The organism is Cohnella sp. WQ 127256 (assembly GCF_024519285.1).
GTDB lineage: Bacteria > Bacillota > Bacilli > Paenibacillales > Paenibacillaceae > Cohnella.
In genome coordinates this window covers 57,672-115,342 of sequence record NZ_JAMZCY010000011.1, presented here as the reverse complement: position 1 = coordinate 115,342, position 57,671 = coordinate 57,672, and the positions used below count along the sequence as shown (strand labels likewise).

Genomic DNA, 57,671 nt, shown 5'->3' with positions numbered 1-57,671 from the left:
GCAACGGGGTGAACATGTCTTTCGAGGTTTCAACCATGCGACACAGCTAGTTAGACAACCCGGTTCGGTCTTCAAACCCTTGATGGTCTATGCACCTGCCTTGGAGAAAGGGTATGATGCGAAATCAATGTTGTATGATGGCCCGTTAGACCTAAATGGGTATAAGCCTGAAAATTCAGATCATCGAACTTTGGGACAAGTATCTCTTCGAGATGCAGTTATCCATTCCAGGAATATTCCAGCGGTGTGGTTATTGAATGAGATTGGACTGCAAACTGGAAAAGCGTTTGTTGAGAAGCTGGGTATTCCGCTTAGTGAAGATGATAACAATCTAAGTTTGGCGCTAGGTGGACTGTCTCAAGGACTATCACCTCTTCAAATAGCCCAAGGCTTCAGTGTTTTTCCTAATCTAGGGGTGGAGGTTCCGGCGCATACGATTACCAAAATCACGACGACGGATGGACGAGTATTAGCCGAAGCCGAGCTTCAATCGGTTACAGCTATGTTGCCGGAGAATGCTTATGCGATGACAGAGCTACTCAGTGGCGTTGTGCGAGAAGGAACAGGAAAGAATGCGGCAATGGATCGTCCGGTAGCGGGGAAAACGGGTACAACACAGCTGCCGCAAAACAAACAATTCGCAGGGATTACCGGTGGTTCTAAAGACGCTTGGTTTGTCGGTTATACGCCAGAATTGGTAGGGGCGGTTTGGCTTGGCTATGACAATACGGATAGCAAACATTATTTAACGACATCTGGTGGACAATATCCGGCTTTAATTTTCAAAGAGATGATGTCATTGTCCTTAAAGGGTGTTCCAGTATCCGAGTTTAAGCGTCCTGAGAATTTGAAATTAAATAATGGGAATATCGGTAAAGAAGATAAGAAGGGAAATAAGGATAAGGATAAGAAAGACAAAAAGGATAAGAAAGATAAAGATAAAGATAAGGATAAAAAGAAAGATAAAAAGAAAGATGAGAAGGAGAAACAAGATAAGCAAGATAAACCGAATAAGGATTGGAGAGGAAGAAAAGAGGAGTAGTTTACGACAAAAACCCAGGAACCCTTACCTAGTAAGGGTTCCTGGGTGGGCATAAATCGGACTTCTGATTCGTATCGGATTGATCTTTACGGTTTAAACATCTGCTTCAAAGATAATCGCCCTCAGAACACCCTTATGCTCCGACTCCAGATAGTTTCTCGAAATCATTGCAAGGATTTTCCCCTCAAACTTGTGATATGATTTCGATCATGCATCCCGATCGATGGGATTCCAAAGTGGAATTTACGATTGCCGTGCGGAGATGACGGTTCTTATCGTATAAGTATTGGACCTTTCTAACAGATGAGTTGCCAACCCTCGCTCGATCCTTCTTCCCCTTATCCGAGGCGAGGGAGGATAATTATGTTGCTGGCTTGTCTATGGGAGGCTATGGGGCGTTCAAATGGGCACTAAGGCACCCGGATCGGTTTGCCGCTGCAGGTAGCTTGTCCGGTGCACTTGATATGGTGGGCGTACAGGGATACTCTGATACACGTAGATATAGCATGGAGAGAAGAAGTGAATTTCATAAGAAGTTAAAAAGTATGCTTAACGAAACCTCGGAAACCTTGCGCAGCAAGGCTTCTTTTTTTGATTAACAGAAAAAAATATAGTTACTACTTAGGTCTAAGTCTCACTATCCATAACCCGATCCGGCAGGCCTAGTCGAGAGCTCGTGTGTTAGGAATAGGATTTGCAGCAAATCGGACATTAGGATCCGTTATTTACTGCAAAACCTATGATTTCGTGGAGGTTCGATCCGGTATTAGCTAGAGATATTTTTGTATTCTTTAGGCGTGGTTCCAACGACTGTTTTAAATACACGACTGAAATAATGATGATCCTGATAACCGACGATTTCCGCAATATCTTTCAGGAGCATGGAGGGGTAGTTAAGCATGAGCGATTTTGCTTTCTCTACACGTAACGCCGTAATATACTCCACGAATGATTTGCCACTATTGTTACGAAATAAGTTACATAAATAAGAGCTGGAAATATGGAATCGTTCAATTAAATCACCCAAAGTTAGTGCTTCCTTCAGATGAGAGGAGATGTAGCTTTCAATCTGTTGGAATAGTAGAGCGCCTGAATCTGTTTCATGGACCTGGGGTTGGAATATGTGAATGATTAAATCCCAAAAGGAATCTGCTGTTTCCGAGAACGAAGACGAGACAAAGCATATTTCCTCTATTCGAATTTCCAAGGTTTTGCTTGTCACGATATCGATAGAGGGTAATTGTTGCTCCAGTAATCGAACGATGCTCTTTAAGTTTTTTTCCAAATATAATAGGGGAGTATGTTTGATACCCCAGGTTTGAAAGAAATGATCGATCAATTTCTTAATTTGTTTCCAGTCACTTTTATTCAGGTAGAGGGAAAGTTGCTCCACCTCATCTACCTTTAGAAGGAAAAAATCATGCTGAGACTCAATACGATTAGACAGCGATATGAACTTGGGGTGACCAATGACGAGATTCTTATAAAGCTCGTCAGTCAGTTTTCTATAAACCATATTTATGTCTATCAGATGGTTCACACTATCGCAATAAGCAATTGAAGGGCAACGTCCTTTGTTCATAAAATGATTCTGGGAAAGCTGAAGGAGGTTATTTATTTTGAGAACCGGATTTGTTTGAAAACCGAAAACGACCGCAAGCTCTTTCCTGCTATTCGTCCGCAGCACCCATAACTCTTCCTGCTCGTCGAGATAGCTTTTGGCTTTGCTGTAATAGGTTTTCTCTACTTTGAGTGATTGGGGAAGTAGCAAGTCATTGTCGATTGAGAAGTCATGATCTGGAATAAGCAGCAACCCATAATGCGGAAAAGGAAATAATCGCTCTTGAATAAGCTCAGGCAGCGAGGAGATACGATTGCTTTCGATAAGTAATTGTAAGATTTCTTTGGCCCTTGAGTAGGTTTTATTTGTTAGTCTATCTTGAATCCGTAACAGAACGCTTCTTACGGCATCGGCTTCTATGGGCTTTAACAAATACTCTTCGACGTTAGCACGTAATGCATCTCTGGCATAATCAAAGGTCGAGAAGCCGCTAATAATGATGACTGCGGTGCTAGGCCAACGCTGTTGGACCTTATGAGCTAATTCAATACCGTCCATCGCCGACATCTTAATATCCGTAATAATGACATCAGGAATTAAGAGGGGAATTTGATCAAGTGCCATCTGTCCACTATAACATTCCGCAATAATTTCAAACGAATAGGTCTCTTCTTCGGAGGCTATCCGCATAATCAGTTCTTTTAATTGCTCCAGAAAAACGGGTTCGTCATCTACAAGCATAATCTTCATTACGTGTATGCCTCCTAGAGAAATTTAATGTTGCCGGACATAGTGATGTAAGCTCCCCTATTTACATTGTTACCCACCGTATAATGAAGCTGGTTTTTCAAGATTAACTGCATCCTTGCAAGGGTGCTGCATAATCCCATCCCCCCGAATCCCAATCGTTCACCTTGAGTGATGGAGTCGAGTTGCTGTAAATAGGATTCAACCTTATCGCGTATCGTTGGCAAGACGGTCTCTGAAAATCCAATTCCGTCATCCTGCACAGTCAGCTCCCACCGCTCCCCTATTATCTTTCCGGAAATACGGATATTAAGGGGGTGAGCATCTCTAAAGCCATGTTGAAGGCAGTTTTCCACTAATGGCTGTAAGGTTAGCTTAGGTACGATTAAATCGTTCATTTGTTGATCGAAATCAAAGCTGTACTCCAAACGGAATAAGTAACGAGATTTCATAAGCTCTAAATATTTCCTCGTGAGCTCTATTTCTTGATTCAATGAAGTTACGGGTGAACTGGTTGTAGAAGAATATCTTAAGAAATCCGCTAGATTGGCCGTAATTCTATTAATCTTTTCCGTATCCCCTTTATCAGATAAAGCTTGGATTACACCAAGCATATTAAAGAGAAAGTGGGGATTGATCTGTGACTGCAGCGTATCAAAATGGGATTGAAGCTGTAGGGTGCGAAATTGGATAATTTGCTGTAATGAGTTTTGCAGCCGATCATTCATAATCCGGAAGGCTCGGTTAATCTGATCAACCTCATTCATTTTATATTTGTTCTCAATACCTAGGGGCTTATCTATCAAGTCGATCCGATCTATGCTACTTTTAAGCTTAATTAAGGGATTCATCAAAATTTTGGCTAAAAATGATAAGAAGAATACCGAAAATATAAGAAACACAGCAAGAGATGCGATAAAGATGTTCCGAAGAAAACGAATGGGGGCGAGCACCAGGTCCTTGGTGACAGCTAGCTCAGCAACGATATATTTCTTGTTGGTCGTTTTCGTAAAGGTATAGAAGTTATCACTATTTTCACTGGATACTTCTAGCTCTTTGTTTGATGTCTTGGTGTAAAAAGTATTGCCCCTATCGTCCAACAAACGGAGTTGGCTTCCTTCCCAGGATAGTGAGTCTATTGACGCAAGGAGATCGGCGGCTTTAATCTGTACCTCGATATATCCGGATTGCTGGTCGTTAGGGTCGATTGCACGTATGAAGGAAAATACAGCAGGTTGCTTTTCATTCGTCCATTCGTCGCTATCGGAATATCGATAAAACGTGTTACCGCGAAGTGGAGCGATTAAGGGAATCCATGAATGAGAGGCTTCCGATTCATAGATGTTATTATTGATGGGCTTACTTGAGAAGAGAAGACCACTATTAGCATAGAGGGTAATCCGGTACAGATCTTGATAAATGGAGCTGTTAATTAGGATAAATTTATCAAGCGATTGGGTTGCTTTTAGTCTTTCAACAGAATCGGTAGACCTATTAAGAACATTAAGATAGTAGATCATCGTATTGCCGACAGCATCATAATTCAGGTAGAGCTGCGTGCTTATATTATCAAACTCATTCTGATAGGCATCTAATTGATCAGACACTCCTTGAACCGACTGTTCAAGGTTAGAGAGGGTACTACTTTCAATATTTTCTTTAATGTAGAAATAAGAGGGAATGGAAACACCGAGCGTACAGACAAGAATAATTAGCATATAGGTCAGGAATAGTTTTGCGCGTAAGCTGCTGAAGGAGAACATAGACATCCACCTATCATCTTAGAAGTCGATCATTTTTTTAATACTGTATCATGAACCAATATCAATTGAAATGGAGTCAAGGTTAACTATGGAGCTCAGACTGACGATATCGAGAAGTTGATAAGATTATCCACCTGCGATGAATAAGAATGTCTATTTAGTTCCAATGTTACAGACCTTACACTGAGAACGTCTCAACCAATAACGATGCGAAACGAGGGGAAAAGATTGAGAAAAAAACATTTTGGAACAGTATTTGTTGCAGCAATATTGGCTTTGTTGATGGTGGTTGTCACAGCATGTGGTAGTGGGAATAAGGAGTCTTCTAGCAGCCCTGCAGATAGTACGCAAAGTGCTAGTCCTTCTGCACCTGAAGCAAGTCCTAGCGCAAGCCCAAGTGCATCTTTGGAGAAGATTAAAATTAAAGGAATTGGTCACGCAAGCTGGTTTAAGAGCGGTATGGATGAAGTCCTAATCGCAGCAGCTGAGAAAACAGGAATTGAATTGGAGTTAGAGAAAATTCCAGAGGGTATGGACGGCGTCAACCTAGTAAAAGCTCGCTTTGCTACTGGCGATAAGCCGGATCTACTATTCTATTACGCGGGGCTAGGAGATCAACAAGGCTTCGGTAAAATGTCCGATACATTCGTTAGCCAAGAGGATCAGCCGTGGATAACCAACTTTGACAAGAACTCATGGAAGGGTATTATGACCGCTCTTGAAGACGGTAAATATTATGGAGCTCCCTATGGCGGTTCGAATACAAGTGTAGTTCTCTATAACAAAAAGGTGTTTGCAAGCTTAGGACTTGAAGTGCCTACGACTATGGATGAATTCTGGAGCGTGAGCGAGGCGCTCAAGAAAGGCGGGAAAATTCCGGTATACCTTTCTGGTAAGGATGCTTGGACATTGCAATTGCCTGTGCAGCATGCACAAGCCACACCTTCAACGGCTGAGGTTCTCGCTAAGGTCGATGTAAATCAGGCGAAATTTACAGATTGGACAGCACGTAAGACAGGGCTGCAGTTCCTTAAGGATGTTACTTCAAAGGGTCTGACGAACAAAGATGTGCTGTCTGATACTTACGATAATGCACAAAAGGCTTTGGCAACAGGCGAGGCAGGCATGTATGTTATGGCGACTTGGGTTATGACTGACATCGCTAGTAAATTCCCGGATCAGACAGCAGATATTGGCGCATTCCTTATGCCTTACCAGGGCGCTGACGCTGACAAAAGCTATATTTTTGCACCGAATGCCGTCTTTGTGGTCAAAGGTAAAAATGAAGAAGCTGCACAGAAATTTGTTAACTTCTTCGAATCTCTAGAAGCGCAAAATATCTTCTTTGGCAAAGATGGAGGTATTCCGGCGATCAAAGGAGTAACTGTAACCTCATTAACACCGGCGGAGCTTGAAGCCAAAGCGCTATTGGATGCAGGTAAAGCGAGCGGCGATGGGTATGTTATGAAATACGATATTAATGCGGCGTTCCCAGCCTATTTGCAGGATATCATTATTGGTGGGAAAACTCCTGAGCAAGTGCTAGAAGCGCAACAAAAGGATTATGAAAAAGCAGCAAAAGCCAAGGATGATCCGAACTTCAAGTAAAGACATTAGAAAGAAAGGGAGGGAGTTCATTACTCACTCCCTTCCTTTTATATAGAGGTGCCACAAATGATTAAAAAAATGTATTATAGCTACTGGCTGCTGTTGCCTGGGTTACTGATTTTTGGTGTTTTCTTCATTTATCCGAGTCTGACGGGGTTTCATTATGCTTTTACGAATATGAACGAGAGCTTCAAATATACACGTTTTGTCGGATTTGATAATTTCAAATCCTTGCTTCAGGAGGAAGATCAGTTTATTGCTTTCAAGAATACCTTTATCTTCGCATTTATTACGACATTCTTTAAGATTGTTCTTGGCTTGCTGCTAGCGATGCTGGCCAACGTCAAGTTAAAGACAACACTCTTTTTCCGGTCGATGCTTTTTTTCCCGGTTATACTCAGCACATTGGCGGTATCGCTCGTATTTAATGCCATGTTACATCCTAGTAGAGGGCTCTTAAATGTGTTTCTGGAAGCCATTCATTTGGATATGCTGACTCGTTCATGGCTGACAGATCCACATATTGTTATCTTTGCCGTATGTTTTGTGGAGATTTGGAAGTGGACCGGTTTAACGATGATCCTGTTCTTAGCAGCATTACAGACGATTCCTCAGGAGTTGAAGGAGTCGGCGATGGTTGAGGGGGTTAACTCCTGGCAAATGTTCAGACATATTACGCTTCCCTTGATCATGCCAATCGTCAATACAAACGTTATTCTCAGTGTAATCGGCGGCTTGAAGGTATTTGATATCGTATATGCCTTGACTGGGGGGGGACCGGGGAATTCATCTCAGGTTATTAACACCATTGTATTTAAGAACTTTGCTGCAGGCAGAAATGGGGAAGCTACAGCAGCAAATGTCATGTTGTTCCTCATCGTCCTGGTGATTGTGCTGCTAGTTAATAAGGTGCTGAACCGGAAGGAAGAAGGGTGAGCATATGAGAAGATGGCAAAAAAGACTACTAGAACTGATCTCCCTGGTACTAAGTGGAATTATAGCAGTACCCTTATTCATGGTTATAGTGAATTCTCTTAAGAATCAGAGTGATGCAGCAGATTTAAAATTAACACTGCCTAATGATTGGTCAGGGTTTAATAATTATACTGAGGTTTTTAGAATTGCACGTATTCCTCAAGCGTTCTTGATTACGCTTCTCATAACAGTGGTATCTGTTGTCCTTATTATTGTGGTTTGTTCAGTCGCTGCTTTTGTCATCGAACGTAGGGACAGCCGCTTTATGCGACTCTTGCAGCACATTCTGATTGCAGGAATGATTCTTCCTGGCTCTATTATTACGACCTATTATTTAATGCAATCGCTGCATCTCATTCGAACTTATACGGGCGTTATTCTACTTTATGTAGCTAGCAATTTTCCGTTTATGACTTATCTGTATATTTCATTCCTTCGTGGTGTGCCTAAAGAACTGGACGAAGCGGCGATTATCGATGGAATTGGAAGGTTTAAATTGTTCTTTAAGATTCTGTTTCCTCTATTAAAGCCAGTGAATGCATCCGTTATTATCCTTGCTTCAATGAACATTTGGAATGATTTCCAAACTCCGTTTTATTTTCTTAATACGGCAAGTCGATTTACGTTAAGCATGACGATTTATTTCTTCTTCGGCCAACATTCTAGCGATTGGAATTTGGTGTTTGCTGATATTGTAATCGTATCTTTGCCGGTAATTTTGCTCTATTTATTTATGCAAAAATATATTGTCTCGGGTCTTACGGCTGGTGCAGTCAAGGGTTAATAGGGATAGCTATTCATTATAAGAGTAATGGGAGGCGTTTTCTCAGATGATGCAGGCTATGAAAATTGTGAAAAATAAACTTCTAACGGTATCACTCGTTATTGCCGTATTGGTGGCTACTTTGCCATCTTATGCTGTTAATGCTGAAGCTAACAAGGGGATCGATTCGCCAACAGTACAATCAACATCAGAATACTTATGGCTAGAAGGAGAGAATGCACAAACCTACGACGGAGGATATCAAGTTGTAGGTGAAGCCGCTTCCAGCGGAGCTAGTTTTCTGAAATTATATACTCATGATGCGAATACCATCGCTACAGCGGATTATCAATTGGATATTCCAGCAACGGCTAAATATGATATTTGGGTATTGGGTACGCCTGGAGATAACATATGGCTGTCGGGTTACAATTGGAAGTTAGATACAGGTGCTTACAGTGCTGCTGGCTCATTTTACGGAGAAAGCGTATTTACTACACCGGATGGCATGCCATTCTATTGGATTAAGCTCAGCTCAACTGATTTGGAGCAGGGTCAGCACGACTTAGGGTTTCTAACGGATACCCCGAGACAGGGCACGCCGGACGGGTTATATTCGCAAGGAATTGATGCAGTGGTGGCAGTGCCACAGGCATGGAAATGGACACCCAATGGATTGGAACAGCCTAAGGATTCGGTTATTCCTGAAGTTGATTCTCTGTGGGTAGAAGGAGAGAATGCGCAAGCCTTCAACGGAGGATATCAAGTCGCGGGTGAAGGCGCCTCCAGCGGAGCTAGTTATTTGAAATTATATACTTCTGAAGCAAATACGGTCGCTTCAGCGGATTACCAATTGGATATTCCAGCAACGGCTAAATATGATGTTTGGGTATTGGGTACGCCTGGGGATAACGTGTGGTTATCGGGTTACAAGTGGAAGCTAGATACAGGTGCTTACAGCGCTGTTGGCGAAGCCTTCGGAGAAAGCGTGTTTGGTACACCAGAAGGCATGCCCTTCTATTGGATTAAGCTAAGCTCAATCGATTTGGAGCAGGGTCAGCACGACTTGGGATTTCTAACGGATACCCCGAGACAGGCCACGCCGGACGGTTTATATTCGCAAGGAATTGATGCAGTGGTAGCTGTGCCAAAGGCATGGGAATGGACACCCAATGGATTGGAACATCCTGCACCAAAACCAATAATTCCTCCTAAATATGTCTGGATGGAAGGTGAAGCTGCTTCTATAACTGGAGAGTATCGTTCGAAATATAACTCTAAGGCAAGCGACAAGCAAATTCTCGAAATGTATACAATGACACCGGGAGCTAAGGGGACAGCGGACTATGAGTTTGATATTCCTGAGGCCGGAAACTATTCCATCTGGGTATTGGCTTCTCCTGGAGACAACCCATGGTTATCCCCGTTTAAGTGGAAGCTGGACTCATCGAGCTATAAGTTCGTCGACTCCTCTTCAGCCAATACGGTGTATGTCACACCGGAAGGATTGCCTATGGCATGGCAAAAGCTAGCTGTATCTGAATTAAGTCAGGGCCAGCATTCGCTCGGGTTCTTAACGGATACGCCAAGGCAAGCCTCTCAAGATGGCTTGTATTCACAAGCTATCGATGCTTGGGTTATCGTTCCGGATTCGTGGGGATGGTCTCCGAAAGGCCTCAATAAACCGTTCAATGGGCAAGAAGTGAAATTTAGTTATATTGGCGGTGAACTAGATAAGACAAATGTGCACAGAGAGGATATATTGACCGTCACCACTACGAATAAGGTGGAAGCAGATTTTAACAGCGAGCTTTACTTCTTTGCCGATTTGGTACTTAACGAAGAAGTCGTATCACGTGACGTTGTCAGCTCAATTAAGAAGAGCTGGACGAATGGAGAAGAAAACGTTCAGACGATGCATTTGAAAATTCCATTTAATGCACCCGATGGCTCTTACGAGGTAAGAACTGGAATCGTCGATATTCCTTACACGAATGCGCCGGAAGGAAACGATTCCGTACTCGTCAAGTCATTCACCATGGGTACATCTCAAGGCGATGCGCCGGAGCTTAAGGCAGAAATAATAGAATGGATTGTACCCCAACAAATGAGTCACGAGGTGACCTTGCAGGGAGCGGCATCATTCCAGTTGCTGCAAGCTGTAGATTTTGATACGACAGCCTATCTAAGCTTCTGGAAAGATGATGTGTTGTGGGGGGTATCGGAGCTTGCTTCGGTGAGTACATCTAGCTTGCCCGTTGGTGAAAATAAGGAAGTCATGTTCGATTTTCAGCTTCCCAAAGATATGCCCGCCGCGAGCTATATTGTAAAATTTGGACTTCATAAGTTGCAAACGGTACCATCGACACCGATCTCGACTGTTGTTTCCGCCACAGTCTCGAGCGATGGCTACAAACCGCTCACGAATGGTAGCTTTATTGACAAGAAGCTAGGGGAAACCCACTTTTGGTATGCAGATCAAAACCATACGATGATATGGGATGGGGTACCGTTTATTCCAATCGGGGGTTTGTTTACCTCAGACTATTTGATTTATTTCTCCACAACGGATGCTGCTGCCAACAAAGCGCATTGGGAAGATGATAAGCAGGTTTTACAATATATGAAGGCTCATGGATTAAAGGATTTGTATATCAATGCCGTCGTGCATGGAGCTGGAATACCTGCATGGGCATGGCAGTGGCTACTCGATTATTTAGATGAAGAAGGATTTACTTATGGTATTCAATTTAATGCGATCAACCATGGGGATGAGGAGGAGACGGTTCAGACTGCGTATATGCCTAGGGCGAGTGATGGGGCTACGCCACTTAAGGCAGCCAGTGGTGGACAAATCTTGAAAATGTACACTAAAATTCCGGGCTCTAAAGGCACAGCAGATTATTCGTTTAATGTACCTGCTTCGGGGAAATATGAGATTTGGGTGCTAGGCACGCCGAATGATAAATCCTATGTATCCTCTTACCAGTGGAAGCTTGACAGCGGGTCCTATCAATCATCCGGAGATGCATCAGGCGACCCGGTATATAGTACCATTGAGAGTTTACCGTTCGGATGGCATAAGCTCAATTCTGTGGAGCTAGCAAGCGGGGCACATTCACTGGGTTTCTTGACTAACACACCGAGACAGAGTGTCATTGACGGCTTATACTCCCAAGGGCTCGACGCGATTGCGGTTGTACCTGAAGCTTGGGCATGGACACCGAGCGGAATCGCTAAACCCAATCATCCAATTAGTGACTATGCCTGGATTGAAGCCGAATCAGGGAACGTTACAGGAGCCTACTTATCAGGTTGGTTAAAAGTAGAGAATATTACCCAAAGTGGCGAAGTGTCTCTCACCGTTCCATCCGCCAACGTTCAGAATGCCGTATCGCCAGCTTCGAGCTTTAGCATAACGGCTATATCTAATTTGTTTACAGTCATTAACCCTAAGACAGGTGAAGTGGTCGCCTCGGGCAAAGGGACGGTGGCGAAGCAAAGTGGCAGTATGCTTGAATTTAAGGCGGATGTCACACTGCCGATTCAAAGCGAGGGCGGTTATACCGTCTACTTCACACCACAGGTGAAATATAACAGTCAAGTACTGGTCAATATTTGGGATAAGGGAGATCTCTTTATTGATAAAATCAAGAGCAATGTTAGTAAGTTAAAGCTCGGACCCAACTTCCGGCTTTTCGTAGACCCGGTCAATAATGAATCGGGTGTGTATGCTGAGAACGAGAGTATGTTGATAGATTCGCCTGTGTATCGTGCTCAATTTACAACGTGGCTGAACAATCGTTACTCCACAATTGAGGATTTGAATGAGGCATGGAAGATGCTGACACCGCTTCCTTCCTACGAAACAGCAGCCCGTCTCGTTCCTATTGTGAGGGGGGAGAGGGAAGAAGCTTGGAAAAACCAGCTTTTACTAGTCGATTCAGAATCTCCTGATGTTACGTATAAGTCGGATGCCTATCAGGGCCGACTGTGGGACGATTATGCGGATTTCCGTGACGAATCCTTTAACGATTATCAAATGAAGGTTGCCGACGCTATTAATGAAATTGTTTCCATACCCGTTATTTATAAATACGTTTCAAGCTTTAGAAAGTATTTTATCAACCATAAACAATCTGGTGGATTTCAAGGCATAGGCGGAGAAGTGTACGGGAATTCCGAGTATTTGGTAAGGGAGCGGGCAGGATATCCTTACTCGGCAGCTGAACAGTCCGCGCAAACGATGTGGCTGATTACAACCGAAACACAGTTAGATGAGAACATGGAACAGAAGTATAATTCGGGTGTGAAAGGCTACCCTGATCAGCAAACGATGTACAACCATTTCGATAACTTGATCAAGAGTGGCTCTAAAGGCATTTATGATTTCTTGCTCAATTGTAGCTATCATACTGCCTGTACGGAAGCTTATGCCTACTACACAGCCAAGCCTATTCAATTTGAATGGCTAGAACAATATCGGACGAATCTATTAGCTCCAGATTCGTTAGATGAACTAGTTGCTTATCGTCCAGAGGTTTATTATGCCTATCCCGCAGGAGAAATGTGGTGGGGGCCCAACAGACGTAATGTTGTATTACCGGGAAATGATTATCAAGGTGGAGCGACGCTCACGACTGCAAATGACAAATGGGTGCTGCCTACATTCGATCCGAAGGTAAAAACCGATGTGATGCTCGTCAGTCTCGAGGATGATCCAGCAACGACAGTTTATGGAAAGGCATTACTAGAATTGGGAAGCCTAAAGGATGGTCAGCGGGATACCGTATATATGGGTTATCGCCGTAATTTGGGTGCGTTACCGGAGATTGATAGCTATTTTACGAACGAGTTTACAACGTTGGAGGACGGGACGGTCGTTCAGGTTCTTAATCCGCAGGCAAGTCCTACTTCTAAGATTGTTTATCAAACGGCCGCAGGCAAAGTATGGGGTCTCAGAGACGGGAACTTGTGGATTATTGGGGATACAAATTGGATACAAAGCTTTGAAGGCAAAGAGCCGAAAGGAACGGCCAAGTACATTGATCAGTTGGATTTTGCAGCTGTAAATGGTACAACGCCGACACCAACGCCGACGCCGACACAAGCACCAGCACCAACACAAACAAGCAACAATAGTAATAAAACAAGTCGTTTTGTGGTCGATGGGGGTAGGGTGATTGTAGAGCTTGGTAGCAATGAAACTATCTTTTCAGTACCCATGGAGCAAGTGGGTAATCTTCCTGTGCAGGTGAAATCGGGAGCAGCCGTATTTACGATTAATCCAGCTGTACTTAGTAGGCTATCGAAGCAGGCTGGGTTAACATCAGGCGCTATTCTCGAGGTTCAAATGTTACCTGTAACCGATCTGAACATCTCGAACTCTCCGGTACTGGGAGGGAAAGCGCGAGTAGTCGTTGCAGGCCAAGTTTATGAGCTTAGCATTACCTTAACGAAGCTAGACGGAACTGTTTATACAGCCAAACAAGTATCGGGTGACGTGGAAATCACACTGCCTTTTACAACTGGATTAGATCAAGATCTTCTAGGCATTTATTACTACAACGAGTCTACTAAGCGATGGGAGTATGTAGGCGGAACGGTAGATAGGGTTACGAATACGATAAAGGTCAAGCTGAAGCATCTTAGTAAATACGCAGTGCTGGAGTATAAGAAGACTTTCGAGGATGTTCCAGCAGCTCATTGGGCAGCTAGAACACTTCAGGTGTTAGCAGCGAAGCATCTTGTAACTGGAGTGACTGACTCCTTATTCAAACCTGCAGCCTTGACGACTCGAGCAGAATTCACTGCGCTTCTGGTGCGGGCATTAGATCTTGAGCTCTCAGACATTGCTACAGGATTTAAGGATGTCAAAGTGGATTCGTGGTACGCGAAAAGCGTTCAAGCTGCTGTAGCGGCGGGTATTGTTACAGGAATAAGCGAAGATAGTTTCGGGCCGAATCAACCCATCACACGTGCAGAAATAGCGGTTCTGATGGGAAGAGCGCTTAAGTTAACAGGGAATACCTATAGCAGTGATCTGTTCTCCGATGCGCAAGAAATACCGAGCTGGGCAGTGGCTTATGTAACGGAGCTTAAGCTTGCAGGCCTTGTACAAGGTAGAACAAACAATCGTTTCGCACCACAGGAAAAGGCAACGAGGGCGGAAGCTGCAACCTTTATATTTGCCGTCATCAAGGATAAGAACTAAGACAGTTAGGGTGGTGGCCTCATAGCCTTTTGTGAGGCCGCTCCTCCACTTCAATTAAAGTAGCTCATTTAGATAACAGGGTACTCATCATAAATACGAGGTGTTAGTATGTCAGAAACAGGCTTCATTCCTTTTGGTTTTCAGTATTATCGTTCCCCAACTCCTTACCGGGATCAATGGGAAGAGGATCTACGCAACCTATCCCAAATGGGATTTAACTGTGTAAAGTTCTGGGTGCAGTGGCGGGCGAGTCATCCAGCCGAAAATTCCTTTGTGTTTGACGATATCCGAGAGCTAATGGATATAGCCGACCGTTATGGATTAAAGGTTGTGCTCAACACCCTATTTGATGTCGCTCCAGCGTGGTTTTATAAGAAATATCCAGATTCCAAAATGATCACATCAGATGGAACTGTTATTGAACCGAGAGCATTAAGTTACCGACAAATAGGTGGAGCCCCAGGTCCTTGTTATCATCATGCGCCGGGACAATTGGAGAAAGACAAGTTTTTAGCGGAAGCGGTAAAGGCGTTTAGAGATCATCCTGCTTTGTGGGTATGGGACTTATGGAACGAACCTGAGCTGACAGCAGGAATTAAACGTGAGCTATCATTTGATAATCAGGTTTGTTATTGCGAGCATTCTTTGCAAGCATTCGGAGGATGGCTGGAGCATAAATATGGCACACTTGAAGCACTTAATTACAAATGGCAGCGTACCTACCAGGATTGGGAGGAAATTGAACCCCCCCGTGGACAAGCTGTATTTAACGATATGGTCGATTGGCGCTTGTTTATGTCAGATGCATTAACAGATGACTTGAAATGTCGTGTAGCGGTAGTCAAGCAATTCGATTCAGTTCACCCTGTCATGGTGCACACCGTTCCCTCTCCGATTTTTAATCTCATTACAGCGGGGTCGGATGATTTCAAATTGGCGGAGCCTTGCGACTTATTCGGTAATAGCTTGGGATCGTCGGCCTGGTCAGCGGACCTCTTGATCTCAGCGGCGAAGGGAAAGCCGATTATTAATTCGGAAATTCATGCGTTACCTGGAAATACTGCACTCAAACCGCAAAAGCTTCCATGGCAAGAGCTGAAAAAGCATATATTAATCCCACTTGCTAGAGGAATTAGTGGTTTTCTATTCTGGCAATACCGTCCGGAAGTGCTTGGACATGAGGCGCCAGCATGGGGAAGTACTTACCTGGATGGAAGTGAGACACCATGGTTAAGGGAAATGGCGAGCTTAAACGAGAAGATTCAAGCGAATCGCATGCCATTACTCTGTTCGTGCAGACCGTCTGATGGAATCGCCATATTGTTCAGCTCGGAAAACCAAATTGCTAATTTCTCCGTCTATGCGCATTTGGATACCTATACAGATTCCGTACAGGGAGCACACAAGCTTCTGCATGATTTGAATTATAAGGTCGAATTTATTCATGACCATGATATTTCAAAAGAGGTATTGGCCGGGTATAAATGCCTGTGGATGCCTTATCCTCTCTATTTAAACAAACAAATGACGGATGTGATTCGTGAGTGGGTAAGTGAAGGTGGAATTCTTCTATCCGAATGCTCCTTTGGAGCCTTGCAAGCGGAGGATGGCACGCATAGCTATCAAGTGCCTGGTTATGGATTTGATGAGGTATTTGGAATACGTGAAACATGGATTCATTCTATAGAAAATTTAGATCATAGTTATCATAATGTTACGGTTCAATCCAAGCAGAAAATTCCATTGAACAGTGTGATGGGAAATGATTCTGCTCAAGGTTCATACTACAAAACGGAAATTGAGTTACTAAGGGATGTAAGGGTTGCCGCAACATTCAGTGAAGATAGCTCGGCTGCTGTAACTGTTGCAGATTATGGGAAAGGGAAAGCGGTCTGGGTAGGCACATTATTGGGCGCATCCTATTGGCAAGAAGAGGATAGGGATACGCTTAACTTTATGCGAAAAATACTTGAGGAAGAGCTTGGTTTGGAGCCTTATGTGAAGGTTCATGGCGGTCAGGCTCGTGCAGATGTTCTGGAGTGGAAGCATGATGGTCAAGATGGCGCCTTTCTATTTGTTCATAACACGACGAATAGGGATACGGAGTTTACGGTGAGTTTGCCTTTCACTTATGACCGAGTAACGCCATGGTTTCCAGAAGGAGCTAATACCATAGTGGAGAGGGATGTTAACGATTCTATACGATTCTCCCTAAAAGCAGGGGATATCCAAGTGTTTACAATAGAACGGATGGAGACTTGAACAATGATGACTATGAATTGGCAAGCCAAGTGGATTTGGGGAGATGGGGAAGAAAGCCCTCGTAATGAATGGAGATGCTTCCGTAAAACGTTCGACGTATCGGCTGCAGCCGAGTCTAGCTCAGGAGCGAAATTACGAATTACGGCTGATTCACGTTATGTCCTGTACGTAAATGGGACGAGGCTTGGGCGGGGACCTGTTCGCTCATGGCCGTTCGAGCAGTCTTATGATACTTACGAAGTTAGTCATCTTCTAAAGGTTGGCGAAGAAAATACGATTGCTGTGCTCGTCATGCACTTTGGGTTGTCGACGTTCTACTATGTCCGAGGGCGGGGAGGTTTGTTAGTTGAGCTTAATGATGCGGATGGTGATGTCGTCGTCGCGACCGACACGACTTGGCTGACCTCGCGTCATCTTGGACAGCATCCACGAGCACCAAGGATGTCGGTTCAGCAAGCATTCTCAGAATATGTTGATACCACAGCATGGGATTCATCATGGATGGAGCTAGCAGATAACAATACGGGATGGTCGAATGCGATCACTCTTGGCTCAGTTGGTATGGCGCCTTGGACGACACTTAAGCCCAGGGATATCCCGATGCTGACGGACGAGACGGTGTACCCCGTGCGGGTTGAGTCATTGGCGAAGGTGAGATCGTTCCATGCGACAACAGCGATTGATGTTCGGAATGCGCTGAACGATGGCAGTGAGGACCATGCGAATAGGATTGAATTTACGGGGTTCGTGGTGACTGCGATTCGCGCAAATTGTGCGGGCGCAGTAACACTTGGTTTTCTGCAGGGGGGAGAATGCTTTCGTGAGCTGTCCATTAATGGTGAAGTGATCTCTCAGGACCGGATATATGGAACGATTCCCGAACGCTATATGGATGTTAACCTGAACGAAGGGGATAACCTGCTCATCATCGATGTATCTGGTAGCCTCCATGCCGGCAAAATGCAGTTCGGTATATACGGAGAAGAAAGTGGGGAATTGTCATTCGTTGCCCCTTTAGAACTGCTAGCTGATCATTCTGCATCCACCTTCTTCCGGATCGGTCCATTCGATGCTATCATTCCGATTGATCATCAGCCCGATCGAGCGCTCGATTGGAAGCATCCGACCTATCTTGAATTGCTCGGTGAGCTGAAACGACCAGAGGATTTGGAGCGATTCGTGAATTGGATAAGCCCAATTGATCCGAAGTACGTGTCCGAGGTCGATGTGTTCGCACTAAGTGTTTGGCGTAAAGAGAACGTGAAATTTGCGGTGCCCGCACAGCTTCAGAACGCCATCATTCCGAATACTGAGGCGGGAATCGTGCCCTTATTCGAAGGCTACGATACCGAGGTGCTGTTCGATCTGGGCAAGGAATATTCCGGGTATCTATCATTCGAAGTTGAGGCGGAGGCTGGAACGGTACTTGATTGGTACGGATTCGAATACCTGTCTGGACAATATCGACAGGATACGTTCGATCTAGATCATACGCTCCGTTACGTATGCCATGAAGGTAGACAAGTGTATGAGACACCTATTCGCCGTGGCTTCCGTTACTTGGCGTTGACGGTGCGTGGGGCAAAGGTACCGGTACGTATTTATGGCGTGACCTTCATTCAAAGCAACTATCCGATGGCCGAAATTGGGCGGTTTGAATGCTCTGACGCACTTCTGAACGATATCTGGGAAATAAGCCGTCATACAACAAAGCTGTGTATGGAAGACACATTCGTTGATTGTCCGGCTTATGAACAAACGTTCTGGGTCGGCGACAGCCGCAACGAAGCGCTTGTAAGCAATTACTTGTATGGGGTGCAGGATATTCTGAAGCGTTGCTTACGACTTGTTCCAGGATCCAAGCACCAATCACCGCTCTATGTGAACCAAGTGCCGAGCGGATGGAGTAGTGTGATCCCGAATTGGACGTTCTTCTGGGCGATCGCTTGTGCGGAATATTACGAGCAAACCGGGGATGAAGCGTTCGCGGTGGAGATGTATGAAGCTATTCGTTACACGGCTGAGCATTATTTGCTCAAGATTGACGAACGTGGCTTGTTTAATGTAGAAGGCTGGAACATGCTAGATTGGTCGCCAATCGACCAGCCGAACGAGGGTGTTGTCACGCATCAGAACATGTTCTTGGTTCAGACGTTACACGTAGCTGCACTGATGGGGAGGATTGCGAAGGATGAGGGAGGCACTGCGAAATTCGAAGCAGCGGCTAACGATCTTGCGAGTGCAATCAATGAGCAGCTGTGGGATGAAGAGAAGAAGGCGTATATCGATTGCATCCATGCGGATGGTCGTCGCTCCGAAAGCCTTAGCATACATTCGCAGGTTGTAGCCTCACTTACGGGAGTCGTTCAGGGAGAGCGCAAGCAGATCATCGATGCCTATCTCGTTCAACCGCCTGAGCAGTTTGTGCAAATCGGTAGTCCATTTATGTCCTTCTTCTATTATGAGGCGTTGGCCAAGCTGGGTGAGGTTCGTCTCATCTTGGACGATATCCGCCACCACTATGGCACGATGATCCGTCATGGCGCGACTACGTGCTGGGAGCAATATCCGAACTTCCTCGAGAATCGGGCTAATCCGGATATGCTAACGCGCAGTCACTGCCATGCGTGGTCGTCTGCCCCAGCCTATTTCTTAGGTCGTGAGGTGCTTGGCGTGAGGAGTTTGACGACGGGTTGGACCGAAGTTGAAATTTCACCTGTTCCATGCGGACTTACATGGGCGAAGGGCAGTGTTCCGCACCCAGCAGGAGGACGGATTGATGTTTCATGGACCGTTGATGAGAGTAACCGGACGATTCAGCTTAACGTGTCCTATCCGGAAGGGATGATGGCTCGCATCCGGTTGCCGGAAGGCTATACTGGATCGATCACGGAAATGAAGCTAGGAATCTTATAAGCTTAGCTGTGATTTTAATGAAGAGGGACTCCAAGTCTGCACTTACCTTGGAGTCTCTCTTGTCGTTTTGGTACTTGTGTTTGCCTTCTCCGAATATTCCTGCGCTTGGCGGATCACACGATTGTTTTAGTTAATAATCATTATTTTTATTTTAAATCCCCTTGAATGTATCAGTGACACATAATAGTATTAAATGTATCAGTATATATCTATTATGATAAATTGATTCAGAGGAGTGTCGGAATGGCCCATTTAAAGCTGGGAATCAACCTTGGTTTTGCAATCAATAAGTATGTTGAGCCTGAAGTGTGGACGCGTATTGTAGCTGAAGATTTAGGGATCAAATACGTTCAATTCGTCGCCGATTTGTTGAACGTCTTTCTACCTCCTGACATTGTGGACCGCCAAGTAGAGAGGATCAATGTGTGTACACAGAAGCACGATCTTGCAATCACGAGTACGTTTACGAGTGCATTCACGCGTGTTAATCACTTCATGCACCCGGATGCGGATATCCGCAAAGCATGGTTGAACTGGTTTAAGAGATTCGCAGATATCTCTGTTCAGATGGGAGCGAGAACGACAGGAAGTCACTTTGGCATACTCACCTTTGCTGATTATGACGATGTTCAGCGCAGGGAATATATCATCGAAGAAGGGATTAAGAATTGGCAGGAGCTTAGCTGGTACTGTAAGGAGCTTGGCATGGAATATTTGAATTTCGAGCCGATGTCTATTCCGCGGGAAATGGCGAATACGGTCGAGGATACCAAGGAGCTATTGGCGAGATTAAACGATGGCGCCGGAATTCCCTTCAAGGTATGTCTGGACGTAGGGCACGCTCCCCATCCGAATGATCGGGATCCGTATCGGTGGGTTAGGGAGCTCGGCAGCGTCTCGCCAATCATCCATATCCAGCAAACTGAGAAGGACCACAGTCGGCATTGGCCATTCACGGAAGAATACAATAAGCTCGGCATCATTCATGGTGAGCCATTGATCGAAGCCATTGAACAATCGGGTGCAACGGATGCGGAAATTATCTTCGAGCTTTCCCATCGGGAAGCGTGGTCGACTGAATTCAGGATTATCCAAGATCACATAGAGTCGGTAAACTACTGGCGCCAATTTATCAAGAACTAAGTAGCACGGATATAAGATTGGAGGAGGAAGGATGAAGGGCTGCGTACTGCATGGACTCGGAGATTTGCGCGTGGAGGAAGTCGAGACTCCCACACCTAAAGAGGGCGAAGTACTTCTGCAGATCAAAGCATGTGGGGTCTGCGGATCCGACATTCCGCGGGTATTTACTAAGGGAACCTACCGATTTCCCACAATACCCGGGCATGAATTCTCCGGGATAGTCGTACAAGCGGGAAAAGGTGTTGATCCCAGCTGGATCGGAAGAAGAGCAGCAGTCTTTCCTTTGCTGCCTTGTCGCAAATGCGCTTCTTGCGAGATTGGTGAATTCGCCCAGTGTGAGGACTACGATTACATGGGTTCGCGGCGAGATGGTGCTTTCGCTGAATTCATCTGCATCCCAATATGGAATTTGGTCGCTGCGCCCGATACGTTGTCCTATGAGGAATTAGCCATGGTTGAGCCTGCGGCAGTAGCCGTACATGCTTTGCGGCAAGCTGGAATTGGCATCGGCGATCAGGTTCTGATCAGCGGAGCCGGTCCGATTGGCATGATGCTGGCATTGTGGGCCAGAGCCTGGGGGGCATCCCGTGTATTGCTTGCAGATATTGATCCAGCTAAGCTTGATTTTGCCGTAGGTCTGGGGTTCCCCGATGTATGCAATCCCTTACAGGGCGACATACAGAAGTGGGTATACGGGCTAACAGGACGAGGCGTAGATGTATCGGTAGAGGGAGCCGGAAGCGCGGTTTCATGGGAAAATTGTCTGAAGTCAACGCGGAACCTAGGTAAGGTAGTGTTGATGGGCAATCCAACCGGGGGCATGAGCCTGACACAGGAAGGCTATTGGGAAATTCTCCGTAAGCAGCTTACGCTAAGCGGCACTTGGAATTCCTCCTACTCGGACATTCCAAGGAACGAGTGGAAGCTAGCCGTCGATTATATGGCAGCGGGCAAGCTGGATTTGAAGCCCCTCATTAGCCACAAGCTTGCGCTTGAGGGGGTCTATGAGGGAATGGTTATGATGCGTGACCGTAAAGGTTTCTTTAACAAAGTCATGTATGTCAATTCTAACGAATCCATAAAGGTGGAGAAGGATAAATGATGAAAGCAGCTGTTTTAGAGCAATTAGAGCAAATGGTCGTAAAGGAAGTGGAAAGACCATCCGTAGATGAGGACAGTATTCTGATGAAGGTCGAGGCTGTGGGTATCTGCGGTTCGGATATCCGGATATTCCGCCATGGGAATAACAGGGTGACACTTCCGCAAGTGCTTGGACATGAGTCTGCGGGACGGATTGTTGAATTAGGCCAAAATGTAACAAAGTTCAAAATAGGAGATCGAATTTCTCTGGGTGCGGACGTACCCTGCGGGGAATGTATCTTCTGCGAGGCTGGAATCGGTAACAATTGCCAGATTAACTATGCTATGGGCTACCAATTCGCGGGCAGCTTCGCAGAATATGTACTTCTGAACAAGACGATGGTGAATTACGGTCCGATCCACAAGATACCGGATCATATCTCCTATGAGGAGGCCGCTCTGGCCGAACCGCTCGCTTGCGTTCTAAATGCCTTGGAGCTATCGAACATTAAGCTGGGGGATTCAGTCGTTGTTATCGGTGCAGGTCCGATCGGCTGCATGATTATAGAGGTTGCGAAGCTGATGGGTGCCACGAAGGTGATCCTCGTGCAACGTTCCAGACCCCGGCTGGAGACGGCAAAGCAGTTCGGTGCACATGCTTATATCTGTTCATCTGAGGAGAACGCCATCGAACGGGTATTGGAGGAAACGGGCGGACTGGGAGCAGACGTGGTCATCACTTCGAACCCGTCACCGGAAGCACAGGTAGATGCGATCTATATGGCGAAAAATCGCGCACGGGTGAACTTCTTCGGCGGTCTACCTAAGGGGAAATCGATGGTTACGCTAGATACCAATATTATTCATTACAAAGAGCTGTTCGTTCACGGGGCGCACGGTTCATTACCTGCTCATCATCAGAAAGCAATTGATTTAATCGGCTCCGGCGTTATTGATATGAAGCGTTATATCTCTCATCGGTATCCCCTTGATGAGATTAACCAAGCGATAAGCGCGGCAGAAGATCATGTCGGGATGCGGGTTATCGTGCAACCGTAAGCCTTAATAGATAAGGAGGTGCAGTTATGGGAGGCAGAATATCACCGTCTATCATGTGCGCAGATTTCAGAAATTTGGAGACAACGATAAGAGCATTGGAGCGGGCGCGTGTTGATTATTTACACGTGGACATCATGGATGGTAGCTTCGTGCCTAATTTTACCCTCGGTCCAGACTTTATGAATAGTGTCAGAGAGATGACGGACATCCCGTTCGATATTCACCTGATGATCAACCGGCCAGAGGATTTTCTTCCGATCTTCACGATTCGTCCTGGTGATATCGTATCGGTCCATCAGGAAGCCACGATTCATCTGCAACGAACGCTTCAGCGGATTAGAGACACGGGGGCCAAGGTTTCGGTCGCTTTAAATCCTTCCACACCGATTTATACGCTAGACGATATTCTTGACGATATCGATATCGTATTGATTATGACGGTTAATCCGGGGTTCGCTGGTCAGAAGCTTGTCCCTGCCACTCTAGGAAAGATCCATAAATTGAAGCAATATCTTCAACAAAACGACCATTCGCATATCGAGATTGAAGTAGATGGCAACGTTAGCTGTGAGAATGCGCAGAAAATGCGCTTGGCGGGTGCGGATATATTCGTGGCAGGCACCTCGAGTATTTTTAAGAAGGATCAGGATTTATACGAATTGACGGAGCAGTTCCGCGAGTATATTACGTGAGGTGAAGGCGATATGTTGGACAGGGCTTATCAGGAGTTTGAGAAACGGCAGCAGGACAGAGGCATCTCGCTGAATGGAATCAAAGAAAAGCTGAAAATGCTGCAAATCGAGACGCCCTCATGGGGATATAGCGATCAAGGGACGCGATTCAGAACATTTAAGCAGCCTGGAGCAGCCCGTACAGTGGATGAGAGAATACAGGATGCAGCTAAGGTACATGAAGTAACGGGACTATGCCCAAGTGTAGCCATTCACATTCCGTGGGACAAGGTCGACGACTATAGCCAATTAAGTAACAGGGCAGCTTCTTTGGGTATTACTATTGGAGCCGTTAACCCGAATTTATTTCAGGATGAAGATTACATGCTGGGCAGTATATGTAACCATGATTCGAGAGTAAGAAGCAAAGCCGTTGCCCATCTGATTGAGTGCGTGGACGTCGCAAGGGCCGTAAAGTCCCGAGATATCAGCTTGTGGTTTGCAGACGGTACGAATTATCCAGGACAGGCTGATCTTAGAAGGAGAAAAGGGTACATGGAGGAAGCGCTTGCGGAGATGTACCGGTCAATGGATCCTCACATGCGTATGCTGATCGAATACAAATTTTTTGAGCCGGCCTTCTATCATACGGATCTGGCAGACTGGGGAATGGCGTATCAATTGGCTCATAAGCTAGGACCTCAGGCAGAGGTGCTGGTGGACACCGGACATCATGCCCAAGGTACGAACGTGGAGCATATCGTCGCTTATTTACTAGACGAGAGGCGGCTTGGAGGCTTTCATTTCAATGCTCGTAAATATGCGGACGATGATCTTATCGTTGGATCGATGAACCCTTACGAGCTCTTCCTAATCTTCCATCAGATCTTATCAGCAGAACGAGATCAAGCTCATCCGCTTGTTCAAGAAAATGCCCGAAATATCGCCTATATGATTGACCAAAGTCATAATATCGAGCCGAAGATTCCTGCCATGATCCGTTCCGTACTCAATGTTCAGTACCAATATGTCAAGGCATTGCTTGTTAATTGGGATTTGCTAGCAGAAGCGCAAGATCGCGGTGACGTTCTTGCTGCGGAAGCGGTCGTCAGAGAGGCTTTCGAACAAGATCCGACGCCGCTCCTACATGCTGTTCGTGAGGAAATGGGCATTGCCCCCGATCCGATGAAGGCGTATTTGGAAAGCGGATATGCGGAGAAATTGCTGCAATTGCGTTGATTAGTCGATCCAGAAGCATTATGTTAGTATCAGTGATACATTGCTGATGAAGGATGAGCGGATATGCACAAAAACATAAAGGAACAGCTGATTAAAGGACCTATCGCGTTATATGAGCAAATGCGTCAGAAGGTAATGGCTTTAATTGTTGAAAGACAACTGAAGCCTCATGACCCGGTTCCGTCAGAGGGAGAGCTTGCCGATCTATTTGGCGTAAGCCGAAGAACAAGCAAACAGGCTCTCGAGCTTCTCGCCAAGGAAGGTATTCTCTATCGCTTGCCTCGAAGAGGGACTTTCCTTGCAGAGAATACAGAGACTATGCTTAAAAATGCATCCCTGTCAGGAATGTCGCTGGTGCCCCAGCAAGCGGTCGTCATTGTTGTTCCTATGCTGGATGAGTTTATTGGCTTGGTTGTTACTGCGTTTCTACAGGAAGGAGCTTTCCATGGTTGGGAAGTACTCATCCGAGTGACGGGTAACGATCTTGAGCAAGAGGACGAAATCTTAAGGGAGGTTAGCAGCGGGGGAAGGGTACGGGGGATTGTGCTATTTCCGGGTGAGCGGAGGATGTGTGGGCAAGAAGTATTACGGCTCCATCTGAACGATTTTCCAGTCGTTATTATCGACCGGGTGTTTCGTGAAGTGGACATTACGGCGATCTACCATGATCATTTCCAGGGTGCTTACGAGATGACCAAGTATTTAATCGACAAAGGACACCGTAATGTAGGTTTTATTTCTGAGCCGATTTCGGGCATCATGAGCAGGGAAGACCGCTATTATGGATTTATTCAAGCTCAGCTTGATGCCGAGATCCCCTTTATGATCAATGCCATCATCTCGGATTGGGATAACGAACAGAAGGATTCTAGCAAATTAGCTCGTTTTTTTGAGCAGAACCCAGAGATGACGGCTCTATTCTGTTCGAATGACTTAGTCGCCATTCAAGTGATGAATATAGCCGAAGAATTAGGTCGTAAAATTCCGGAAGACTTATCCGTAGTCGGATTTACAGACCTGATGATTTCAAGAGTGGGCAGAGTTTCGCTAACGACTGTAATGAAGTCCCCAGAGGAATTAGGCAAAAAAGCTTTCGATTTACTCCTTCAGAAGATGGCCTCAGAGGGTAGCAGAATTGAAAGCGTTAAGCTTCCTACACAGATTATTGAACGTGGAAGTGTTCGGCAAGTGATATTGTAGTTAATAAACCCGCCAATTAAACATGGCGGGTTTATAGTCTGTTTAGCTATAAATACAATCGCTTCATAACGGACCGAATGTACAACGGATCATCAAAGAAGCGAGAAGCCGTAATAATCATCGCATTCTGCGGTTATTTGGAGTGGATGAACATTTAGATGTTCGTGCAAATTCTGGATTTCTGGATGCGGATGAGCAGCTTTGGGCTCAATGGGCTGCTGACGATAAAGCCGCTATTTCATTATAGAAGTTGTCTTGCATTCATGATAAGATAACAGCAAATTACAAACTCGGATGTGAAGCAAACGCCACTCGTTCTCCTCAAAGGAGAATGGAGTGGCGTTTTGTGTTTTCTGTAAGAAATCTGCGGCTCAATATCTAAATGATTGGTCGATCTCTATCAAGTCCAATCTAAAATAACGCCAAGCTTCGCCTGTTTCGAATCCAATATTAAATCCCATGCTTCCTTTGCCTGTTCGACAGGAAAGCGATGTGTAATAAGTGATGTGGTTTGAAGCCAACCTTCTGTGATCCCTTGCAAGGTCTCATCCATAGCTTCTTGGCTCCAACCGGATGGACAATGCAAGGTGACTTTTTTGGTGCGCAGCATTTGGATATCAATTCGACCATCCTCGCCGAGAAATCCAGCCGAAACTAAGTGACAGCCGTACTGCGCTAATGAAATTAATTCTGTTACCGTTGCTAATGATCCCACCGTATCCACAATGATCGAGAATGTACCCGTAATAACATCCTGTAGAGCTTCTTTAATAGAAGAACTTTTCGTATTCACTTTATGAATATCTTCAGGGAGTAAGTCCAAGCGGTCATTATGTCTACCCAGTACAATGACATGAGCTCCACGATGCATGAGAGTTTGGGCAGCCCATTGCCCAACCATCCCATCTCCGATAACGACTGCATAATCGCCTTTGTTAACGGGTGGACACATGCCACAGTTATAACCCACCTGAGTCAGTACGAGCCCGGAATAAGCAATAGGATCAGCATTAGTCGGTAGCTTCCATACCTGGCTTTCATGGGTGACAGCAGGACTGACATGTCCTCCAGTCGAATCAAACATCCCATTTACCTTGCTTATCGTAGCAAAGACTCGCTCACCCAATGTAAAGCCTTGCACATTTTTGCCCAGTGAAGTGATTGTGCCCACCTTCTGATACCCTGCTACTAGTGGAAAAGGGAGCGGATCTCCATTCCTGAACGGTGTTTCCCCATCTGTTCTCTCCCCTCGGAGAAAAGAGGACTCCGTTCCATTGCTAATCCAAGAATGCTCAATGTCTATCATCATCTCATCATCTTGTGGAGCAGGTATGCTGACATCTTGATAGGCTACCTTCAGCTTTTCAGTAAAAACGACCCCTTTTCCTATCATAGGGATTCACCATTAACGGATGTTACTTCAAAGTCCTCTTGGGGGTGGAAATAAACCTTAATCGCTTTTTGATCTCTTAGTAGCTGCACCGCTTCATGATATTTAGTAAAGGAACCATGATGGGTTTGGATGCACTCCATGTTTAAGCCCTTATTCGCCACCAAGTCGATTAACAAATCATGATCTCGTTGTACAAGTCCACGATATTTGTAAGATTCCAGCTTAAAGCCTTTGAACCACAAATGGTCGGCGTATTTCAATTCCCCTCGTAATACTCCAAAAATAACGACATGCTCCTCTACAAAATGGAATAGATTTTGCACGGAAGGTGCTGCCCCTACACAGTCGTAACCGAGGTCGAACTTCTCAGTGGTCAACTCGCTAACTAGCTTGGCTTCAGCAAGACCAAGATCATGGATGAACTGAACACGGTCTTGGTTTAAGTCTATTCCAACTACACGTGAAGCTCCCCATAATCTGGCCATTTGTACGGCTAGAATCCCTGCAGGTCCAAGACCTGAAATGAGTATAGATTTCCCTTTCAAATCCCCAAGCTGCATCATTCCGATCATGACGCATTTAAGCAGTTCAAATGAAACAGCTTGTTTATAAGTAATGGATTCGGGTAGCTTCAGTAACTCCTCTTCTCTAAAGCAAACATATTGCGCATAGGCACCTGGAGCATCTCCATTATGTTCAAGCGCTGCAACACGATCACCTACTTTAAATTTACGGATTCCACTTCCAATCGCTTTAACTACACCCGCCATTTCATGTCCGGGAAAACCGTATGGCAATGGATACTCGGGAGCCTTCGAATAATCGAACATATTAACTCCGCCAAGCATATTGATGTCCCAGCGTGGACAAGTAGAAACAATTTGCAGCTCCACGAGTATTTCGAAGTCTTTGACATCAGGGATGGCGGTCTCAATGATTGAATACTGATCTTTTCCTTCAATAAGCAATGCTTTCATATAAAAGCTCCATTCTGTAGCTGAAGTGTGGATATCATTCCAACTTCATTGTAAGAAATATCTCCTTCGAAGTATTTGTTAAATCTTGCTTGAATTCACGTAAACAGCAGTTAAATTCTACTTATTCAGCACCTACATACACTTATGATTTATATAATATTTCACTCAATGACAGATATGAACTCAAAAAGGGTTTACAAGCGATTCGGTTTTAACTAATGTTAGGCATAAAGATGTGGGTGGAAAAGAGAGGTGGGATAAAATGAGGTTAAGAAATTATGGTAACGTCTATCATGATTCTACTGTTTCAAATACACCTGAATACAAAACGGGCGGCATACATCCTACCTATGAATTACTTTATCTTGCATCGGGTTCTTTCCAGCTACATTGGTTAGGTGAACAGTACGAGGTCTCGCCGTCTTCTCTATTTATTTTAACGCCCAATACCCCTCATGACTTAATCATCCACTCCAAAAATGCTGTTTTTTGGTATATTGAATTAACGGGTGTTGAGGAAGAGCCATATCTCTCGAAATTACAAAATATTTTATTATGGAATAGATTACAATCCGGATTCGATCCCCACTTCACATTGTCCCCTCTCATGCAGCTATGTCTCAATGAAATCAGCCAAATGCTGGACATGAACATTCACGATCAGCCCTATGGCGAACAATTACTACTACTGAATGTGCAAAAAATTCTACTCCTGGTTAGGGGGACGCTCGAGCTGTACGGAAAAGATAGGAGTAACAGCACTGTACTACTATCAGGCTATTCTTTGAGCAAAGAAGTGATCAAAACGTTAGCTAGTTACATGGAATCCACCTATAAAAGCAAAATTACATTAAATGATTTAACGCGTATTAGTAATTTTCAGGCTACCTACTTAATTAAAAGATTCAAAGAGGAAACGGGATTTACTCCGATTGATTACTTATTGGAGCTACGCATGGAAGCAGCCAAAACGTACTTATCCACTACGGAAATGCCGATCCAAAAGGTAGCGGAAGAAGCAGGCTACCCCAATATCCATCACTTTAGTGGAGAATTCAAACGAAAAACAGGTCTAAGTCCAACGAACTGGCGCAAGCAGAAATAATCATTCGAATAGATAATATTCTGCAAATACTTTCCTACTTTATTGAGGTAAACTGATCTTAATTTAGGATTAGATAACTAAGGGAGTAGGCCATTTATGAGTAAACATGAATTCCCACGACTTCATCAACGGTTGAAGGATAAGTCCGAGAATCCAGGATCAAGAACGGTGTTATATGTTGCCATAGGGGACAGTGTCACCCAAGGATGCCTAGGCCCTAATGAGATTGAGCATGAACAAGTCTATCATGAGCTTTTGCGTCGTCGAGTGGAGAAACATTATCCTGAAGCTAATTTTAATGTCATTAATTCAGGTGTCAGCGGAGATACAGCGGAGCAATCCAGATCACGTTGGGAGCGTGATGTCCTCCTATACAAGCCAGATTTAGTGACTATTTGCTTTGGCCTCAACGATTGTCATATGGGCGAAGCAGGAATAGATACGTATATAACAGCTATTGGTGACCTCATTAATCGAATACGGAGAGAGACAGAAGCAGAAATACTTATCTTATCCACGATTATGATGCTAAAAACAGATAATCCAAACGTCCCAGACATTTATCAATCTATGGTTCCTGATTTTATCCGCCTTTTTGAAGAGGGTACTTTATTAAAATATAACAATGCGCTTCGTAACTACGCTGCTGATAATGCTATCCCTTTGCTTGATATATATGCGATCTGGGAGCAGATGGATCAAGCAGGCGTTGATATTCATACACGCTTGTCGAATGGAATCAATCACCCGGATATTGCCTTTCATCAACAGTTGGCTGGTGAGCTTGAAGCTAAGCTGTTGGTGTAACCAATCGCTCGATTGTGGACTTTATTAAATAGGAGTTGGATATTTGAAATGGAGCAAATAGGTGTAATCATTCAACAAGGTCCACAGCATTGGGCAATTATTCAGCAGGAAAAGGGCTTTGGAAGTATAGCTTTATCAGGTGTTTGGGCGGGGATGGCCGATCGGGTCATCAATCACGCTCAGGTTTTAGCTCGAATTGTTAATGAGGCGGATGGTAGAATCGTTGTCCCTTGGCGTCCCTGTAAGATGCAAGTGGAGCAGACTTGGGAGATAACCTTGGATGGGATTCCAGCAGGAGGGCTGTATCGACTTGAAACCTGCCTGCAAATCGATAACCATATTGCTTTGGAATGGGCCGCGCGAGGCGATATGATCCACCATGTCGGAGTTGGTGATATCTGGGTTATCGCTGGACAAAGTAATGCTGCTGGATATGGCAAAGGTCCTATTGAAGATTCACCGCAGTTGGGCATTCATTTACTTCGACATAACGGGGTTTGGGACTTGGCATCCCATCCTTTTAACGAGTCTACAGCTTCTATTCATTATGAGAATAGAGAATTTGCCAATCCAGGTCACTCCCCGTTTCTAGCCTTTGGTAAAATGATTCAGGCTCATACGGGCAGCCCGATTGGACTTCTTCAAACCGCATTTGGTGGATCACCTTTAAAGGCTTGGAATCCAGATGAGGATGGTTACTTATACCGCAATATGATGAAAATCATCGCATCCGCAGGGGGCAAAGTCCGCGGTATTCTGTGGTATCAGGGCTGTTCAGATTGCAATCCTGAGGAATCTTCCAGCTACTTGGTACGGTTTGAGAGGATGGTTCAACATATTCGCCTCGATCTGAACGTTATGGATTTGCCTATATTAACGGTTCAGCTTAATCGATGTACAGATGTAGCATCCATAGAGGTTAATCAATCATGGGGAAGAGTGAGAGAAGCCCAGAGACAAGCTGCTCTTATTCTGTCTGAAGTGTACACAGTACCCGCCTTGGATTGTCCATTATCAGATGGAATACATAACAGCCCTGCTGGAAATATGATCATTGGTGAGAGAATGGCCAAGGTTGCTTTAGCTCATATTTATACGAATACACTTGGATCTGCAGCTGCCCCGAATCTATCTTCCGTTGTTTGGCAGGTTGAGGATGGGATTGCTAGCATTTGTCTGCAGTTTGCCAACGTTTCAGGTTATCTTATTGCCATAAGTCCGACAGATAAATTATTTTCAGTTGAAGATGCAAGTGGAGAGATTGAGATCACTCAGTGGGAAATAACAGCTCGTAATGAGATCACACTGCGCTTGTCCAGATCTCCTGAAGGGGAATCTTTCGTACATGGTGCATATGAAATGAACCCTTCCAGCCATTTGCCGTTAGATACGGACACTTATATGCCGATGCTTGCCTTTTATAAACAGCGGGCAAGGTTAGCGAATATCGATTTTTAATCTCATCAGCCATTTATGCGTTGAATAAATGATCAATGGTGACCATATCGTAGTTTTTTCTATATTGTCCTGGAGACAAGCCAGTTAATTCCTTGAATATTTTAGTGAAATATTTCCCATTGCTATATCCAACTAATTCGGCGATCTTTTCAATCGTATAATTAGATTCAAGCAGCAGCGCCACTGCTTTTTTTACTCTTATTTTTGTTAGGTATTGGACGACGGTTATTCCTGCATGTTGATGGAATAGTCTAGCCAAGTGATATTTGGAAACCGATACTTGAAGGGCTAAATCCTCCAACCCCGCAAGAGTTGGATATTCACTTTCAATGAGCTTCACCGCTTGTATAACGCAATCAGGCCAATGTCCAACATTGGCTTGTTTTTGTTTTGCCTCGCGATAGAGCTCAGTTATGAATTGATAAGTCGCTCCCGCTGCTTGATATCCATCGGTGATTCCTTTTTTTGCAACCTCGCGGTAGATTCTGAACAAATAACGGATGACTGGAGAATCCACTTCTAGAGTAGGTAGGATGCCAATTGTCTGATTGACAAAGGACCAGCAATCTCCAGCATGATCACCTTGAAGGGCAATGAAGAGAAATTGCCAATGGTCACTTTCCTTCGGAAAGTAATATTCATGATCACCAGGAACTTCAACGAGAAAGGCTTGACCAGCCTTTAATGGGTAGATTTGGTCTTCGATTCGGATCATGCCTTGTCCTGAGAGTGTATATTGAAAAATAAATATTTTATTGCTCCCACGCTTAAGTCCGTTCCAAATAAATGATGGCGAGATCACCTTCATTAACCCGATTGAATGCAATTGTACTGGGGAATTAGGGGGATATTTCAAGAAATGACACCCATAAGAACCGAAATTCAAATCGAAATCATGATATAGCAATATAATATACCTCCAAGCAAGATAATGAAATTGTAAAGGGAAATAAGCAAATATACAATGGTTTTGTAACGCTTGAGCCATCAAATAATAAGCAATAAAGTGGAGGTAGTAAAGGATGGAATTTAAATGGGTTGATAAATTAAAACAAGAAGGCCTACCATTAACTCAATGGATAGAGGCAACAAATGGGTTTCACATTGATGGTTACGAGTTTCCCTCATTTTCGCCGCTAGGGTTAAATGAAATGTCGTCTATTAGCGAAGACGGAGTGCTAAAAGTAATTACATCTATTCAATCTGTTGAGAATAGCTTTGTTATTCAACATACGATTGAAAATTTGTCCGATCAACTGACTAAGCCGATTTATCAGATTCAACCGTTAAAACTGATATTTAATATCCCGGGAGCTCAATGGAGGCATTTGTATGCTAACGGAGGTACGTTCGAATTTTATTATCCTCCCAAAGCCTATCAAATCCAAGAACACTCTCGGTCGGAAGAAACATTCCGAATAGAAAGTCATCCGGGAGGCAGATCCTCGGATCTGTATCTTCCTCTTCTCATGTCATTGGCTTCTCAAGATCCAAATAGCGATGGGTTGTTTTGTGGCATGGAATGGTCAGGAGGCTGGTACATAGAGCATCAAGGTTTGGTTAAGCCGAAGGAAACGGAATATTCGCTTGCCCACGTAAGCGACCAAAGCCAACTGACAGTTGGCATTAAAGTGAATGGATTACGGCTGCAGCCAGGGGAAATATTAAGTCTACCAGCCGTTCATGTTGGTTTTTTCTCGGGTGGTCACCGCGCAGGTACGCAGGGACTTCGCAAACATTTGCACGAGCATGTTTGTGCACAGTATCATGATAAACCGATGATTCCGATCGTTAGTTATGATCATTGGTTTGGTATTGATAACTCACTTAATGAGACAATCATGAGAGAGCAAGCGAAGCGGGCGGTTGATTTGGGCGTGGAAACCTTTGTAGTCGATGCTTCATGGTTTCCAGGTGATTTTCCAAATGGAGTTGGAAACTGGGAGCAGGTGGATGAGCTGAAGTTTCCTCAAGGGTTAGAACCACTGGCAGACTATGTAAGGGATATAGGCATGGGCTTTGGTCTTTGGTTTGAACCGGAGAGAGCTTGTGAGGGAACGATGGTCGCAGAGCTTCATCCCGATTGGTTTATAAAGCTGGAAGAAAAAAACCAATATCTGATGAATCTAGCATTAAAGGATGCGCAGGATTATTTAATTACGATGATCGGCGGATGGATTGAACGTTTGAAACTCGTCTGGATCCGTTGGGACTACAATATTGAACCGTTAGATTTCTGGAAAAAGGAAGACCCGACTCTAAAAGTTCAATTTCACTATATGGAAGGATTGTATAGAGTATTGGATACCTTAATTGACAAGTATCCGGATTTGATGATTGAGGGATGTGCGGGTGGGGGGCGACGAATCGATCTGGGAACGATCAGAAGATCCCATACCTTTTGGTTTTCTGACCATTCGAAGGATCCATGGGTTTGTCGCTATATGCAGGCAAGAGCCAATCGCTTCCTACCAGGTCACTTGTTGAATAGCAGCGTGGCTGTGGGAAGAAGACAGGGGGATGCACAATTTAATGATGTTGCCATCTTAAGCAGAATGATGGGGAAATTGGCCTTCGATGGGGATATTGCGAGTTGGTCTTCTCAATTAACGATAACGATGGAGAAATGGACCTCACATTTCAAAAGCATTCGTCACTTGCTCGTTCAGAACTTTTATCAGCTTACGTCCATTCCAACAGCTTCGGAAGACGGGGATGCGGTTCAGTTTACGAGCTATTCAAGGGATGAAGCAGTGCTATTTATTTTCTCTGGTAGTGAGGATATGAAGATGAGCATTCCTTTATTGGGGCTTGATAACGATCGAAGCTATGAAATACGTTACTTGTCATCGGATGAAGTAGAAGAGAAGAGCCTGTATGGTAAAGGCATAGAATGGATGAGAGAGGGACTTCTAGTTGATCTTCCGGCAAATCAAGCTAGACTGATTCATTGTCGACTTTCATATCGCACTCGATAGGCTGGCTAAAGAATAGGTGTAATTTATTTACTCTCTACTATCAATTATTCAACTTTTATTTAGAAAAACAATTAGAAGAAGGTTCTCTCATGTTATGTTTACAAGAGAGCGATAGATAATAAAAGCATATGGGAGATAATGGTATGAAAAGGGTTTGGACATGGATACTTACGCCTATTCAATACATCAAACGCTCCTTTTATAGGAAGATGCTCTTGGCTTTTTTCGCCGTTATTGTGCTGACGGTTACTTCACTAGGTGTGAACTTCTATATTGAAACCTCAACTAATATTAAGCAAAGTGAGATTTCAAATATGAACCGAGCGATAGAGCAGGCGGTTCAAACCCTGCAATTACAACTGGGTAACATTAAGAATGATGCTTGGGGTTTCTTTGGAGATGAGGAGCTTCAAATTGCGTATAGGGATATATATGAGAATTTAGAAAAGATAGAGTACTTTAATTATAAGTTTCTGTTCATGCAGAATAGCAATGCGCTAGTTCAAATGATCACGGTAAATGATAAGGAAAATATTACACGTATTAAGGTGATGGCATCGAACAACTATGTCGAAGACCGAGATCTCTTTGAAATGGAGAAGGAGAGGCTCAATCAGATTGCGTTAAGCAATAATGGCAAGGAGTCCTGGGTACTAACTGAAATCTATGATAAACAGAAAAAACAAATGTTCCAGACGATCGCCTATACACAAGCTTTAAAGGATGTGTATGCCGATTTTCAGCCCGTTCTTGGCAGCATGATTGTTATTCTATCATTCGATAAGTTACAAAATTGGTTGAACGATTTAAAGATTCAAGATCATGGTGAGTTCTATCTGGTGAATAAGCAGGATAGCCAAATTATTCTAAGCACGGAGATGGGGAACATCGGATCTCCTTTGTTTCAAGAAGCAAATTTAATGAAATGGAATGAACATAATGATGAGCCTTATGCCTACGTAACCGATCAAAGTGGGAAGTCCTTGGTCTTCTATCGAAGCGTAGCCAATACAGATTGGATTCTGGTTGGGAAGGTTCCTGTTTCAGTGTTATTGGAGGAAGTCAATGCTTTGGCCCAAAGAGCCATCATCATTGGATTTGCTTGTTTAATGATCGCGATGCTCTTGGCGAGCCTATTATCTTCACGTGTGCTGGTACCTATCAGACGCTTGAGAGTAGGAATGAGACAGATCCAGCAGGGAAAGTATAAAGTCTCTATACCTGTGGAAACGAATGACGAGATCGGATTTTTTGTCGTCAGCTTTAATAAGATGGCGATGGAAATTGATCGGCTCATTAAGAAGGTTTATGAAACGGAGTTGAATAAAAAAGATGCAGAAATCAAAGCACTGCAGTCTCAAATCAACCCTCACTTTCTATACAATACATTAGGAACGATTGAAAGCTTAGCAGCCGTTCAAGGGGAGGACAAAAGCATTCAGGAAATTTGTCATTCTCTGGCGCAAATGATGCGCTATAACGTGAATGGTGGTAGCTTCTCTACTTTTGCTGAGGAAATTCAACAGATTAAGCAATATCTTAAGATTCAGCAGATTCGTTATGGAGCTCGTTTACAGTATGAGATCGAGGTGGAGTCTGCGCTGGAATCCGTGCGGATTCCCAAGCTGTTATTTCAGCCTATTGTTGAGAATAGCATTATTCATGGTATAGAGGGTTTGCGAAGAGGGGGGCAAATCTGGATAAAAGCAGTAACTCAGAATGAGCTGGATATTGTCATAACGGTTAAGGATAATGGTCTCGGCATGAAAGAGGAGCGACTCAAAAAGTTACAAACCGATCTTGCGGAGGTTTCAATACGTGATTTTTCGGTGGACCGTGAACAACGGTCAATTGGTATCGTTAATGCCCATGAACGTCTGAAATTAATATATGGTGAAGTCTATGGTCTAACAATTAAAAGTGAGCTTGGTAAAGGGACGGAAGTTTCAATTCGGTTAATGAAAACCGTTGTCTAAGAAAGGTGAGAGTGGGATGACCCTTAAGGTGCTTATTCTAGATGATGAAATGATTCAGCGTAAAGGGATCATCGTCAAGATCCAGTCCTATGCGCTACCGCTTACGATTATGGGTGAAGCGAGTGATGGTGAAGAAGGACTGGAGCTTATTAAACAGGAAATCCCCGATATTGTGATTACAGATGTGCGTATGCCTGAAATGAATGGCTTGGATTTCATTGAGAAAGCACTGGAAATAAATGCGTTGATCTCATTTGTTATTATTAGCGGGTACAGCGATTTCGAATATGCCAAGCGTGCCATTAAATATGGAATATCCGATTATCTATTAAAGCCCATTGATGAGGATGAGCTACAGCTTGTACTGAGCCAACTCATTCATAAAAAGGAATCAGTGAAAAAAAGCCAAGCGGAATTGGATAAGCTAAAGCAAGATCATGAAATGAATCGGGAGAGTATTAGAAAGCAGTACTTAACTAGAATGATTCAAACAGGACAAGCATCCCTGCCTATGGAAAATAACTCGAAGCTGATTACAGATATGGAACACAGCCACCCTTATTTTCTGGCAATCGTGCTAGAGCTAGAGTCTTTTATACTCCCCCATTATTCATTTAGGGCTGGTGAGGAGCATCTGATTTGGTTCGCAGTTGAGAATGTGATGTCAGACCAGATGAAGCTGGCAAACTATGACGGATTTATTTTCCAGCATGCTATCCATCAGAATGAAATGGTCTATGTACTTGGGATAAGTCACATCAATGAGAACATTATGATCAAGGAATGGCTTGCCAATGTTCTCTATGGTATCAACCGTTATTTGAAGCTGGATGTCACGATTGCCATTGGTAGTGTTGTGGATCAGATGAGTTTAATGCAACAGTCGTATCAGTTGGCCAAATTATCGCTACGCAATAAAATGATGCAGGGTGCCAACCAAATCTATGATTATAGCGTAATTCGTGCACAATCGAATTCGAAGCATAATGTCATAAATGATCACGAGGAACGATTGTTGTTCAAGCTGTTATCTGATGGTAATGGAGTAGGACTCATCAATTGGGTGGAGAAACGTGTGCAGTTACTCGTGGATACTCCTTTGTCGACTTATGTTCATCTCGAATGGTTTTGTGTAGACATGTTTTTGCTTATGAGAAAATACCTAATCGAGAAAACGAAAAATTCAGACTTGTTAATTGGTGAGATGGATGATCTACAGTTCTGGCTACAAAATTTAATGAGCTGGAAGGACGCGGTTCAGCATATTAGTAATCAGCTTTCACAGATTACTATATTTATCGCTGCTAAAGAAAATCACCCAAGTAAGGATTTGATGGGTGAAATAAAGCAGTATCTGGATTCAAATCTACAATCGCCGATCTCGCTTCAATTGATTGCAGAGCGTTTTTTTATAAATCCGACTTATTTTTCCAGACGATTTAAGATGAACTATGGTCAAAGCTACACCGAGTATTTGACAAACGTACGACTCGATAAAGCCTCAGAATGGTTAATTGGAACAAATCTCAAAATTCAGGAAATAGCAGAATTAGTAGGCTATGAAGGTGCAGCTTACTTTAGTAATGTTTTCAAAAAAGAACGTGGTCTTTCTCCAAACGAATTCCGGCAGGAGCATCGAACTCCTAAATAAGGTTGAATTACTTATAAACGAAAGAAAAATTATTGTATTCAGCACAAAGTGCTCCCATTATACAATTCAATTGTTAATAAAATATGATTTGTGGAGGCATTTGCGTGAAATTAAAAAGTGGGGCATTTAAGTTATTAACCGTATTGCTGACTTCTGCAATTGTACTAACTGCTTGCGGATCATCCAAGAATACGCCTGCAGCAAGCACCGGAGCAAGCGCTACAACTCCAGCCGTAGAATCAGCATCTGCAACACCGGAGCCTGCAAAGGATGTTGAAATAACGGTTTGGGATCAACCGAATGATGATGATCCGAATAAGAAGGTTCAAGAAGAAATATTCGCAGCCTTTGATGCTGAATATCCGCATATCAAGGTTAAGCGTGAGAAATTAGATGATAAATATCGCGATAAATATTTAGTGGCTATGGCAGGAGGGGTTGGTCCGGATGCTTGGCATGCAGCAGCTTTTCCTGATATTCAGAAATATATAGCTAATGGATTTGTATTAGATTTAACAGATCGTTTGAATGCATGGGCAGATAAAGATAAAATGATGGCTGCCACAATGGAAGCTGGAAAGAAAGATGGTAAGTACTATGGCTTAACTTACGATGCTTACGTAATGACATTTGCTTATAATAAGAAGCTGTTTAAGGAAGCGGGTATCGAAAAACCTCCAGCAACTTGGGATGAATTCAGAGAGGTTGCGAAGAAGCTAACCGATCCTGCTAAGGGTACTTATGGCTTTAACATTCTGGGTTTAGAGTTTGCTGATTGGTTCTTTGAATATTTTCCTTGGCAAGCAGGTGGAGATTTGACAGTGAGAAATGACGATGGAACTGCGACACTAACCTTTACTTCTGAGCCAGTCGTTCAAGCCTTACAATTCTACAAAGATTTGAAATGGACCGATAAAGTGGTGCAGAAGAATGTTGTACAAAGCTTAGTCGACAACCTAAAAGACTTCGCAGCAGGTAAAGTGGGTATGGAAATTGGTAATGTAGATTGGTTTACAGGTAACGGCATGAACATTCAAGATATCGGTTTGATGCCATTTCCAAAGGGACCCGTTGGTAAAAACCCAGGTCAAGTTGGTGGGTCATATTGGACGATAAATGCCAAAACAAGCCCGGAGAAACAGGATGCAGCATGGACTTATATTACTTATATGGCATCCAAAGAAGTTGCTGAGAAGAAGCTACAATTCTCTGCCGATAATGGAGCATTTCCAGGTTTGCTACAAGTTCGTACAGATGTTGATGTAACTAAATTCTTTGCCAACATCCCTGCCGACCTGACAGCAGTTGTTGCAGAGACTGCCGCTGACCCCCATTTAGAATATTTTCTGAAGGAAAGACTTACCCCTTATGTTGTCGGTGCTGTTCAAAAAATACTGTTGGATGAAAAAGCAGATCCGAAAGCGGAGCTTCAAAAAGCACAAGATTTAGCCCAAAAAGAAATTGTTGATAAATATAACGCAGATGTATTAAGCGCAAAATAAACGATTTATCGATTGATAGATGTCGGGATTCCCACAGAAGGATTCCCGGCATTTTTCTTTGAGAAAATATGATGAAAAATATAGTTGTCGATATTGATCAACAATCAGCCATTCTGACAGAACGCCATTCCGCAACATAATTTCGCAAATTCGTAATAATACGTATTGTCCGTGTATGGAGTCAGGTTGTTCAGACGTAAGGATAAGCTCTACTACGGCAATTGCAAAGGATACACTTTTGTTATCACCGTTGGAAACCCATCTTTTATCATTGGAGCCGACAGGTATTACGCTAGACTCGGAAGGCTATACGATTAAAGTTGGGGAGCAGTGAATAGCAGCGCAATTACAGTAACGGTCACGCTACAGCATCTAAGTAAATATGGAGTTCTGGAATTTAACAAGAGGTTTAGCGATGTGCCAGTCACGCACTGGGCTGCTAGGGCGTTGCAGGTATTGGCGGTTAAGCACGTTGTGTACGGTGTGAGTGTTGACCTCTTTGCGCCGAATGCTCCGATCACGCGTGCGGAGATGACCGTTCTAATTGCAAGAGCACTTGGATTAAAGGATGACGCGAACGTAAATGCCGAGTTTGCGGATTCGAAGGATATCCCGGTATGGGCAAAGTCTTCGGTGGCAGCACTTAAGCAAATGGGCATCATTCAAGGCAGAGAGCAGAATAGGTTCTATCCGCAGGCTAACGCAACGAGAGCAGAAGCGGCCAAGCTGATTCTGGAAGTCATTAATCAACTGAAATAAGAGATAAGGAAGAGGCTCCAGGGCGTAAGTCGCCTTAGGGCCTCTTTTGCTGTACCTAAATGAGGTTGAATTACTTTTAGGTGAAAGTAAAATTATTCTATTCATCGTTAACTGGTCCTATTATACAATTTAAATAAGCAAATAAGGATGTCGGGATTCTGCTAAAGGAGTCCCGACATTCGACATTGATCTTCAAAAAAAGGGTGATGAAATGGAAATGATTATGGATACGAAGCAAGAAAAAAAACAAAAGCGTAAGTTTGTTATCCGTTGGGTACCCGTTTTATTTTTAACACCCTCAATTATTTGTTATTTACTATTCAAATATTATCCAACAATTCGTATGATCTATATCAGTTTTTTTGACTATAACATCGGAAATCCACCAGGTAATTTTGTCGGCTTAGATAACTTTATACAGACTTTAACAGCAGCTACCTTTTGGCATGCATTTGGAGTTACCCTCGTGTTTGCATTATTATATTTGGTCTTAACCTTCTGGATTCCTATTGTCCAGGCTTTATTCCTGAATGAAATTCATCGAGGTAATGTACTATTTCGGTTTATCTATCAAATCCCTGCTATTGCACCTGGTGTTGTCACTGTATTGATCTGGAAGTTTATGTATAACCCGGATTACGGGGTATTGAATTATTACTTAGGCAAACTAGGACTAGGCCCTTATCTATGGCTAAACGATCTCAATGTAGTTAAATATGCCATTGTTTTACCTTCTGTCTTTGCTAGCTCGGGTATTGCTATTCTTTTATACTTTTCGGCTATTCGTGCGGTATCAACAGAAATCTTGGAAGCGGCGAAGATGGATGGATCAGGTCCTTGGAGAAGAATGACAGCGATTATTTTGCCTAACATTCGGTTTATAATCTTGATCCAGTTTATCGCCTATTTAACAGGTGCACTCTATACGTTTGATAACATTTATGTTTTCACACAAGGTGGTCCTGCTAATGAGACAATGGTGGCTTCCATCCTTGTGTATAACGCAGCATTTAATGAATTGCGCTTTGGTACAGCTAGTGCAATATCCTTTCTATTATTTATCCTTACAGCGCTAATTACATTTATACAACTAAGACTCTCGAGAGAATCGGATTAATGGAAGGAGGGAAGGCAATGAGTAAACATCACATTAAAGAAAAAGGTCAGCACACAATGAAGTTTATCGCCTATCTGATAACTCTGTTTTTTATATTAGCCGCGTTGTTTCCATTATTGTGGATGATCTCCTCATCGATGAAGAATGAATTATCCATAACAGCAAATCCACCCAAGTGGTTGCCATCTATTCCTCAAACCATTCAAGTGACATTGGACTATACAGGTCAAGGTATTAATGATGCTGACTTTTATGAAAAAGACGCGATGAAAGCGATCTGGTTTCCATGGAAAATGAATAGTCGTGATTTGATCGGAGCTGTTGTTATCGAAGGGGTAAAAGATGGACAACTCTTGTATCGGGCTAAAACGGCAGGTTACTCCTTCCGATACGCAAACAAATTTATTGTTCCTTCAAGTCTATTTAATGCAGACGGACTGGATAATAAGCTACCAGATATTAAAAAACAAAAGCTATCTTCGTTTAAGTGGTATGGAGATGCCGCGATATCAAATGAAAAGGCAATATCAAGCTCGGATTCTGAGATCGTTCAACACTTTCAAGAGTTCTATCAGTCGACTGAATTTGTGAAGGGCAAGCCGCAAAGCTTGGAGGTATCCAGAAGTTTTTGGAGTATATTCGACAGCTATCGGACGGTCATTCTTATGGGGCAGGCCCAATCTAGTAACGGCCCGTCCTATCTACATTATTTTTATAATAGTGCCTTCGTCACCCTTGCTTCAATCCTACTTCAGCTAGTTATAGGATCCCTGGCAGCCTATGCCATTTCATTTACAATTCGGAGTAAGAAGCTTCAATTGTGGTTGACATTGTTCTTTCTAGCAACGCTTGCTGTGCCCGATATTGTACTCCTCGTCCCACTTTATTTAACTATGACTCAACTGCATTTGGTGAACTCATTATGGGGTGTCATTTTACCTCATACAGCGTGGGGGATTGTTATCTTTTTATTCAAGGGATTTTTCGATCAATTGCCACGCGAACTCATGCAAGCTGCTGAAGTGGATGGTGCTTCAGATCTTAGGAAGTTCATACAAATTGTACTACCGATGTCGATTCCTATTTTCACTGTTGTTACGGTTATGGTTTTCTTACCTGTTTGGAATGAGTTTTTGTGGCCGTTGGTTATTTCGACGGGGCAAGACAATTGGACAATTACAGTTGCCTTAAATTCACTACAATCAACAACCCCATCGAATATAGTCATGGCTATTGGCGTTCTGAGCATGATCCCTCTACTCATCGTATTTGCAACCTGCCAAAAGTATATTGAAAAAGGTGCTTCTTTTACAGGTGTAAAGGGATAAGTGAAACTCAACACAAATGCAACAATTGAGGTAGATATAATGAATCAATCTATCGCAGCCTCTATAAGGAAAGTCCTGAGATAGAGAACCGATATCGTGCTTCTTACCGATCCGGAATTTCGCAGCTTCTATTTGGACGGTCAAATTGTAACGATCGGATTGCCTCTCAGCAATATTCAATCAGAAAGGAAATACAAACAACAATGAATAAAGATCTCAAGCTTCATATGATTGGTAACGCGCATTTGGATCCAGTATGGCTCTGGCAATGGCAAGAGGGTTATGCGGAAATCAAAGCGACCTTCCGCTCGGCGTTGGACCGAATGAATGAATTTCCCGATTTTATATTTACTTGTGCAGGTGCCGCTTACTATGAATGGGTAGAGCATAATGCACCGGAGATGTTCGAAGAGATTCGCAGGCGGGTGCAAGAGGGACGTTGGGTAATCGTCGGGGGGTGGTGGATCCAACCCGACTGCAATCTTCCCTCGGGCGAATCCTTCGTCCGTCACGGATTGTACAGCCAACGATATTTCCAAGAAAAGTTCAACGTTATGTCTAAGGTAGGTTACAACGTCGACTCTTTCGGCCATCACAGCATGATTCCACAGATTCTGAAAAAGAGCGGTATGGATTATTATGTATTCATGCGTCCAGATGAGCATGAGAAGCAGATGGGACGCAGCTTATTCTGGTGGGAAAGCAAGGACGGGAGCCGCGTTATGACGTTCCGTATTCCGATTGGCTACAGTAGCAACTGGGGTTCCGAGAGTTATAATGATCCCATTCGCGGCAAAGCCCTTGAGGTGTTTGAGCTCGCGGAGAAGCATGAACATGACCTCATGAACTTTTTTGGAGTCGGTAATCATGGAGGCGGACCTACGATCGGGAATATGCAGGCCATACACCGTCTACAGAAAGATTACTGCAAAGATCAATTTAAGATTAGTTCTCCGGATGCTTATTTCGAAGAAATGGGAAAAAGACACCTCGACCTTCCGGTTCATACGGATGACTTGCAACATCATGCAAGCGGATGCTATTCCGCCCATTCGGAGACGAAAGCCTTAAATCGCAAAGCAGAGCATCGTCTGCTGACAGCTGAAAAGTTTAGTGCCTTCTCGTATCTGATAGCTGGATTCAGTTATCCGGCAACTGAGATTCTCCGCGGATGGAAAAACGTCATGTTTAACCATTTTCACGACATCATGGGTGGTTGTTCCATTAAAGAAGCCTATGAGGATTCAAGGGAAGCTTACGGAGAATCCCTTAACATCGCTGCGGTCACTCTGAATGCAGCCTTGCAGAAGATCTCGTGGTCCATCGACACGATGAAGGATGAGATTCAGTCCTTAAGCAAAGATGAAGATTGGCTACTCTGGGAGCAGAAGGATGCAGGAGTTCCTCTCGTCGTCTTTAACCCTCATTCTTGGGAAGTCCATGCTCATATTCAAATTAACAAAATGGTCAAGAGTATCAGCGATGATAAGGGTGAAGCCATCGAGTACCAGGTTGTTCGTGGATCCCGCACTAATAAAGAAGATAAATATGATACTGTTTTCATGGGACGAATTCCAGCAATGGGTTACCGCGTGTACTGGATTTACAAGGATAAGGAACTGCCGATTAGTGTAACGGGACAAGGTCTAGTCTCAGAGGCTTATTCATTGGAGAACAACTGGTATCGTCTTGAGATTGAGCCCCATACCGGACATATTCGTAGACTGTACGATAAGCTAAATGGCGTGGAAGCACTGAGGGGTCAAGGCGCGGTTCCGATCGTGATCGATGAGCATCATTGTGACACATGGTCTCATGGGGTATTCGAATTTCGCAACGAAATCGCTAAGTTCTCAGATGCACAAGTCAAATTGATTGAATCGGGTCCAATTCGCTCGATTCTGCGCGTTACGAACCAATATAACCATTCGGTGCTTCAGCAGGATTTCATTCTTTATCGGGACAAGCCTGGGATTGAAGTGAAGGTAAAGCTCGATTGGCAAGAAAAACACAAGATGCTCAAGCTCTCTTTTCCGGTAAACGTTAACGATCCTGAGGCCACTTATGAAATTCCTTACGGGTATATCGAAAGACTGGTAAACGGCGAAGAAGAACCGGGACAACAATGGCTGGACGTAACAGGAAATACGGGTTCTGATGTCGCACCGCGCTACGGACTTACACTACTTAACGACTCGAAGTACAGCTTCGACGTCAAGGATAACGACTTGAGAATGACTGTCGTGCGGAGTCCGATGTATGCTGACCACTACGGTGTTCGGGACGAATTTAACGAATATATGGATCAAGGCGTGCAGGAATTCCGCTACGCTCTCTTTCCCCATATAGGGGATTGGCGGAATGCCGAAGCTTCCAAAAAGGCTAATGAACTGAATGTTCCGCCTATTCACATTATTGAAACCTATCATAAAGGCTCACTGCCTCAGATTACCGAGGGAATTCGGGTGTCTGCTGGCAACCTTATCGTTACCGTATTCAAAAAAGCCGAAGCTCAAGACGGTTTTATTCTTCGCTGCTATGAAACGGACGGACAGGATGGAGTAACGAATATCGAAATTCCAGTTCTGAACCGCAAGTGGAGCATGCGCTTCAGTAAGTGCGAAATCAAAACGTTATGGATCCCTTCCGATCCAGAGAAAGCTGTTTCGGAAGTCAATATGATCGAGATGCCGATGTAAGGAGAAAATCTATTGAAAGGAAAGAAAATGTATGAATCCTCATCTACAAGTGCTCCAAACTAAGTATCCGGAATTGAGGGAATGTCTTCCCGAAATCCAACAGTCCTTTAGTCTCTTAGAATCCTGTTATCGACATTATGGCAAAGTATTGGTCGCCGGAAACGGGGGCAGCGCAGCCGATAGCGAGCACATTGTTGGGGAATTGATGAAAGGCTTTATGCTAACTCGTCCGGTTCCCCCATCGTTCCGGCATCAGTTTGCGCAGCTATTTCCTGAAGAAACGGACGAGGTTTGTAACGGATTGCAAGGAGCCTTACCTGCAATTTCGCTAGTAAGTCATAGCGCCTTCATGACGGCCTACTCCAATGACGTTGATTCCGATATGGTATTCGCACAGCAGGTTTACGGTTATGGCAACGAAGGGGATGTATTTCTTAGCCTTAGTACCTCAGGGAACTCTCGCAATATCATTCGTGCCCTCCAAATCGCTAAAGCAAAGGGCATGAAAACCGTTGGTTTAACAGGGAGCTCGGGAGGACAAATGAAGGCGCTATGCGATGTCACGATTACAGTTCCCTATCACCAAACACCGGATGTTCAAGAGAGACACCTTCCCATCTATCATACTTTGTGTATCATGCTGGAGGAGGTGTTTTTCGGACAATGATCACCTACGCCGGAATGGATATTGGCGGAACCAAATGCGCGGTCACAATCGGTCGATCATCGGAAAATCACATCGAGATTATGGATAAAATAAACTTTATGACTCCCCTTACACCGGAGGAGACCATTCAACAATTAATTGATGAATTAATGGTTTTATTCCTGAAATATCCGGAAGACCAACAACGGTTAAAGGCAGTAGGGATCAGCTGCGGCGGACCTCTTGATAGTCAGCGTGGACTTATTTTGTCTCCCCCTAACCTACCTCATTGGGATAAAGTTGACGTCATTGGCCCGATCAAACGCCACTTCAATGTACCGGTCGGTTTGCAAAATGATGCCAACGCATGCGCGCTCGCCGAGTGGCAGTGGGGTGCGGGACAAGGAACTCGCAATATAATCTTCCTTACCTTCGGTACCGGAATGGGAGCAGGGCTCATCTTGGACGGACGTTTATATTCAGGAACGAATGACAATGCGGGCGAAGTCGGGCATATTCGTCTGGAGAAGGAAGGGCCGATCGGATATAACAAGGCAGGATCATTCGAGGGTTTCTGTAGCGGAGGAGGCATTGCCCGGGCTGCTCAATCTCAAGTAAGAGAACGAATAAAGAATGGCGGCGCATTGCCATCGTTCTATCATTCGTCTGATTCCACCAATGAGATATCGGCTAGAGATGTAGCGGAAGCTGCTCAACGAGGTGACCCAGTTGCACTTCAAATTTTCCAAGAAGTTGGCGTTCATCTGGGACGTGGAATAGCTAATCTTATTGATCTTCTTAATCCGCAGAGAGTCATAATCGGCAGTATTTATGGAAGACAAAGACAGCTTATCGAACCCTATATGCTGGAAGAGCTTAATAGAGAGGCTTTGCCGAATTCCTTGGCGGTTTGCGAGATCGTTCCTGCTTTTCTAGGGGAAGAAGTCGGAGATTATGCAGCTTTGTCTGTTGCCAGAACGTTGCACATGAGTCAATCCAATCTAAAATAACGCCAAGCTTCACCTGTTTCGAATCCAAAATTAAATCCCAACCTTCTGTGATCCCTTGCAAGGTCTCATTCATAGCTTCTTGACTCCAGCCGGATGGACAATGCAAGGTGACTTTTCCACTAACTTATGTTGAAGGGCCGGGCCATCATGAATGGGGCTATTGGGATACGCATATCAAGGTTTTTTAGTAATATCATAATCTGCTCATAGAATGTCATGATTAACCCATAACGAGGATTTACACTTTTTTTTACAATAGAAGAAATTCTAACAGAATGGGGTGGGTACCTAATAATGATAACTACAAGTTGGAAAGCCAAGTGGGTTTGGGGAGAGGGGGAGGAAAGTCCTCGAAATGAATGGAGATGCTTCCGTAAAACATTCGACGTTCCGGCTAATGCTGAGTCTCACACTGGGTCTACATTACGAATTACGGCGGATTCTCGTTATGTTCTGTACGTAAATGGGACGAGGCTCGGTCGAGGACCCGTTCGCTCATGGCCGTTCGAGCAAGCTTATGATACTTATGAAGTTGGACATCTATTAAAGGTTGGCGAAGAAAATACAATTGCTGTACTCGTCCTACACTTCGGGTTGTCAACTTTCTACTATATCAGAGGACGTGGAGGTCTGTTGGCTGAACTCAATGACGCGGAAGGTAATGTCATCGTTGCGACCGACGAGACTTGGCTTAACTCACGTCATCTCGGACAGCATCCACGCGCACCACGCATGTCGATTCAGCAAGGATTCTCAGAATACGTTGACGCTAGGGCATGGGATTCATCATGGATGAAGCTAGATTATAACGATGTGGGATGGTCGAATGCAATCGTTCTTGGTCCAGTCGGTATAGCACCATGGACGTCACTAAAGCCTCGGGACATCCCGATGCTGACGGACGAGACGGTTTACCCCGTGCGGGTTGAGTCGTTGGCGAAGGTGAGATCATTCCATTTGACAACAGCGATAGATATTCGCAATGCGCTGAACGATGGCAGTGAGGACCATGCGAATGGGATTCAACTTACTGGATTCGTGGTGACTTCGATTCGTACGGCTTGTGCGGGTTCAGCTACACTAGGTTTTTTGCAATCGGGAGGATGCTTTAGGGCATTGTCCTTAAATGGAGAAGAAATCCCCCATGACCATATATATGGAACGACTCCCGAAAGATATGTGGACGTTAACCTGAACGAAGGGGATAACCTGCTTGTTATCGATGTATCCGGAGGCTTCCATACCGGTAAGCTACAGATCGGAATATATGGAGATCAGAGTGGTGATCTTTCATTCGTTGCCCCTTTAGAGCAGCTAGTTAACCATTCAGAATCTACCTTCTATCGAATCGGTCCATTCGATTCTGTCATCCCAATAGATCATCAGCCTAATAGAGAGCTTATTTGGGATCATCCTGTATACGTTGAACTGCTCGGTACATTGAAGCAACCAGAGGACTTGGAGCGATTCGCAGACTGGATAAGCCCAATCGATCCTAAGTATGTGTCTGAGGCTGATGTGTTCGCGCTTAGTGTTTGGCGTAATGAGAACGTGAAGTTTGCGGTTCCCGCACAGCTTCAGAATGCAATCATTCCAAATAATGAGGCTGGTCTCGTGCCATTGTTCGATGGCTATGATACTGAAGTACTGTTCGATCTGGGCAAAGAATATTCCGGCTACCTCTCTTTCGAAGTGGAGGCAGAAGCGGGAACGGTGCTTGATTGGTATGGCTTCGAGTATATGTCCGGAGAATATCGACAGGATACGTTCGACTTAGATCATACTCTCCGTTACGTATGTCATGAAGGGCGACAAGTGTATGAGACGCCTATCCGCCGTGGCTTCCGCTACCTGGCGCTAACGGTGCGCGGAGCAACGTTACCTGTGCGAATCTACGGCTTGACCTTCATTCAAAGCAACTATCCAATGGCCGAAGTGGGGCGGTTCGAATGCTCTGATGCGCTACTCAATGATATTTGGGAAATAAGCCGGCATACGACAAAGCTGTGTATGGAAGACACGTTCATCGATTGTCCAGCATATGAGCAAACGTTCTGGGTCGGCGATAGCCGAAACGAAGCGCTCGTAAGCAATTACTTATTTGGGGTGCAGGATATTCTGAAGCGTTGCTTACGACTTGTTCCCGGCTCCAAGCACCAATCGCCGCTGTATGTGAACCAAGTGCCGAGCGGATGGAGTAGCGTGATCCCGAACTGGACGTTCTTTTGGGCAATCGCTTGTGCGGAATATTACGAGCAAACCGGAGATGAAGCGTTCGCGGTAGAAATGTATGACCCTATTCGGTACACGCTGGAACACTATTTGCTCAAGATTGACGAACGCGGATTGTTTAATGTAAAAGGCTGGAACCTATTAGATTGGTCGCCGATCGATCAGCCTAACGACGGTGTTGTGGCGCATCAGAACATGTTCTTGGTTCAGACTTTGCGCGTAGCGGCACAGATGGGGACGATTGCCAAGGCTGAGGTCGGCGTAGCCAAATTCGAGGAAGCGGCTAATCATCTTGCACATGCAATCAACGAGCAGCTTTGGGATGGAGAGAAGCAAGCATTTATTGATTGCATTCATGTGGATGGTCGTCGCTCAGACAGCGTGAGCATACATTCGCAGGTTGTCGCCTCACTTACGGGTGTCGTACAGGGGGAGCGCAAGATGATCATCGACGCTTATCTCGTTCAACCGCCGGAACATTTTGTGCAAATCGGTAGTCCATTTATGTCCTTCTTCTATTATGAGGCATTGGCCAAACTGGGTGAGGTTCGTCTTATCTTGGACGATATTCGCCATCACTATGGCACGATGATCCGTAATGGCGCGACCACGTGCTGGGAGCAATATCCGAACTTCATTGAGAATCGGGCTAATCCGGATATGCTAACGCGCAGTCATTGTCATGCGTGGTCGTCTGCTCCAGCCTATTTTTTAGGTCGTGAGGTGCTTGGCGTGAAGAGTCTGACGACAGGCTGGACTGAAGTTGAGATTGCGCCTGCACCAAGTGGACTTACATGGGCGAAAGGGAGTGTCCCGCACCCGGCAGGAGGGCGGATTGATGTTTCATGGACCCTTGATGAGAGCAACCAGACGATTCAGCTTAATGTGTCCTATCCGGAAGGGATGATAGCTCGCATCCGTTTGCCAGAAGGCTATACCGGCTCGATCACGGAAATGAAGCTGGGCATCTTATAAGTGAATAGGTGTTAATGTAATGAAAAGAGATTCCAAGGCTGCACTATTCTTGGAGTCTCTCTTGTCGTTTCGCAAAAAACATATTCGATAATGATCTAGCTCTCAGACTTCTCTTCCTGAAGAAGCTGCTCTTTAAAATCTGTTGGAGATTTGCCTGTAACAAGCTTAAATACTTTAGTGAAATAGTGTCGATCCGTATAGCCTGCAATTTCGGAAATTTCTTTGAACGGCATATCGGGATAAATTCGCATGAGCTCCTTCGCTTTATCAATACGGAGAGTGGTTAGATATTCGACAAAGGTTTTGCTGAGATGCTTGCGAAATAGAGTTCCCAGATGGGTGCTCGAAATTTGAAATCTATCCATGATGTGAGTCATAGAGATGACTTCACTTAAATTTGCAGCCATATAGTCTGTGATTTGTTCGATTAAGAGTTTTCCTTTGTTACTGATTGACTCATGCTCTTCAATCCGGAAAATATGGGATAACAAGCTCCAAATGTCTTCAACTGCTTTCTCATAGGAGTAAGCCGAGTCGATGATTTCCTCTATCTCTTTCTCTGTAGTAATACTCGTAAGTGGATCCAATGTACGGAAGTATTTCTCTAGCCATTGAACAATTTGTTTGCAATTTTTTTGTAAATAGAGGTTAGGACATGAATTCCGCTCCCACTGGTCAAACCAATGAGTGATTACCTTTTTTAATAACTTCCAATCTTTTTTATCAACGGCGATAACGATCTTCTTCTCATCTGTGCTGTCCAGCAGCAGGCTGGATTTTTCAAAGGCGGGTTGAGCTTCAAATAGGAAGATCTTCTTTGTATGTCCAATAACAAGCTGTTGGTACAGTTCATCGTGAAGATGATGGGCAACTTGGTGAAGCTGCGTTATTTCTTTGAAAATAGAGCTAACCGCCATAGAATGGTTACTTCCGTTATACCCGATAATCTGTAGGAATGCGGCAGCAAAATTTTTAATCTTCTCATCGTCGGAATTATATAATCCGAGCACGATAACCCTATTTTTCGAATCATTTCTTGAAAGGATCCAAGCTCTTTCGTTCTTAAGTAATAAGGGGTGCTGGGCTAATTCTCTTTGGATTTCGTGCTCCGTTGGAGTAGGTGAGTGGTCTTTGTTCAATAAGGACGTCGTCTTATTAAAATAAAACACATGATAACTGGTGAAGGTAAAGCTTTGCTTTAAGGTTGCTAGGGCTTCTACCTCTATGTGTTTGCTGTCCAGCAGCTCATTGAGTAAAGATTGTTGTCGTTGATAGGATTCCATGTCAATCCGTTTACTCGTTTTATTCAATAATTGTTCTATGACCGAAGGATCAACAGGTTTGACAAGATAATCATCAACATTGGCGCGGATTGCGTCTCGGGCATATTCGAAGGAAGAGTAACCACTCACGATAACAACGATGATCTGAGGCCACTTTTGACGAATGGTTGTGGCGAGCTGGATTCCATTCATATGTTGCATCTTGATGTCTGTAAAGATTAAATCCGGTTGAAGGGTAGGGATAGCTTCTAGTGCCTGGCTAGCGCTAATACATTGTGCGACAATCTGGGTCTGTTCAGATTTACTGAAGTGACTGTTTTCTATGACTTCTTTAAGGTGGTCAATGTAGAAGGGCTCATCATCAACAATCATAATCCTCATGGTAGTCACCTCCATTACAGAATGTGTTAGGGAAATCGTATTATAGCTTTATGTAGCCTTGGAAATAGACATAAGCTCCACAATCTTCATTATTTCCAATGGAAAAATGATATTGCTCCTTGTACATGAGCTGGAGTCTGGCGATTGTATTCACTAAGCCCATCCCACCAATTGCAACAGGCTCTTTAGCGGTTTGACTCGTCTGAATTTGTTCGAGAAAATCCTGAATGTTGCGATTTAATGTTTCTAAAGATTTAGGGTCAAAGCCGACACCATTATCGGTGATGCGTATTTCCCACTTGTTTCCGATTATTTTGCCGATGATTTGAATATCCAATTGCTTGTCGATATCTGGTAATCCATGCTGAATGCAATTTTCTATGATCGGCTGAATGAATAATTTGGGAATTGGAATATTTAATAGCACATCAGGAACATCAATTACATAATGAAGTCGGTGTTGGTATCGGGACGTTAATAGATCTAAATAATCCTTGGCAAATTCAAGCTCATCCCTAATGGTCGTAATGGATGAACCGGAAGAAATCGAATAGCGTAAAAACTGGGAGAGCTTTCTACTTGTTTCAGATACAGCCTTTTGTTGGCCTCTGTCTGATAAGACGGTAATGACACCTAGCATATTAAATAAGAAATGGGGGTTAATATGGGCTTGAAGAATATCAAATTTGGCTTGCATTTGCAAGGTTCGAAATTGAACGGTTTCCTCAAGACTATCTTGTAATCTCTGGTTCAATGCTAGAAAGGAACGATTAATGATTTCGATCTCGCCCATATGAAATTTATTATCAATAAAGGCCTCATTTTTCTCCCCGAGATTAATGGAGTCAATCGCCTTTTTTAACTTTTTAAGGGGATGGGTTAAAATCTTAGCAAGAATAAAGTAAACAAATATCGAGACTGCAATCAGGAGAAATACACTTAACAATGTGACGTTACGAAACAATTGTAAAGGTGCAAATAATTGAGATTTCGGAATCGTTACGACAATCGTTACTCCTGTTTCCTTGGAAGTCTGATACATATAGAAATCGTCTTTCCCCTGATGATTAGTAATAATACCGTTCCCTGCACTTGAGATGCCAATCTTATTAAGGATATTTGTTAGCTGTTGGGAAGAGGGTTCTGAAGCAAGGGGGGCAGAAGAATAAAGAACCTCGCCCGCTTGCAGGATCATAAGCTGCTTATCTTGGTTCGCATCTATTTCCTCTATATGGAGTAATTCAGATGATTTAAATTGTATCTCTAAGAAACCAACAGGATGTGAATCCCAATTGATCTGTCGAATGAATGAAAAGACGGGACCGGAATCCATAGATGACCATCTGTCCTTCTCCGAGAAATCCAATAGGGAGGAGCCTTTCGCAGCTTCCACCTTCTTAAACCCATCATTCGCAAGGATGGTTTGTTGAATATCGGCATCCGCTTTGTTAGTTGAGTAGAATTCTCCGTGTGGCGTAAACAAATTAATTCTATGAATCGTTTGATAGACTGCAGCATTCAAGTAAAGGGAGTTTTGAATCGCCTTTTCAGATTGTAAGATTTCACTGGGACTCGAATCCTTGAAATAGGTAATAGAATTTAGATACTGAAAAGTTGTATAGTTTGAATTGTCACGATTCATATACATTTGGGTGCTTACATTGTTACTAATGGTTGAGTATACATCGAGAGCACCTGAGTAACCGCTTACAACTCGGCCTATATTTTCTTTGATATTAGTTTCAATGTTATTCTTCAGATACACATACATCGGCACACTGATAATGAGAGCAATTATGATTAGGACAAGTGAATAAGTCACATATAACTTTGTTTGTAAATTCTTGAAAGATAGCATAAATGACCTCCTAAGTCAGTATAACACATTCCAAATGTCAGCCTCCTTTGTGTGAAATCTTCCCCCTGGTACTTTCAAAATCACCATTTACGATTAAAAGTGTCGGAGTCGCATAATTGAGATAAGTGAGGTGAACCAACTATGCACGAAATATGGCTAGACGGGGATAAGCTACCCTTGATCAGAGATATAGGTGAATATGGGGCGCAGGAGCCAGCGTGGGCACATCCGGATAGAGTGATGGACTATCATCTGTTTTTATTTGTTACTGAAGGTCGATTGACCCTATGGGAGGACGAAAGCGAATATATTTTGCGCAAAGGACAGGGTTTATTTCTAAAAAAGGGAATCCGCCAATGGGGGCAACCTATTAATGAACCTGGCTCACGCTGGTTTTTTATTCATTTTTTTGATCAACCTTCGAATCCCCTCGACAAATTGGAGATGGTACCGCTCACTTTTGCAAATAAGGGGGCAAGCTGGTTTTCCCAAGATGTATATCAAACCTCGTTCAAATTACCCAAAACAATTGAAGTCCCGAATGATGCGCACACCGAAAGAAAACTAAAGGAATTGCTACAGCTGTATCGATCGAGCAACGATTTGCGTCACCTTCTGCTTAGCATGAATACTCTGGCGCTTTTTTTAGATTTATATCAGCAATCAGAGGCTCGTAAAATAAATTCCAAAGCGGATATCACCGTTCATAAGATCATCGAAATTCTGGAAAAAAATAGTGAACGTAAAATCTCGGGTCCTTATATCGCTTCGATCATGAAGATGAATTACAACTACTTATGTGAAGTATTTAAGAAAAAAACAGGGTTAAGCATCCTAGATTACCACCTCAGGTTAAGGATAGATAAATCGGCGGAAGTATTGAAGAGCGGGAAGCTTACTATTTATGAGGTGGGAGAGAGGTTCGGCTTTTCCAGCCCGTTTTACTTTAGTCGGATCTTCAAGAAGATAACCGGATATTCACCTTCAGACTATTTGAAAAACCATTACATAAACTGAAAATCAGACAACAACTCTGTGGTTCGCTGTATTCTCCGGCGTGAAGTTCGTTGCTAGAATTAGGTTGTAGTTAAGTCGAGTAGGAGGAATTATTCCATGACACAATCTAAGAAAAAACTAGATGAGCATTACGAGGAATTTAAGGAGCAAGGCTATACGCTATTTGAGGGAGTCTATAATCCAGAGGACATTGCGCTGCTCAAAAAGACGTATCATCGTTTGCATGAATCTGTCTCAGGTACAGCATTTGATACATGGTGGTTCGCCAATACCTGTGAACTGGCTCCCACACAAATGCTTCCGGCTGTAGCCAACCCGTTGATTCTAGATTTTGCAGAACTCGTACTAGGGCCCTTCGTTCAATTGGACAATTTATCTTTGGCAGGGTTTCCTTCCACATCACAAACTGAGGCTCAAGGGAAAGTAAACGGTTGGCATCGCGACCGATGGGCAACCTACCCGATGACTGAAGACTATGTAAGCCCACTTTCAATTAATGCGATCAGTTATCTGCAGGAATTGACCAATGAATATGGACCGTTAAGGGTTATCCCAGGTTCCCACCGCCAGAAAATCGACATTAACAAAGAGGATCGAAGCAGACCGCATAAGGAGGAACAAATCCTTCATCTGAAGGCCGGAGACGTCGCTGTGACGCACAATGGACTCATTCATAGCGGTACACCCAATACCTCTGGGGATACCCGATATTTTTTCAGTGTCTATTACAACAAAAGCTGGCTTAAACCTACGGATAATCATAACGGACCGAATGTACAACGGATCATCAAGGAAGCGAGAAGCCGTAATGACCATCGCCTTCTCCGGTTATTCGGAGTCGATGAGCAGCTGGACGTCCGTGCGAATTCTGGATTCCTAGATGCGGATGAGCAGCTTTGGGCCCAATGGGCAGCAGCAGACAAAGCGGCTGTAAAGATTGGCAATTAGGAAAAAGGATGAATAACGACTAAATAGGAGACTTGTCCTACAAGCGCAGTTAGCTGCTTATGGGACAAGTCATAGTTCGTTCAACCTTTATTCGCTTGCATCCCCGGTGTGAAATCTTCCCCCTGGTACTTTCAAAATCACCATTTACGATAAGGATCAAAAACCATAACATGGGTCTTGTAAGCATTTACATGATAACTTGGAGGAATGAAAATGAGGGGCTTGTTCAAAAAGAGAAGGTTGCTAATGGTTGTTACCGCTCTTTCAATGTTGGTGCTCGCGGCTTGTGGAAATTCGAACAATAACAGTAATCCGTCGGCTAGTCCATCTGAGAGCAGCGCTGCTCCTGCAACAGAAACGGCATCAGCTTCAGCGTCAGAATCAGCACCAATCGAGAAGATTACTCTAAAAGCACTTATGCATTCGAGCTGGTTAAAAGGTGGAATGGAAGCTGTTCTGAAGGATGCCGTAGAGAAAACGGGAATCACTTTAGAGATCGAGAAGCTTCCAGAGGGTACTGATGGAGATAATCTAATCAAAACCCGATTTGCTACGAATGACAAACCGGACCTATTGTTCTTCTATCCAGCTGTTAAAGAGAGCGATGGCTTAGGAAAACCAGAGGAACAGTTCGTTCCGCAGGACGATCAACCCTGGATGGCTAACTTCAACAAGGATGTATGGATAGATGCATTTGCTTCGTCGGGGACTTTCTATGCTGCTCCTTACGGGGGATCAAGTATGGCAGTTATGATATATAACAAAAAGGTTTTTGAAAGCTTGAATTTGCAAATCCCAACCACAATGGAAGAATTTTGGGCTTTATCTGAGGCGGTCAGTAAAGCGGGTAAGGTTCCGGTGTATTTGTCGGCCAAAGATGCTTGGACCTTGCAAATTCCATCACTTCAATCCGGTGCAGCACAGGATAACCTGCAGGAAATAACGGATAATGCATATACGAATAAAGGAACAATGTCCGATTTTACTGCCAAGAGACAGGGCATTACGTTCCTTAAGGATGTTGTTGATAAAGGTTATGTAAACAAAGACTTTTTATCTGATACGTATGATAATGCACAGAAAGCTCTGGCAAATGGAGATGCAGCCATGTATCCGATGGCTACTTGGGTCATGACCGACATTTCCACAAAATTCCCAGATCAAGTCAATGATATCGGATCATTCCTTATTCCCTTTAATGATACAGGTAAGAATATGGCCGGGATTTTCCCGCCTAGTGCGATGTATGTTGTTAAGGGAAGCAAACAAGAAGCGGCGCAAAAATTCGTGAACTACTTTGAGTCAATTGAGACACAAAATATTTATTT

Annotated in this window: 37 protein-coding genes and 1 pseudogene (2 of these 38 cut by a window edge); 31 read left to right on the top strand and 7 right to left on the bottom strand. The window is 43.9% G+C overall.

Annotation, left to right across the window (positions count from 1 at the left end; all coding sequences use genetic code 11):
- Both M1K58_RS26600 and M1K58_RS26595 read left to right on the top strand, forming a co-directional pair.
- Positions 1 to 1,042, top strand: the 3' portion of a protein-coding gene (locus tag M1K58_RS26600; RefSeq protein ID WP_256761928.1) for a transglycosylase domain-containing protein. The gene continues 1,100 nt to the left of window position 1, outside the view; 1,042 of the gene's 2,142 nt are visible here — the last part of the coding sequence; its start codon lies beyond the left edge, outside the window; it ends in the stop codon at positions 1,040 to 1,042.
- 281 nt (positions 1,043 to 1,323) lie between these two features.
- Positions 1,324 to 1,515: pseudogene (locus M1K58_RS26595) on the top strand (alpha/beta hydrolase-fold protein); the annotation flags it as partial.
- Positions 1,516 to 1,808: 293 nt separating this feature from the next.
- Here the strand turns inward: M1K58_RS26595 and M1K58_RS26590 are convergent.
- Positions 1,809 to 3,353 carry a response regulator gene (locus tag M1K58_RS26590; protein WP_256761927.1) on the bottom strand — a complete coding sequence of 515 codons (1,545 nt, stop codon included), beginning with the start codon at positions 3,351 to 3,353 and terminating at the stop codon, positions 1,809 to 1,811.
- A gap of 14 nt (positions 3,354 to 3,367) precedes the next feature.
- Entirely contained in the window at positions 3,368 to 5,113 is a 1,746-nt protein-coding gene (locus M1K58_RS26585; RefSeq protein WP_256761926.1) for a sensor histidine kinase, read from the bottom strand.
- A 228-nt stretch (positions 5,114 to 5,341) separates the two neighbouring features.
- On the opposite strand from M1K58_RS26585, the gene M1K58_RS26580 reads away from it, so the two are divergent.
- The 12 genes from M1K58_RS26580 to M1K58_RS26525 all read left to right on the top strand — a co-directional run bounded on the left by M1K58_RS26580 (position 5,342) and on the right by M1K58_RS26525 (position 26,243).
- A complete protein-coding gene (locus M1K58_RS26580) occupies positions 5,342 to 6,721 on the top strand; it encodes an ABC transporter substrate-binding protein (protein WP_256761925.1) in 1,380 nt (459 codons plus the stop codon).
- Positions 6,722 to 6,787: 66 nt separating this feature from the next.
- On the top strand, positions 6,788 to 7,657 hold the full coding sequence (locus M1K58_RS26575; protein WP_256761924.1) for a carbohydrate ABC transporter permease: 870 nt from the start codon (positions 6,788 to 6,790) through the stop codon (positions 7,655 to 7,657).
- Positions 7,658 to 7,661: 4 nt separating this feature from the next.
- Complete coding sequence (locus M1K58_RS26570) at positions 7,662 to 8,480, top strand: carbohydrate ABC transporter permease (RefSeq protein WP_256761923.1); 819 nt, start codon at positions 7,662 to 7,664, stop codon at positions 8,478 to 8,480.
- Positions 8,481 to 8,526: 46 nt separating this feature from the next.
- A complete protein-coding gene (locus M1K58_RS26565) occupies positions 8,527 to 14,673 on the top strand; it encodes an S-layer homology domain-containing protein (protein WP_256761922.1) in 6,147 nt (2,048 codons plus the stop codon).
- A gap of 108 nt (positions 14,674 to 14,781) precedes the next feature.
- A complete protein-coding gene (locus M1K58_RS26560) occupies positions 14,782 to 16,935 on the top strand; it encodes a beta-galactosidase (RefSeq protein WP_256761921.1) in 2,154 nt (717 codons plus the stop codon).
- Positions 16,936 to 16,938: 3 nt separating this feature from the next.
- A complete protein-coding gene (locus tag M1K58_RS26555) occupies positions 16,939 to 19,851 on the top strand; it encodes a family 78 glycoside hydrolase catalytic domain (RefSeq protein ID WP_256761920.1) in 2,913 nt (970 codons plus the stop codon).
- Between the two features lie 243 nt (positions 19,852 to 20,094).
- Positions 20,095 to 20,994, top strand: coding sequence for a sugar phosphate isomerase/epimerase family protein (locus M1K58_RS26550; RefSeq protein WP_256761919.1), 900 nt, complete (start codon positions 20,095 to 20,097; stop codon positions 20,992 to 20,994).
- 31 nt (positions 20,995 to 21,025) lie between these two features.
- Positions 21,026 to 22,096 (top strand): galactitol-1-phosphate 5-dehydrogenase, encoded by a 1,071-nt coding sequence (locus M1K58_RS26545; protein WP_256761918.1) that lies wholly within the window; start codon positions 21,026 to 21,028, stop codon positions 22,094 to 22,096.
- The gene (locus M1K58_RS26540; RefSeq protein ID WP_256761917.1) at positions 22,093 to 23,133 is read left to right on the top strand and encodes a zinc-dependent dehydrogenase; all 1,041 of its coding nucleotides are present in this window, start codon (positions 22,093 to 22,095) and stop codon (positions 23,131 to 23,133) included. The genes M1K58_RS26545 and M1K58_RS26540 overlap by 4 nt, the downstream gene beginning before the upstream one ends.
- Positions 23,134 to 23,159: 26 nt before the next feature.
- On the top strand, positions 23,160 to 23,825 hold the full coding sequence (gene rpe, locus M1K58_RS26535) for a ribulose-phosphate 3-epimerase (RefSeq protein WP_256761916.1): 666 nt from the start codon (positions 23,160 to 23,162) through the stop codon (positions 23,823 to 23,825).
- Between the two features lie 12 nt (positions 23,826 to 23,837).
- Complete coding sequence (gene rhaI, locus M1K58_RS26530; RefSeq protein ID WP_256761915.1) at positions 23,838 to 25,043, top strand: L-rhamnose isomerase; 1,206 nt, start codon at positions 23,838 to 23,840, stop codon at positions 25,041 to 25,043.
- Positions 25,044 to 25,106: 63 nt separating this feature from the next.
- Positions 25,107 to 26,243, top strand: coding sequence for a substrate-binding domain-containing protein (locus tag M1K58_RS26525; protein WP_256761914.1), 1,137 nt, complete (start codon positions 25,107 to 25,109; stop codon positions 26,241 to 26,243).
- 400 nt (positions 26,244 to 26,643) lie between these two features.
- Here M1K58_RS26525 and M1K58_RS26520 read toward each other — a convergent pair whose 3' ends face one another.
- Both M1K58_RS26520 and M1K58_RS26515 read right to left on the bottom strand, forming a co-directional pair.
- A complete protein-coding gene (locus M1K58_RS26520) occupies positions 26,644 to 27,636 on the bottom strand; it encodes a zinc-binding dehydrogenase (RefSeq protein WP_256761913.1) in 993 nt (330 codons plus the stop codon).
- Positions 27,633 to 28,613 carry a zinc-dependent alcohol dehydrogenase gene (locus M1K58_RS26515; RefSeq protein WP_256761912.1) on the bottom strand — a complete coding sequence of 327 codons (981 nt, stop codon included), beginning with the start codon at positions 28,611 to 28,613 and terminating at the stop codon, positions 27,633 to 27,635. The genes M1K58_RS26520 and M1K58_RS26515 overlap by 4 nt, the downstream gene beginning before the upstream one ends.
- 262 nt (positions 28,614 to 28,875) lie before the next feature.
- Here M1K58_RS26515 and M1K58_RS26510 point away from each other — a divergent pair, with 262 nt between their 5' ends.
- From M1K58_RS26510 to M1K58_RS26500, 3 genes are all read left to right on the top strand, one after another.
- A complete protein-coding gene (locus tag M1K58_RS26510; protein ID WP_256761911.1) occupies positions 28,876 to 29,718 on the top strand; it encodes an AraC family transcriptional regulator in 843 nt (280 codons plus the stop codon).
- Positions 29,719 to 29,814: 96 nt separating this feature from the next.
- Positions 29,815 to 30,525, top strand: a complete 711-nt coding sequence (locus M1K58_RS26505; RefSeq protein WP_256761910.1) for an SGNH/GDSL hydrolase family protein — start codon at positions 29,815 to 29,817, stop codon at positions 30,523 to 30,525.
- A 48-nt stretch (positions 30,526 to 30,573) separates the two neighbouring features.
- Positions 30,574 to 31,983: a sialate O-acetylesterase gene (locus M1K58_RS26500; RefSeq protein ID WP_256761909.1), complete on the top strand. Its 1,410-nt coding sequence runs from the start codon at positions 30,574 to 30,576 to the stop codon at positions 31,981 to 31,983.
- Positions 31,984 to 31,996: 13 nt separating this feature from the next.
- Here M1K58_RS26500 and M1K58_RS26495 read toward each other — a convergent pair whose 3' ends face one another.
- Complete coding sequence (locus M1K58_RS26495) at positions 31,997 to 32,890, bottom strand: helix-turn-helix transcriptional regulator (RefSeq protein WP_256761908.1); 894 nt, start codon at positions 32,888 to 32,890, stop codon at positions 31,997 to 31,999.
- Between the two features lie 115 nt (positions 32,891 to 33,005).
- Between M1K58_RS26495 and M1K58_RS26490 the strand changes: the two genes are divergently transcribed.
- From M1K58_RS26490 to M1K58_RS26440, 11 genes are all read left to right on the top strand, one after another.
- Positions 33,006 to 34,961, top strand: coding sequence for a glycoside hydrolase family 36 protein (locus M1K58_RS26490; protein ID WP_256761907.1), 1,956 nt, complete (start codon positions 33,006 to 33,008; stop codon positions 34,959 to 34,961).
- 143 nt (positions 34,962 to 35,104) lie between these two features.
- On the top strand, positions 35,105 to 36,937 hold the full coding sequence (locus tag M1K58_RS26485; protein WP_256761906.1) for a sensor histidine kinase: 1,833 nt from the start codon (positions 35,105 to 35,107) through the stop codon (positions 36,935 to 36,937).
- 16 nt (positions 36,938 to 36,953) lie between these two features.
- Positions 36,954 to 38,588, top strand: coding sequence for a response regulator transcription factor (locus M1K58_RS26480; RefSeq protein WP_256761905.1), 1,635 nt, complete (start codon positions 36,954 to 36,956; stop codon positions 38,586 to 38,588).
- Between the two features lie 104 nt (positions 38,589 to 38,692).
- Positions 38,693 to 40,090 carry an extracellular solute-binding protein gene (locus M1K58_RS26475; RefSeq protein ID WP_256761904.1) on the top strand — a complete coding sequence of 466 codons (1,398 nt, stop codon included), beginning with the start codon at positions 38,693 to 38,695 and terminating at the stop codon, positions 40,088 to 40,090.
- Positions 40,091 to 40,420: 330 nt separating this feature from the next.
- Positions 40,421 to 40,849 (top strand): S-layer homology domain-containing protein, encoded by a 429-nt coding sequence (locus M1K58_RS26470; RefSeq protein ID WP_256761903.1) that lies wholly within the window; start codon positions 40,421 to 40,423, stop codon positions 40,847 to 40,849.
- Between the two features lie 211 nt (positions 40,850 to 41,060).
- Complete coding sequence (locus M1K58_RS26465) at positions 41,061 to 41,966, top strand: carbohydrate ABC transporter permease (protein WP_256761902.1); 906 nt, start codon at positions 41,061 to 41,063, stop codon at positions 41,964 to 41,966.
- Positions 41,967 to 41,983: 17 nt separating this feature from the next.
- Positions 41,984 to 43,294, top strand: coding sequence for a carbohydrate ABC transporter permease (locus M1K58_RS26460; protein ID WP_256761901.1), 1,311 nt, complete (start codon positions 41,984 to 41,986; stop codon positions 43,292 to 43,294).
- 203 nt (positions 43,295 to 43,497) lie between these two features.
- Entirely contained in the window at positions 43,498 to 45,993 is a 2,496-nt protein-coding gene (locus tag M1K58_RS26455; protein WP_256761900.1) for an alpha-mannosidase, read from the top strand.
- A 31-nt stretch (positions 45,994 to 46,024) separates the two neighbouring features.
- Complete coding sequence (locus M1K58_RS26450; protein ID WP_256761899.1) at positions 46,025 to 46,660, top strand: D-sedoheptulose-7-phosphate isomerase; 636 nt, start codon at positions 46,025 to 46,027, stop codon at positions 46,658 to 46,660.
- On the top strand, positions 46,657 to 47,649 hold the full coding sequence (locus M1K58_RS26445; RefSeq protein ID WP_256761898.1) for an ROK family protein: 993 nt from the start codon (positions 46,657 to 46,659) through the stop codon (positions 47,647 to 47,649). Before M1K58_RS26450 ends, M1K58_RS26445 begins: the two co-directional genes overlap by 4 nt.
- Before the next feature lie 294 nt (positions 47,650 to 47,943).
- Complete coding sequence (locus tag M1K58_RS26440; protein WP_256761897.1) at positions 47,944 to 50,856, top strand: family 78 glycoside hydrolase catalytic domain; 2,913 nt, start codon at positions 47,944 to 47,946, stop codon at positions 50,854 to 50,856.
- Between the two features lie 95 nt (positions 50,857 to 50,951).
- Here the strand turns inward: M1K58_RS26440 and M1K58_RS26435 are convergent, their stop codons facing one another.
- Both M1K58_RS26435 and M1K58_RS26430 read right to left on the bottom strand, forming a co-directional pair.
- Positions 50,952 to 52,520 carry a response regulator gene (locus M1K58_RS26435; RefSeq protein WP_256761896.1) on the bottom strand — a complete coding sequence of 523 codons (1,569 nt, stop codon included), beginning with the start codon at positions 52,518 to 52,520 and terminating at the stop codon, positions 50,952 to 50,954.
- A 40-nt stretch (positions 52,521 to 52,560) separates the two neighbouring features.
- A complete protein-coding gene (locus tag M1K58_RS26430; RefSeq protein ID WP_256761895.1) occupies positions 52,561 to 54,378 on the bottom strand; it encodes a cache domain-containing sensor histidine kinase in 1,818 nt (605 codons plus the stop codon).
- Between the two features lie 141 nt (positions 54,379 to 54,519).
- On the opposite strand from M1K58_RS26430, the gene M1K58_RS26425 reads away from it, so the two are divergent.
- The 3 genes from M1K58_RS26425 to M1K58_RS26415 all read left to right on the top strand — a co-directional run.
- Positions 54,520 to 55,395 carry an AraC family transcriptional regulator gene (locus M1K58_RS26425; protein WP_256761894.1) on the top strand — a complete coding sequence of 292 codons (876 nt, stop codon included), beginning with the start codon at positions 54,520 to 54,522 and terminating at the stop codon, positions 55,393 to 55,395.
- Between the two features lie 96 nt (positions 55,396 to 55,491).
- Positions 55,492 to 56,343: a phytanoyl-CoA dioxygenase family protein gene (locus tag M1K58_RS26420; RefSeq protein ID WP_256761893.1), complete on the top strand. Its 852-nt coding sequence runs from the start codon at positions 55,492 to 55,494 to the stop codon at positions 56,341 to 56,343.
- Positions 56,344 to 56,556: 213 nt separating this feature from the next.
- Positions 56,557 to 57,671, top strand: partial view of an ABC transporter substrate-binding protein gene (locus M1K58_RS26415; RefSeq protein ID WP_256761892.1) — the 5' portion only. The gene runs 274 nt beyond the window's last position; 1,115 of the gene's 1,389 nt are visible here — the first part of the coding sequence; its start codon is at positions 56,557 to 56,559; its stop codon lies beyond the right edge, outside the window.

Bases quoted from the DNA above. Each gene is read 5' to 3' on its own strand.
- M1K58_RS26540 (WP_256761917.1), top strand. From the start codon at position 22,093: ATGATGAAAGCAGCTGTTTTAGAGCAATTAGAGCAAATGGTCGTAAAG.
- M1K58_RS26590 (WP_256761927.1), bottom strand. From the start codon at position 3,353: ATGAAGATTATGCTTGTAGATGACGAACCCGTTTTTCTGGAGCAATTA.
- M1K58_RS26485 (WP_256761906.1), top strand. From the start codon at position 35,105: ATGAAAAGGGTTTGGACATGGATACTTACGCCTATTCAATACATCAAA.
- M1K58_RS26545 (WP_256761918.1), top strand. From the start codon at position 21,026: ATGAAGGGCTGCGTACTGCATGGACTCGGAGATTTGCGCGTGGAGGAA.
- M1K58_RS26490 (WP_256761907.1), top strand. From the start codon at position 33,006: ATGGAATTTAAATGGGTTGATAAATTAAAACAAGAAGGCCTACCATTA.
- rhaI (WP_256761915.1), top strand. From the start codon at position 23,838: ATGTTGGACAGGGCTTATCAGGAGTTTGAGAAACGGCAGCAGGACAGA.
- M1K58_RS26525 (WP_256761914.1), top strand. From the start codon at position 25,107: ATGCACAAAAACATAAAGGAACAGCTGATTAAAGGACCTATCGCGTTA.
- rpe (WP_256761916.1), top strand. From the start codon at position 23,160: ATGGGAGGCAGAATATCACCGTCTATCATGTGCGCAGATTTCAGAAAT.
- M1K58_RS26440 (WP_256761897.1), top strand. From the start codon at position 47,944: ATGATAACTACAAGTTGGAAAGCCAAGTGGGTTTGGGGAGAGGGGGAG.
- M1K58_RS26420 (WP_256761893.1), top strand. From the start codon at position 55,492: ATGACACAATCTAAGAAAAAACTAGATGAGCATTACGAGGAATTTAAG.
- M1K58_RS26570 (WP_256761923.1), top strand. From the start codon at position 7,662: ATGAGAAGATGGCAAAAAAGACTACTAGAACTGATCTCCCTGGTACTA.
- M1K58_RS26510 (WP_256761911.1), top strand. From the start codon at position 28,876: ATGAGGTTAAGAAATTATGGTAACGTCTATCATGATTCTACTGTTTCA.
- M1K58_RS26505 (WP_256761910.1), top strand. From the start codon at position 29,815: ATGAGTAAACATGAATTCCCACGACTTCATCAACGGTTGAAGGATAAG.
- M1K58_RS26565 (WP_256761922.1), top strand. From the start codon at position 8,527: ATGATGCAGGCTATGAAAATTGTGAAAAATAAACTTCTAACGGTATCA.
- M1K58_RS26500 (WP_256761909.1), top strand. From the start codon at position 30,574: ATGGAGCAAATAGGTGTAATCATTCAACAAGGTCCACAGCATTGGGCA.
- M1K58_RS26550 (WP_256761919.1), top strand. From the start codon at position 20,095: ATGGCCCATTTAAAGCTGGGAATCAACCTTGGTTTTGCAATCAATAAG.
- M1K58_RS26585 (WP_256761926.1), bottom strand. From the start codon at position 5,113: ATGTTCTCCTTCAGCAGCTTACGCGCAAAACTATTCCTGACCTATATG.
- M1K58_RS26460 (WP_256761901.1), top strand. From the start codon at position 41,984: ATGAGTAAACATCACATTAAAGAAAAAGGTCAGCACACAATGAAGTTT.
- M1K58_RS26450 (WP_256761899.1), top strand. From the start codon at position 46,025: ATGAATCCTCATCTACAAGTGCTCCAAACTAAGTATCCGGAATTGAGG.
- M1K58_RS26425 (WP_256761894.1), top strand. From the start codon at position 54,520: ATGCACGAAATATGGCTAGACGGGGATAAGCTACCCTTGATCAGAGAT.
- M1K58_RS26560 (WP_256761921.1), top strand. From the start codon at position 14,782: ATGTCAGAAACAGGCTTCATTCCTTTTGGTTTTCAGTATTATCGTTCC.
- M1K58_RS26445 (WP_256761898.1), top strand. From the start codon at position 46,657: ATGATCACCTACGCCGGAATGGATATTGGCGGAACCAAATGCGCGGTC.
- M1K58_RS26455 (WP_256761900.1), top strand. From the start codon at position 43,498: ATGAATAAAGATCTCAAGCTTCATATGATTGGTAACGCGCATTTGGAT.
- M1K58_RS26520 (WP_256761913.1), bottom strand. From the start codon at position 27,636: ATGATAGGAAAAGGGGTCGTTTTTACTGAAAAGCTGAAGGTAGCCTAT.
- M1K58_RS26465 (WP_256761902.1), top strand. From the start codon at position 41,061: ATGGAAATGATTATGGATACGAAGCAAGAAAAAAAACAAAAGCGTAAG.
- M1K58_RS26575 (WP_256761924.1), top strand. From the start codon at position 6,788: ATGATTAAAAAAATGTATTATAGCTACTGGCTGCTGTTGCCTGGGTTA.
- M1K58_RS26515 (WP_256761912.1), bottom strand. From the start codon at position 28,613: ATGAAAGCATTGCTTATTGAAGGAAAAGATCAGTATTCAATCATTGAG.
- M1K58_RS26435 (WP_256761896.1), bottom strand. From the start codon at position 52,520: ATGAGGATTATGATTGTTGATGATGAGCCCTTCTACATTGACCACCTT.
- M1K58_RS26430 (WP_256761895.1), bottom strand. From the start codon at position 54,378: ATGCTATCTTTCAAGAATTTACAAACAAAGTTATATGTGACTTATTCA.
- M1K58_RS26480 (WP_256761905.1), top strand. From the start codon at position 36,954: ATGACCCTTAAGGTGCTTATTCTAGATGATGAAATGATTCAGCGTAAA.
- M1K58_RS26555 (WP_256761920.1), top strand. From the start codon at position 16,939: ATGATGACTATGAATTGGCAAGCCAAGTGGATTTGGGGAGATGGGGAA.